Source organism: Nocardioides gansuensis (assembly GCF_003076135.1).
Taxonomy (GTDB): Bacteria; Actinomycetota; Actinomycetes; order Propionibacteriales; family Nocardioidaceae; genus Nocardioides; species Nocardioides gansuensis.
The window spans coordinates 1-55,837 of sequence record NZ_QDGZ01000007.1 but is presented as its reverse complement, the minus strand read 5'-3'; the positions used below and the strand labels follow the sequence as shown (position 1 = coordinate 55,837).

Genomic DNA, 55,837 nt, shown 5'->3' with positions numbered 1-55,837 from the left:
CGCGGGTCACGGAGATGAGGTCGTAGGTCAGGTCCAGAGTGCTGGTCATGGCGCGGTGCTCCCGTAGGGCGAGGGGTCGACGATCTCGGTGGTGCTGACCCGGACGTAGCGGCCAAGACGGGGCAGGCGGTGCATCAGCAGGGTCGGCGCGGTGCGGCTGGCCGTCAGCTGGACGTGGCCGTCCGGGAACACCCGGAAGTCCTCGGTGCTGATGTGCAGCGCATGGTCTTCCGCGACAGCCACAGCGGCGTCGTACGCCACCACGGCTGAGCGCTGGGTCAGGGCCAGTCCCTCGACTGCCTGGGCCGCGGCCCGGCCGGCGTCACGGGCGCGGTCCGGGGTCGACGTGCGGGTCAGGACGAGCGACCCGGCGTCGACGAGGAGGAGCACCGCCAGCGCGGTCGCTCCGAGCCAGGCGACGAGCGTCCGGGAGGGGAGGAAGGCGTGTCGCACGGTGTGCTCCTGGGAGTACGACGGGGTGGCACACCCGCGGTGTGCCACCCCATCAGTGATGGTCGAGCCGATCAGGGAGTCGCCGCAGCGGCACCCGCGACGGTGGTGAAGGTGGGCGTGCCGGAGCAGGCGCCCGTGCTTCCGGCGGTCTTGATCATGCCGCCGGCCAGCGAGTCGTAGAGGTAGGCCTTGGACGCGCTGTCCTTGCTGCCGTTGGGGTTGTAGCCGCGCAGGCAGAACCCGTCGGTGCTCACGGCGACAGCGATCACGTTGCCGGCGGTCGGCTTGAAGCCGGCGGCCGTCAGGTCGGCGGCGACGGTCGAGTAGGCCAGCGTGTCGGTGTAGACGGTCTCCTGCACGGTGGCCAGGCCCTTGAGGTCGGACTGGACGCCGGCGTCGACGCCCTTCTCGCGCTGGCTCAGGAAGAGCGGGATGGCGATGGCGGCGAGGATGCCGATGATCACGATGACGACGAGGAGCTCGATCAGGGTGAAGCCCTGGTCCTTGTTGTCGAGGGACTTCTTCAGTCGGGCAAGCATGGGTGTCTCCGTTGGGGTGGTGGTGGGGTGGTTGCGGTGCGAGGTCGAGTCGCACCGTGTGGCGAGTCCTCGCGTCTTGCACCCAGATGTTCGGCGGGCCGGAACCTCGGCTTGAGGCCTCGTCGAATTTTTTTCGGCACCCACTCGTGCCGGTCCGGGACTCAAGTCGACGGCCCGCCGCGCCGAATCACTACGCGAGGCCGGAGACGGTCGACACCCAGACCGCCTACAGGACAGGCCATCGATGACCCACCACACGCGGACGCGCGCAGACCGCGACGCCGGCTACACGCTGGTCGAGGTCGTCGTGACCCTGGGCCTGATGGCGTTGATGATGACCATCGCGGTGAGCGGCTGGAACAGCTGGGCGGCATCGCGCCAGCACTCCGGGACCGCTCAGGAGATCACCGTCTACCTGCGCCAGGCGCAGCAGCGCGCGGTGACCGAGGGACGTGCCACGTGCGTCCAGTTCGACACCACGCGCAGTGAGTGGTCGATCTTCCGCGGCAGCTGCGACGCCACCGACAAGATCCTCGTGCAGGGGCCGGTCGCCACGCAGTCACCTCGGGTGCGTATCGCCTCGGCCACCTTCACGGGCTCTGCGACGGCGCAGCCCGGTGTCACGTTCGATGCCCGCGGCACAGCGTGGCCCGGTGCGGTGCACATCGTGCGCTCCGGCAGCGACAAGACGTACGTCGTGACCGTGGAAGGACTGACCGGCCGTGTCGCGCTCAGCTGACCCGCGTGCTCCTCGCGACGCCGGCTTCACGCTGCTCGAGGTGATCGTCGCCCTGGGCATCACCACCGTGGTCATGGTCGCCATGCTGCCCCAGCTGGTCGCGGGCATCCGGTCGACCGGGACGGCCAACGCGGTCACCCTCTCCAAGGGCGTCGCCCAGGCGGAGCTGGAGCTGATGCGCAACCTGCCCTTCCACGTCGCCCCGTCGGCCGGCGCGCACGTCGACGTGCTCGACCGCTACTACCCCGACCTCGCCCCGCCGACGTCGGCGCCGGCATGCGCTGCGCCCGCGAGCGCCTCGGCCGCGTCGTGGACCGGCTACGTCGCGGCTGGCTCTTCCGCGAGGTGTTCGTTCGAGCCGGCGAGCGGTGCCTTCTACCGGACCGTGCGTTCCGTGGACTCCGAGCGCGGCTCGCTGGTCGTCGTGATCGCCACTCAGTTCCTCTCCGCCGCGGTCCCGCCTGCCGCCGTCACTCCGCGCGCGGGCTACGACACCGGCACGGACGGCCGGCACCTGCCTGCCTCGTCGCAGATCGGAGTCACCGCCACCGTGGTCCACCGTGACCAGGGCAAGGTGCGGCCCGTGACGACGTACACGCAGATCGCTGACCAGCCGCGTGCGCCGCGTCGGATCCTCGCCGAGGCGACGGCGACGGCGCTGCATGTCGGGTCCGTCACCGCCGACGGCCGGGCGCTCTCGCTTTCCGCCGGCCTGGTCAACGTCGCCGGGACGGTGTCCACCGTGAGCACGGTGACGGGGAACGCCACTGCGGTCACCGGCGGCCTGGGCACCGGCGAGCAGGAGGACGGCGCGTCTCGCACCGTCCAGTCCCCGCCGACGCAGGCCATTGCCCCGACCAGCGCGCCGGCCGGTGGTCTCCCGGGCTTCGGCTGCTCCTACGCCTGCTGGGGCCCGAGCCAGCTGGGCGCGGCCTCCGTCTCCGCCGAGGGCGGGCTGCCCCGGGCCGGCAGCAGCGGCGCGCCGATCCAGGCAGGAGTGACAGACGCGTCGACGAACTCGGGCGTGCAGTTCGGGACGGCCACGACAGCCACGGACTACCGCCCGGGGCTCGGGCTCACCGGCCCACTCGTACGGCTCGACGAGGCGGCGGTCCCGTACCCCTCGCAGCTCGCCGGTTGCGCGGTCACCCCGACCGGCGTGCTGACCGCGAGCGGCTATCTGCAGAGTGCCGATGACGCCACCGCTCGCAACGTGGAGTCCTGCGCCGTCACCCGCAGTGCGCCGATTGTGCTCCTCCCGACCGAGTTCGCCCCGCAGGGCGTGATCCGGGTGCGGCTCGAGCAGGCGAGCGCACGGTGCACCGCGTCAGCGGCCTCGGGCACCGCGACGCACGACTTCCGGGCCGTGGTCGAGGTCTGGAACGGCAGCGAGTACGTCGTAGTCGCGGAGCCTGTCGCCGGGCAGACGACCGACCCGCTCGCTGCCGTGCCGATGACGACGGATGTCGGCGGTGGGCACACGCTCACCGACTACCTGGCCGCCTGGTCGTCGGCGACGTCGGGCACCGTCCGGAGCGAGCAGGCTGCGGGACGCGCGGAGGTGTCCGTGCCGGGCGTGGTGACGATCGCGACCCAGCCTGTGCGGTCCGGCGCCGCGGACGGCCTCGACCCTGCTTCGGCCGTGGCGCTGACCATCGGCGCCGTCAGCTGCTCGACGGAGGACGCGCGATGAGCACGCAGACCCGCCCGCGCGACGCTGGGGTGACGCTCATCGAGGTGCTGGTCGCCATGGCACTGTTCGCCGTCGTCGGCAGTGTCCTGCTGGGCTTCGCCGTGTCCACCAGCCGCGTCACGGACCAGACCCGGTCGATGACCCTCGTGAGCGAGGAGACCCGGCTCGCGATGGAGCGCTTCACCCGTGAGCTGCGGCAGGCCTCCGAAGTGCTCCACGTGGCCCTGCCGCCCGCCACCGGGGGAGGGACCGCACTCACCTTCTGGACCGACTTCAACGGCAACGGCCGACAGGACCTCGGTGCCGCCGACCCGGAGGTGCTCACCTACCGGTGGACGCCGACCAGCCGGCAGCTGACTCTCACCGCCAACGACGCCTCGGGCACTGCCACGACCCTGCCGGTGCTCGCCGCAGCGGTGAGCGACTTCGGCATCGACCTGCGCAGCAGCTCCTGGCAGTACGACGCCGATGGGGACGGCATTACCACGTGGCGCGAGGTCGACGCGTCGGCGGGCAACGACAACGGCGTGCCCGACTCCGCGACGGAGCTGCGCCACCTCGACCTCGTGGTGGTGTGGATCACCGCCACGGACGACATCCACGAGCAGAGCTACCACACCCAGGTGGACCTGCGGAACCGGACGGTGGATTGATGCCGGCCTCCCCGAGGACCATCCGACGGCTGCACCCGACGGCCAGGGTCCGCGACGAGCACGGCTCGGCGATGCTGATCACGCTGATGGTGATGGCGGTCGTGACCGCACTGGCGACGACCATCGCCGTACTCACCGTCAACAACCTGCAGTCCTCCTGGCGAGCCCAGCAGGCCGGCGCGGCGGTCAACGCCGCCGACGCGGGCATCGCCCAGGCGATGTCCTACCTGCGGGGCTCAGGCGTCCGGGGCCTGAAGTGCTCCCCGCACTGCCCCTCCAATCCGTGGGGCAACGAGCAGGCGCCCACCCGGGTCGAGGTGCCGGGCCGGGCGGGCCAGGCATATGCCGTCTGGATCGAGCCCGTGGCGCCGTTCCCGGCCAACGACCCCGGGGTCTACCGGATCCACGCCACCGGCACCGCCGAGGGGGCCGCGAGCCGCAGCGTCGTCGCCGACGTGCAGGTCGCGAGCACCGAGACACCGCAGGGCATCGTGGCCAGGAGCATCAGCGGCGGTGGCGCGGCGTCGGTCTCGCGGGCGAGCATCTTCTCCACGGGGTGCGTCTACAACCGGGCGCAGATCAGCACCCAGGGGATCGACGCGGCCTACGGCATTCCGGCTGCGGTCCACTCCTCGCAGATCATCACCGAGTCCAGCGGCACCGGGCAGTACTGCCCGAGCACCAACAAGCCGGTGCACCGGCAGCCGCCGAAGTACGTCACGGCCCAGCCGTGCAACCCGGCCTACCGCTACGACCAGGACGGGTTCGGCGGCAGCCTCGGAGGCACCGACTGCTGGGACGCCCGGATGGGTGCGGACTGGGCGGAGTACTACGCACCCCGTGACCTGGACGGCGATGGCGCACACGACGTGGACGGCTCGTTCATCCGCGACGACGAGACGCTCTTCGAGCTGTTCGGGATCCGCACGCCCGCGCTGACCCCGGCGCAGCTCGACCAGCTCCGCACGATCGCCCACTCGCAGGGCAACTACTGGACGGAGTCGACGGGCTGGACCAGTCCGGACGAGGGCCAGGCCGTGATGTTCTTCGACCTGGCCGCCTCCGACCCGGGCGGGACCGTCGACCTCAACGACGTGTCGGGGTTCTCCCGGTCGCCCAATCTGGGCGCGGCGGACCCGCAGTGCGCCTCACGGTCACTGGTCATCGTCATCGAGGGCGGCAACGTGAAGCTGAACTCCAACCACCGACTGGCCGCTGCCCTCTTCCTGACCTCCGAGGCGCCGCACGGACAGGTGTTCAAGGCCAACGGCACCTCGGAGTTCGTCGGCACCATCTATGCCGACACCGTCAACCTGGTCGGCACGACCAACGCATCCCTCGATGAGTGCTTCATGGACAACCCGAGCCCGTCCCTCCTCGCCTTCTCCCTCGGGTCCTACCGGGAGCTCGACCGATGACCACACGAGTGGCGACCGCGCGCTGCTGGCCGACTCCAGAACGCCCCAGGGCCTCAAGCCGGGCGTCTCACGTGCCGATGTAGTCCTTGACCGATTCTTTACGGGGAGCTGATGCCTTCCCCTTTCTCGAGGACTGAATCATGAAGCTCCCACGACGTCCCGCCCTTCGCCAGGCATGGGCATCGGTGGCTGCGACCGGCCTCGCGCTGGCGCTGGCTCCCGCAGCGATGTCCACCGGGTCCGCCGTTGTCCTGGCGGATGGCGTCGTGCCGCCCGCAGTCCGGACGGCCGAGTACGCAGACACCGTGCACGGGGGCGACGCGGCAGAGCTCAACCGCGCTGCGCGGATCGCGGCGACGACGCCGAAGAGCGCCGAGACCGGTGCGCGCATCGTCGTCTCCGGGGTGGCCCAGGTCCAGGCGGCCCGCCACGCCCGCCCGCGGCCCGTGGAGCTGCTCGAGTCCACGTCGGCGGGCTGGCGGGTCCTGGCCCGGAAGCAGACGGCCCGCACCGGTGTCTTCCGGTTCGAGGTGGGTGCCGGGTCGCAGGACCGGACGCGCGCGTTCCAGATCAGGAGCCCCCGCTTCGACGGCCTCGCCGCAGCCCACACGGGGCGGCTTCGGGTGGCCGTGGTCCGACCGCCCACCACGCCGGCCCCGACACCGACCCCGGCACCGACGCCTGTCGACGTGCTCACGCCTCTGGGCCTGGCGGGCGACTGGTCCTACCTGTTCGCCGCCGGCGGATCCCGCTGGAACCCGTGCACGCCCATCCGCTGGGCCTACAACCCGCAGGGCGGGTACGCCGGGTCGCTGGCCCACGTCCAGGAGGCCTTCGCGAGGATCGCCAGCCGGACGGGGTTGACCTTCGAGTACGTCGGGGAGACCACCCACGTCCACCGGACCGCGTCGATCTTCCCGGCCCACGCGGACATCGCGGTCGCCTGGTCCGACGAGGCCCAGGTCCCGGACCTGCTGGGCGGCGTCGTCGGCATCGGCGGCGGGTCGGCCCAGGCGGCTGCCGGGACGGACGTGGCCTGGAAGATGGTGCGTGGCTTCGTCCTGCTCGACCGCGGCCACGCGCTCCGTCCGGGCTTCGACAGCTCGGGGTCGACCACGTGGGGCCAGGTGATGATGCACGAGACGCTCCACGCCCTCGGCCTCGGGCACGCGAACGGCGCCGAGCAGGTCATGCACGGCAGCGCCTCCTCCCTCAACCACAACCTGGGCGCCGGCGACCTCACGGGGATGAGCCGCATCGGTGCCGGGCCGGGCTGTCTCTGAGCCCCCACCCCGCGGCGTACCGTGTCCGTCATGGGCAGCGAGTTCTCAACCGACGACGTTGTCTACGAGTCGGCCCTGCAGCTCTGGGCAGCCGCGCAGACGGACTTCGACCCCTACCAGGTGCCGCCGAGCGAGTGGGCTCCTGCCGTGCCGATCTCTGATGCGGACATCGCCACCGACACGCAGCTGGACCTCGACGTCGTGCAGGACTCCCTCCGACGGCTCGACGGCAAGCGCCTGGTGATCGGGGAGGCTGCCGGCACCATGTCGGTCGAGGCGCCGATCAGCGAGGGTGGCCCTCCGTAGGTGATGGCGGTCAGGCCTGAGCGGTGACGAGCAGGTGGGCGCTGGCCGCGAGCATGGCCGGGTCGTTCTCCAGGGCGCGGGCGCAGATCAGGGCGCTCTCGACCAAGGCGTCCTGGTGAGTGGGGTCGGTGCAGGTCTTGACCGCAGTCCACATCGGGCCCTCGATCGCGCGCACGTGAACGTCGTGGAAGCCGGCCACGCGGAACTCGCTGAGCGCCTCGTCGGGGGTGTGGAAGAAGGCTGTGGTGAATCCGAGCTGCGGGTCGTGTTGCCCGTGGCCGAGGGTGGCGAGCGCTAGGTCCCGGCGACCGGGGTCGAGCTCGCCACGGCTCGCGTAGGCGAGGAGCGCGGCATGCCGGCTGATCACCGCGGCGGCGAGGGTGCCGCCGGGACGGAGCACTCGGCGCGCTTCACGCAGTGCCTGGACACGATCATTGCGGTCGAGCAGGTGGTAGAGGGGGCCCAGCATCATCACCGCCTCGGCCGAGTCGTCGGGCTCGTCGAGGTGCCGCGCGTCACCGAGGGCTGCGGTGAACGCAGCACCGTCGTTGAGCGCCGCCGAGACATGCTCCGGGATGACGTCGATCAGGTGCACGTCGTAGCCTGCCTCGGCCAACCAGGCCGCGTACACGCCGGTCCCGCCGCCGACGTCGAGTATCCGCGCGGGTGCCGCGGGTAGCGTCCGGGTGAGCAGCTCCTGGGTGCGTACCCGTTCCAGACGACCGTGGCCGGTGGCGTCGAGACGTTCGCGTTCGACCAGGGTCGCGTAGTAGGTCCGCACGGTGGGTTCGACGGACGGAAGGAGCTGCGGCTGCTCGGGGCTCGGGGTGATCGGACTGGCCCGGGTCTGGCCCTCGGCATCGAGTACGCGCGCTCGCCCTTCTCGCTTGGCGCGATACAGCGCCGAATCGGCAGCGCGGATCAGGGTGCGCAGGTCCTCGCCGTGGAGACCCAGCTCGGCCACCCCGGCGCTGCAACTGATGCTGAGCGATGTGCGAAGCCGTTCGCCGGGCACGAGCGGCGTGTTGCGGATGGATTCGAGGATGCCGGTGAGGCGCCGGTTGGCGTCCGGCCCTGACATCCCGAAGGTGAGGATCGCGATCTCTTCACCACCCCAGCGGGCCACGACGTCCTGGCCCCGGAACTCTGCGGTGAGCCGGTCCGAGAGGTGGCGCAGCACCAGGTCACCGACGTCGTGGCCATGGGCGTCGTTGACGCGCTTGAAGTGGTCGATGTCCAGGAGTGCCAGGGCCAGCGGCTGATGGTGCCGGCGGGCGAGGGCGCACAGCCGGTCGAAGTCGGCCTCGAGCCGGCGACGGTTGACCAGGCCGGTGAGGGAGTCGGTGTCGGCAAGCTTCCGAAACCACGCGATGCGGTCGAGGCGATTGCGGATCCGGGCCCGGACTTCCGAGGCGACCAGGGGTTTGCTGACGTAGTCGTCGGCTCCGGCGGCGAAGACGGAATCGACGGCGGCCGCGTCAGTTCGCACGCTCAGGAACAGGACGGGCAGGGTCGACCAGCGGGGGTCGGTGCGGACCATTCGGCACAGCGCGATCCCATCCAGGTGTGGCATGTCCAGGTCCAGCACGACGAGATCCGGGGCGGTGTGCTCGAGCATCGCCCAGAACTTGCGCGAGTCCTCCAGCGTGATGACCTCGATGTGCTCGGCGGCGAGCACGGCCGGCAGCGCCGCCAGCATCACAGGATCATCGTCCACCGCAAGGATCCGGAACTTGTCATGCCGATGGTGCCTGGCGAGGGACTCCACCGCGGCGACCACGTCCACGGGCGGCGCAGTCCGGGACAGCACCAACGACGCCCCCGCCCTGGAGGCCACGTGACGATCGGTGGGAGACGCTGTGGAAGCGAGGGCGACAATCGGAACAGGTGGCTGCCGTGCGGCGTAGCTGCGAATGAGCCCCTCACCCTCCGGCTCGGCAAGGTCGACGACGGCCGCCGCGATGTCGGCCGCCCACTGGTCATGGGTGACGCCAACGCCCCATGACGTTGCGGCCTCGCGAATCTGCGCGTCGAGACCACCAGCCGCATGCACGGCGAGCATCCAGGTGGTCGGCCGTGGCTCCTGTGCTTCCTGTGCTGCCGGTGTTTCGGTCTCGGGGAGGTCGTTGCCGAACAGGATCCTGCGCAGCGCAGCGGCGTAGGTCTCGAGGAGATCGACCTTGTCCGGAACGACCTCGTCGTCGGCGAACGCATCCTCGAGCCGCCGGGCCGGTGTGGTGGCCTCGGGAAAGCCCACCGTTCCGGCCGCTCCTGCGAGGCGGTGGGCTGCGCGTTCCGCGGCCCTCCGGCTCGATTCGTCCAGTGCACCGGCCTCGAGATCGCTGACGGCCGCTTCGATCGTCGAGAGATTGTCGGCAAAGGAGGCGCGGGCCCGCTCGAAAATGGCCTGCAGCCGTGCCTGTGTCGCCGGGGTGGCGTCGGAACGCGGTGGTGAGGATGTCAACGGTCCCACCCAAGCAGGTCGGCGACCTGCCCGGGCAGCCCGCGTGGGTCGAACGGTGTGGCGACGACTCCCGCGAACGCGGAGAACACCATCGCCGTCACCCGGAACAGTTCCCACTCAGACGCTGCTACCCGAGACATGCAAACCCCTGATCCGTTCAGCCCGGCGTAGCCGCCGCGCCCACAACGTGCCCATAGTCGCACGTCGTCAGCGGGTTTGGTCAGGGCGATTTGTCCGGCTCCTGACGCCCGAGCAGCGTTCTCCGGTCATCGTCCGGCGGGTCCCGGGCAGGTCAGGAACACCTGCCCGCGCTTCAGGCTCGTCTCGGAGCAAGCGACCGTGCGCTCAGGATGTGGCCTGTCTCTTGGCGGCAACGAGCTGGGAGCCGAGACCCAGCTGGTCGAAGAGGAAGGTGTAGATATCGGTGGTCTCCTCGATTGACTGGTCGAGCGATCCGGTCAGGTGGCCGGTGGCCTCCAACCGCACCAGCACGGGTTGACCCGATGACGTGGCCGCCTGGAGTCGAGCCGTCATCTTCTTGGCATGCCAGGCATCGACCCGGGTGTCGTTCTCTCCTGCAGTCATCAGCACTGCTGGGTATCTCGTCCCGTCCACGACGTTGTGGTAGGGCGAGTAGGCCAGAAGCGCAGTGAACGTCTCCGGATCCTCCACTGTGCCGAACTCGGTCGTGTTGAACTTCCCGTTGGTGGTGGTCTCGGATCGCAACGAGTCCATCACCGGCACAGCCGCCACCACCGCGCGGGCGATGTCCGGTCGCTGCGTGAGCACCGCGCCCATCAAGAGGCCTCCGTTGGAGCCGCCGATGATCGCCAGCCGGCCACGACTGGTGATGCCGGTGTCGTTCAGGTGGTCCGCGCACGCGATGAAGTCGTCGAAGCAGTTCTGCTTGGTGGCGAGTCGACCCGCGTGGTGCCACTCCTGGCCGTACTCGCCACCGCCGCGGATGTTGGCGATCGCGAGAACTCCACCCTGCTCGAGCCACAGCAGCCGCTCGGGGTCGAACGTCGGCACGAGCGAGATCCCGTAGCCGCCGTACGCCGTCAGCAGCGCCGGCGCCGTCCCGTCTCGTGGGGAGCCGGGCGCGGCGATGATGTTGAGGGGTACGTGGGTGCCGTCTCGCGACACCGCGAACTCGCGGGTCACCTCGTAGCCGGACAGGTCGACGGGACTGGTCGTCGCCAGTGCTGTGGGTCGAGGCGCCTCTCCATCAGCCGCTACCCACCAGGTCGGCGGCTCGGTGAAGGACTCACACCTCCAGGCAATCCGATCCGGGCCCAGCCGGGAGAGGCGAGCGAAGTACGACGATACCGAGCTCACCGGTGGAATCTCAGGAGTGGACAACAGCCCACCGTCGAGGTCGAACGCCCGCAGCTGTTGTGGGCCGCCGTCCATGTCCGCGACCCAGAGCGTGCCGTGCGTCACCGCGAAGTCCTCGATGACCAGGTGGCTCGGCGGCACGATCTCCCTGGAGTCTGCGACCGTGGCACCCTCGGTCAGCGGAAGTCGCAGCACCTTGCCGTGCGGAGCGTCCCGCCGGGACAGCACGTACACCGCGTCGCTGCCGAGCACGGCGTACGCGCACTTGTCGGGGATGTCCGCCAGCTGCCACCACGCGCCGTCGGGATCTTGGCTGCGGATGAAGACCTGCCAGTCACCCCCGTCACCCTTCTGCACCCGGTCCATCAGCCAACGGCCGTCGAGAGACGCGGACAGGACGTTCTCCGCGATGACCTCGTCAGCGAATCCTTCTGCGACGTCCAGGCGGTGCTGTGCTCCGCCGATCTCGCGCAACCAGACCTGTTGGCGGAATCCAGCGGGGTCTGCGCAGCGGGTGTACCAGAACCCTGACCCGTCGTGGCGCCAGGCCATCGAGCCGCCCAGCAGGTTCACGTGGGGGATCGGCTCGTCGAGGACCTCCCCGGTCTCGACATCGAAGACGTGCAGCGACCCGTCCTCGGTGCCGTGTTCCGACAGGGAGACCGCCACCCGGCCGCCGTCCGGGGACGGGACGAACCAGTCGATCGCGGTCTCGCCCGACGGGTCGATGGCATTCGGATCCACGACGATGCGCTCAGCCGCGGTGTCGCCCAGATCAGTGAGCGCCACCACAAACGGCTGCTGCCGCGGCGTCTGTTCCTTCAGCGCGAAATAGGTGCTTCCGCCCGACATCAGACTTCTGTAGGTCGTCCTCTCGGCCTTCAACAGTTGCTCGACACGAGCCCGCAGCGTGTCCCGCCACGGCACAGCGTCGTAGTAGGTGCGTGTCAGATGGTGCTGCGCCTTAGTCCAGGCGATGGTGTCGTCGGAGGTCCCGTCCTCCAGCCATCGGTACTCCTCGGTGACGTCCACCCCGTGGTAGCTGGTGACGACCGGGATCCGCGGCGTCTCCACAAGGGGCAGCGTGGTCATGGGGTCAGTCAAACAACCGCGGTCCGGGGCGCACAACGAGCACATTGGGTAAAGCCGGGCGACCCTCAGCCGATGAGCTCGAACACCTTGAAGATCGGCATGTAGAGGGCGATGATCATCGATCCCACGATGCCGCCGAGGAAGGCGATCATCAGGGGCTCGATGAGTGCGGTCAGCGCCTCCGTGGTGGCCTCGACCTCGCCGTCGTAGAACTCGGCGATCTTCTGCAGCATCTGGTCGATGGCGCCGGTCTCCTCGCCCGAGGCGACCATCTGCACGACCATGGGCGGGAAGACCTCGTGGCCGGCCAGCGGGCCTGCGATCGACTCGCCGCGGCGTACTGACTCGCGCACGTCCTCGAGCGCACGGGCGATCACGGTTGTGCCGGTGGTTTCCGCGACGATGTCGAGGGACTGCAGGATCGGCACGCCGGAGCTGAGCAGCGTGCCCAGGTTGCGCGCGAAGCGGGCCAGCGCGATCTTGCTGAAGAGCTTGCCGAAGACGGGCATCCGCAGCTTCAGGGGATCGACGACCTTCCGCACGCGTGCCGTCTTGCCGTAGCGCCGCCACGCGACCATGCCGGCCACCGTCAGGACGATCAGGCCGGGCAGTAGAAACCGCATCGCCTGGGACAGCACCACCAGCATCTGGGTGGGGAGCGGCAGCTCGCCACCGAGGTCGGCGAACATGCCCTCGAAGACGGGTACGACGAAGACGAGCATGCCGACGCACATCAGGATCGCCAGCACGAAGACGACGACGGGGTAGGTCATCGCCGCCTTGATCTTGGAGCGCAGCTTGACCTCCGCCTCGAAGTTGTCGGCGATCTGGCGCATCGCGACGTCCAGGAAGCCGCCGGCCTCGCCGGCGCGGGTCATGCTGACCATCAGCTTCGGGAAGGCGTCGGGGTGGCGGGCGAAGGCGGAGGACAGGCTCTGGCCGGCCTCGACGTCCTGTCGGACGAGCTTGAGCACGCGCCCGAGCTCGGGGTTCTCCGCCTGTTCGGAGAGGATCGTCAGGCCGCGGAGCATGGTGAGCCCGGCGTCGATCATCGTCGCGAACTGGCGAGAGAACACGGCGAGGTCCTTGAGCTTCACCCGCTTGCGGAAGCCGATGTTGACCTCGCGCTGCATGCCGGTGTTGGTGGCCTTCACCTCGAGCGGGTGGTAGCCCATCGTCCGGAGCTTGTCGGCGACGGCCGCTTCGGATGCGGCGTCCACCTTCCCCTCGACGAACTTGCCGGTGCTGTCCCGGACCTTGTAGGCGTACGTGGTCGACATGGTGTGTCGCGTTCCTTCCGGGCTCAGGCCAGCGGGCCGGACGTGCCGGCGCCGACCAGGGTGAGGAAGTCCTCGCGGTTGGAGCAGTGCTCCAGCCCGGACTCGTGGGCGATCCGACCGGCCCGCACCAGCTGGGCGAGGTGGGCGTTGAGCGTCTGGTTGCCTTCGCGGGCACCGGCCTGGAGGGCGCCCTGGATCTGCTGCAGCTTGCCGTCGCGGATCAGCGCGCGGATGCCGGAGTTGCACACCATCACCTCGACGGCGGCGACCCGGCCCTTTCCCTCCCGCGTGGGCACCAGCGTCTGGCAGACGACCCCCTGGAGGGTGGCGGCGAGCTGGGTGCGCACCTGCGCCTGCTGGTCGGCCGGGAAGACGTCGACGACACGGGTGATCGTGTCCTGCGCCGACTGGGTGTGCAGGGTGGCGAACACCAGGTGGCCGGTCTCGGCGGCAGTGAGTGCGACCGAGATCGTCTCGAGATCGCGCAGCTCGCCGACCAGGATCACGTCGGGGTCCTGCCGGAGCACGTGCTTGAGTGCGGTCCGGAAGCCGTGCGTGTCCTGGCCGACCTCGCGCTGGTTCACGAGGCAGCCGCGGTGCTCGTGGAGGAACTCGACCGGGTCCTCGATGGTCATGATGTGCCCGCTGCGGGTGCGATTCACCTGGTCGATGACGGCGGCGAGCGTGGTCGACTTGCCCGAGCCGGTGGGGCCGGTGACCAGGACCAGTCCCCGCTTGAGGTCGGCGAAGCTGCCGATGACCGGCGGCATGCCGAGACCGTCCAGCGGCTTGATATCCCATGGGATGACGCGCATGACCGCGCCCATGGCCTCGCGCTGCTGGAAGACGTTCACGCGGAACCGCGCCGCGCCTGGCAGCGCGTAGGCGAAGTCGAGCTCGAGCTCCTCCTCGAACACCTTGCGCTGGCGCCCCGTCATCACGCCGTACAGCATCTGCTGCAGCTGCTCGGCGGTCAGCGGCTGGTAGCCGGGCACCGGGGCCATCCGGCCGCCCTCGCGCACAGTCGGAGGTGCGGCGACCGTCAGGTGGAGGTCGGAGGCGCCCACGTCGAGCACGTGCCGCAGGAGGTCGTCGAGCACGATGCGCTCGTCGGCCGGGTCGACCGCTGCGGCCAGCGGCTGGGCCGCCGGCATTGCTGCGGGTGCCGGGGCCGCCGCAGTCGTCGGCGCCAGGCCGAACGCCGCGAGGGTGAGGCCTTCACCGGGGGAGTCGGTGGTCAGGTGCTGGGTCACGCGTTCCTACTCTCGTCGTACCTCGGGATCACGAGGCGTCTGGTCTGGATATCGGCAGCCGGAGGAGCCTCCTTGAGCGCGGAAGCGAGGGCATCACGCGACGACGCGGAGGATCTCCTCGATCGAGGTCAGTCCGGAGCTCACCTTCGCCCAGCCGTCCAGCCGGAGGGTCTCCATGCCTTGGGCCCTGGCGACGCGGCCGATCTCCTCGGTGGACGCGCGCGCCACGGCCAGCCGCTCGATGTCCTCACTCATGGACATCACCTCGTGCAGCGCCATCCGCCCGCGGTAGCCGGTCTCCGCGCACACGGTGCAGCCGGTCGGCCGGTAGAGGGTGGGCAGCGGGTCGGTCTCCTCCCAGGGAAAGCCAACCATGCGGAGCTCCTCCGCCTCGGGCACGTAGGCCTCCTTGCAGCGCTCGCACAGGGCACGGCACAGGCGCTGGGCCACGACGACGTCCACCGCCGAGGCCACCAGGAACGGCTCGATCCCCATCTCCACCAGCCGGGTGACCGCCGAGGGGGCGTTGTTGGTGTGCAGGGTCGAGAGCACCAGGTGCCCGGTGAGCGCGGCCTCGATCGCGATCTGCGCGGTCTCGTGGTCGCGGATCTCTCCGATCAGCACGATGTCCGGGTCGGCGCGCAGGATCGAGCGCAGTGCCGAGGCGAAGGTCAGTCCGGCCTTGGCGTTGGTCTGCACCTGGTTGATGCCGGGCAGGCGATACTCCACCGGGTCCTCGACGGTGATCACGTTGACGTCGGTCCTGTTGAGCTGGTTGAGCGTGGCGTAGAGCGTGGTCGACTTGCCCGAGCCCGTCGGACCGGTGGCCAGGATCATCCCGTAGGGCTTGGTGTACGACGCCTTGAAGCGCGCCGCGTTCGCCTCGCCGAAGCCGAGGTCGTCGAGACCAAGCTGGGTCGTGCCGTTGTCCAGGATGCGTGCCACCACCTTCTCGCCCCAGACCGTCGGCAGGGTCGCGATGCGCAGGTCGACCTTGCGGCCCTGGTGGCTCACCGACATCCGGCCGTCCTGGGGGACGCGCCGCTCGGCGATGTTCATGTCCGCCATGATCTTGAGCCGGGAGACGACACCGTGCTGGATGTTCTTGGGGGAGCGGTGGGCGTCGTGCAGGACCCCGTCGATCCGGTAGCGCACCCGCAGGTCGTGCTCGGTCGGCTCGATGTGGATGTCCGACGCGCGGTCGGTGATGGCCTGGGTGATGAGCAGGTTGACGAACCGGACGACCGGCGCGTCCTCGGAGACCTCGGTGAAGCCGGAGAGGTCCGCCTCCGCCTGCTCGTCGGTGACGAGGTCGGAGGTGAGGTCGGCGAGCTCGCCCTCGGCCCGGTAGACCTGGTCGATCTTCGCCTCGATCTCGGTGCGGTCCGCAACCACGAAGCGGACCCGCGCCCGCGTCAGGCGCGTGAGGTCGTCCTTGAGCTGGAGGTCGCCGGCCTTGCGGATGCCGACCGCTACCTGCAGTTCGTCGCCCAGCAGCGAGATCGGCAGGATGCAGGAGCGCCGGGCGAAGTCCGCCGGCACCAGCGCGACCGCCGCAGGGCTGATGGACAGCTCGGCGAGCTCCACGAACGCGAGCCCGGCGGCTTGTGCCGCCACCCGGAGAAGGTCACGGCGCGAGATGGTGCCGGACTCCACCAGCGTCTCGAGCAGCCCATGCTCCCGCTCCTCTGAGAGCCGGGTCGCCACGTCCAGCCCGGAGGCGTCGAGAAGTCCCTGGTCGAGCAGGGCGGTGACTGTGGCGCTTCGATCGGCAACGCGCATCGGGGCGGCTCTTTCGGTGGACGACGGGACATCCACGTCATCGGCCGATCGAGGGGCCGACTTGAGCCCGGGGAAGGGTCAGTCCCGCAACAGGTCCAGCGCCAGGGACGGCTGCGCGCGATAGCGGCTGATCAGCTCACCGGTCGCCTCGTCGATGCGCTCGTGCAGGGCGCGGCGATAGTCGGTGAGCTGCTTCTCGGCCTCCCGGATCCGGCGCAGTGCGTCCGCGACCTGCTCCTCGTCGTCCGGGTCGATCTCGGTCACCCACATCTCCTCGAGGACCGGAAGCTCGGGCAGCGGCTCGGCGGCCGAGATGCTCACCAGGGCGGTGCGGGTGTTGCCGGCACCGGTGTCGCCGAGCACGCGGACCAGCTGCTCCATCCTCAGGGTGCCGTGCGTGTCCGCCTCGGCCTCCAGGACATCGATGCGCGCGTGCGCGAGGCGCCGCCAGTAGGAGACCCTGTCCTCCTCCTCGGTGAGGCGTCGGCGGTAGGCGCGCAGCTCGTCGAGCGACAGCTCGGCGAGATGGGGGGAGGGGACGGCGTCCGTGATGGACCGTCGGCGCTCGGCGCTGCCTGCGCCCTTGCGGCTTCTGCTCACGAGAATCACCCTGTCGTCGCACCGTCCACCAGGCTCGGGTCGATCCCGGCCCTCTTCAGCATGACGGAGAAGTCGTGCGGATTCGAGGAGGCGAGCCTGCCGTCCTGGATCGACACAGATCCTTCGAGCACGAGCTGGAGCAGGTGCTGGTCGAAGGTCTGCATTCCCGAGTACCCCCCTGTACCCACGACATCCTGCAGCGTGTCGGTCTTCTCGGGGTCGGCCACCGCCTCGGCCAGGCGCGGGGTGTTGACGGCGATCTCCATGGCGCAGACCCGGCCCTCGCCCGTCGCGCGTGGCACCAGCCGCTGGCAGACGATGCCGCGGAGCGAGGCGGCGAGGCCGAGCCGCACCTGCTTCTGCTCGTGCGGCGGGAAGAAGTCGATGATCCGGTTGACCGTCTCGGTGGCGTCGGTGGTGTGCAGCGTCGACATCACGAAGTGCCCTGTCTCGGCAGCGGCCAGCGCGGCCTTCACCGTCTCCGCGTCCCGCATCTCGCCGATGAGGATGACGTCAGGGTCCTGGCGCATGGCCGCTCGGAGCGCGGTGCTCCACGCCTTCGTGTCCGTGCCGACCTCACGCTGGCTGACGCTCGCCAGCTTGTCGCGGTGCACGACCTCGATCGGGTCCTCGAGCGTCAGCACGTGGACGGCGCGCGACTCGTTGACGGCGTCGACCATGCCGGCGAGGGTGGTGGTCTTCCCAGAGCCGGTCGGCCCGGTCACCAGGACCAGTCCGCGAGGCTCGAGCGCGAGGCGTCGTACGACGTCGGGCACGCCGAGCTGCGCCAGGGGCACGGGCTCGTCGCCCACGAGCCGGAGCACCGAGCTCACGGTGCCGCGCGTGCGGAACGCGTTGACACGGAAGCGGCCGATCTCGGGCACGTGCAGGGCGTAGTCGGCCTCGTTCGTGGCGGTGAACTCCTCCGCCACCTCGGCCGGCATCGTCTCGCGGATGATCTCCCACGACTGGTCGGCCGTCAGGGGGTCGACCTGGAGTGGCACCAGCGAGCCCGAGATCCGGATCCTCGGCGGGCCGCCGGCCTTGATGTGGAGGTCGGAGCCGCGGTTGACGACGACGGCGTTGAGGTAGGGCGCGATCTGCAGTGTCACGGGGGCTCCGGTCGGACGGGGAGGGATACGCCAGAAGCATCGGCACGACGGACCCGGCGCTGAACCCCTCGGGCCGACCTTCGCTGGGCCGTGACATTTCCCGACCCGGGCCTCAAGTCGCTCCGACCCGCCACCGATGACATCAGTGCTGCCGCCGGCAGCGTTCGTCGTCTCCACGTGAGGAAGCACATGCCGCCCACCGTCATCGGCCTGGACATCGGGACATCCGGGATCAGGGCCGCCGAGGTCGCCCACGGGCGCCGTGGCCCGCAGCTCCGCCGCTTCGCCGCGGCCACCCTGCCCGACGGCACCGTCCGTGCCGGCGAGGTCGTGGACCCCGAGGCGCTCGGTGTCGCCCTCAAGCAGCTGTGGTCCCGCGGCAAGTTCTCGAGCAAGCAGGTCGCCCTGGGCCTCGCCGACGACAGCGTCGTGGTCCGGCAGGCCGACCTCGACTGGATGCCCGAGGCAGACTTCCGCAAGGCCTTGCGCTACCAGGTGGCCGACGTGGTGCCGCTGCCCATGGACCAGACCAACCTCGACCACGTCCTCCTCGACGACTTCGAGGCTCCCCGCGAGCAGGGCGAGGGCGTACGCCGAGTCGCGCGCATCCTGCTCGTCGCCGCGCCGCAGCAGCTCGTCGACGGCCTGGTGCGCGCCACGGAGTCGGCCGGTCTGCGCGTGGTCCGGGCGGACCTTGCGCCCCTCGCCCTGGCCCGCGCGACCGGCGCCGGCACCGGCACCGAGGCGGTCGTCGACATCGGCGCCGAGACGGTCACCGTGGCCGTCCACAGCTCGGGTCGGCCGCAGTTCGTCCGGTTCCTCCAGGGCCTTGGCGGCGCCCACCTCACCCGTGCGCTTCAGGAGAAGTTCGGGTGGGAGCGCGCGGATGCCGAGCGCACCAAGGTGGCCGCCGGTCTGCTCTCCTCGGCCCGGCACCCCGACCAGCCCGCTTCCATTGACCACCCGGCGCAGTACCTGCTGACCGACCTCGCCGCCGAGCTCGTCGAGGAGATCCGTGCCACGCTGGCGTTCTCGCTGGACGCTCACGAGGACCCCGCCGGTCAGCTCGACCGCGTCGTGCTGACCGGCGGCGGTGCCCGCCTGGGCGGCCTGCCACACCTGGCCGAGATGGTGCTCAGCGTGCCGGTCGTGCACCTCGAGGAGCCGGGCGACCTGCGTGCCCGCCGCGGCTCCCGCGTCGACGACCTGGCCGAGCTCCGCTCCGTCCTCGCCGTCGGCCTCGCCCTCGGCGGTGCCGCATGAGCCGGGCGAGGGCCCGCCGCCGAGAGGCCCCCACCCCGACCGTCAACCTGCTCTCGCAGTGGAGCTTCGAGGCGCTCGCGACCCGTCGGCTCCGCCTCCGGTTCGTCGTCGGCGCGGTGGTGCTCGCAGCGCTGCTCACAGCAGGCTGGGGGCTGCAGCACCTGCGCGCAGGCCAGGCGGGGCAGCTCCTGTCCATCGCGGAGGCGGAGCGGGCGACGCTGGCGTCGAAGACCGCGCAGCTCGCCCCCGTCCGCACCTTCGTCACGGCCGTCGAGAAGCGCAAGCAGACCGTCACCGAGGCGATGGGGGACGAGGTGCGGTTCTCCCGGGTGCTCTCCGAGCTGTCGATGGCGACGCCTGCCGACGCCGCGCTCACCAACATCGCGGTGACGCTCACGCCACCAACGCCGGCCGCGCCGGCCGGCGAGACAGGCGCAGCGGCCGCCGAGGCGCCCTCCACCGGTGCCGTGGCTTCGGCGTGCCCGGGCCCCGACCCGTTCGGCACCCGCCCTGTGGTCGGCTGCCTGACCCTGTCCGGCACCGCGGCCAGCCGCGACGCCGTCGGCCAGCTCGTGGTCGACCTCGGCCGCAGCGGGATCTTCGTGGAGCCGTTCATCTCGACCACGACCACGGCTGACGGCCCACGTGTCTCCTTCACCGGCACGGTCGGCCTGTCCCCGAGCGCCTTCACCGGCCGCTACCACGACCTGGACACCCTCCTGCACGAGAGGAACGAGCGATGAACCTCAGCTCACCCGCCGGGACCAAGGTGCTCGGCGCACTCGCCCTCCTCGGCATCGTGGTCGCCAGCTGGTTCCTCGTGCTGGGGCCACAGGCAGAGGCGATCTCCGAGACCCGCGCGGCGATCGCCGACATGAGCGACCAGAACGACCTGCTCCGGCTCCAGCTCGCGGCCCTGAAGAAGCAGGAGCAGGAGCTGCCCGCCATCGCCGACCAGGATCGGGCGCTGGAGGAGCTGTTCCCCCGCACGGCGGACCAGCCGGGACTGTTCCGGCAGGTCAGCGGGGCTGCTGCCCGGGCGGGCATCGCCCCCGGGAACGTGACCACCGTTGCGCCGACCGCCCCGATGCTCGGTGCCGCCGAGGCGGAGGGGGTCGGCCTGCCCGCCGCCTCCACCTCCGCGGACCTGGCTCGCCAGACGGTCACCATCACCGTGGAGGCGGGCTACTCCGCCACCCAGCTGCTGCTGGACAACCTGGAGGAGATGCCGCGCGCCTACCTGGTGACCTCGCTGTCGGTCAGCACCGGCAGCGGGCCGGGCCTCTTGCTCACCACCGTCACCGGGGACATGTTCGTCATGCCGCCGGCTCCCCGGCCCTGACCGGCTCTCGAGCAATCGCCGGCCGGGCCTCAAGGCACCGTCCCGGCATGCCGATGAACCAGGTGCCCCCCGAACAACACACCAGGAGCGGAGTGAGATGGCCCAGCTCGTCGTCCCCTACGGCGCCAAGGCACCGTTCGGTGCCCGCCTGCTGTCGCGGCGTCGTACCGCCGACGTCGTATCCCCGGCAGCGCCGGGCACGGACGCGGCCGATCCCCGCACGACCCGCGCTCACATCCGGGTCCTCGAGGCCGCACTCGAGGAGCAGGTACGCCGCGTGGCCGAGCTCACCGACGAGCTCGTGGCCGCCCGCGCCCGGCCGCACGAGGACGTACGCCGCATTGCGGCGACCGTGGAGGGCCTGCGGCTGGCGTTCGGCAAGGACCCGATGGCCCAGCGGCTCCTGGCCCGGGTCGACGCCGCCCTGGACCGGCTCGTCGAGCCGGGCGAGCTGGCGCGTGTCCCCCTGCCCCGGGCACGCGCGGAGCGGCCGCCGGTCGCCTCGCCCCCTGTGACGACCCCCGAACGCGCCGAGCCCGCAGACGACGCGGGCGAGCCGATGGTGCTGCCCGTTCCTGCAGCTCCCGAGCCGACTGTCGAGCCGCGACGCCGCAGGGGACAGCGTCGATGACCGCCACGACCCCCGAGACACCTCCCGCCGCCGCGGCGCCGACGCCTGCCGGCCCGGCGTCCGCGAAGCGCGCCGCGGACGTCTGGCAGGCCCGCTCGCGCGCCTTGGCCGCGGAAGGCGATGTCCGGCTTGCAGTTCAGACCCAGTGGGCGGCCGATCTCGCCACGCTGCACTGCCTCCTCTGGGAGAGCGGACTGGCGAGCGTCCCCGACCCGGGGGCGCAGCTCGACACCGTCGCCCACGTCGTGCGCGACGCCTTCCTGCGGGTCGACCAGCCAGTTGCGGACGGCAGGAGCCTGATCGCCCGGTCCCGGGCCGCGCTCGGCGACGCCTTCGGGCCTTCCGTCGCGGCCCTGCTCGCGGAGCGCTTCAGCGCTCTGGACCACCTTGTTTCCGTCGGCGGACCGGGTGCTGAGGTCTCCGCGCGGGCAGCCCGGGCCGCCCGAGGCGCGGAGGCGCTGCTACGCGAGTTGCGCGACGTCGCCGCGGACTGCGCCGCGGTCGCGCAGGCGATGGCGGCCGCCGACCTCGCGCACGACGCCGCCGACCAGCTGCGCCGTGCCCAGCTCGCCACCTTCGAGGCCTTTCTCGTGTCTCAGGCGGTGTCCGCCGGCGACACCGGCCTCACCGCAGCGGACCTCCGGTGGGAGCTGGCCCGCGGACAGCTAAGCCGCCGCGCCTGGACCGAGCTGGCTCCGGACGCTCTGGCCGACGAGCTGGTGGCGAGCGTCGAGCCGGCCCAGCGGGCGGCGCTCCGCACGCGTCTCGAGGCCCTCCGATGACGGGGCTGCTCGTGGCCGCATGTGGACTGCTCGGCCTGCTGGTGGGCTCGTTCCTCAACGTCGTCGTGCACCGGGTGCCGGCTGGCCTCTCCGTGGTCCGTCCCCGCTCCAGCTGCCCGCCGTGCGGTCGGCCCGTCGCCGCACGCGACAACGTGCCAGTCGTCTCGTGGCTGCTGTTGCGCGGGCGCTGCCGCCACTGCGCGGCGCCGGTGTCCGTGCGCTACCCGCTCGTCGAGCTGGCCACCGGGCTCGCGTTCGCCGCGCTGGCCGCGGTGACCGGCCCGGCGGCGTACCTCCCGGCCCTGCTCCTGCTCGCCGGCGCCGGCGTCGCATTGTTCGTCATCGACCTGGAGCACCAGCGGCTGCCGTTCGCCATCACGGCGACTGCAGGCATGGGCTGCTCGCTGCTGCTCCTGCTGGATGTGTGGGTCAGGGGCCCGCAGCCGCTGCCGGGTGCGCTGCTCGCCGCCGTGCTCTGGCTGGCCGTCTATGGCGGGATCTGGCTCGCCACGGCCGGACGCGGCATGGGGCTCGGTGACGTCGCCCTGGCGCCGGTCCTCGGGCTGGTGCTGGGCTGGCTCGGCTGGGGCTCGACCGTGACCGGGCTGCTCGCCGGCTTCGTCATCGGTGCTGTCGTCGGGCTCGGCCTGGTCGCCTTCGCGGGCGCCGGCCGTCGCGCGAGCGTCCCCCACGGCCCGTTCATGCTCGCCGGCGCAGGGCTGGGCCTGGCCGTCGGAGGCGACCTCTGGAGGGCGTACCTCGGCGTAACCGGCCTCGCCTGACTGGATGAGTGCCTAGACTGGCGGGACAAGGACTCACCACCACTCTCGGCGGACCAGTCGTCATCGGGGCCGCTCTCTCGGGCAGGGGGGCCATGAGGGTCAGAGCGCGTACGACAGGCTGGATGCGGGGATCCCTCCGGCGGCGGATGTTGCTGGCCGTGTCCGTGCCCTTCGTCGCGGTCGTCGTGCTCACGGCCGTGACGTTCCTCGTGCGCCAGTACGCCCTGGACACCCGCGAGATCTCGATCCGGGCGCTGCAGAACGAGCTGGCCCTCGAGCAGCTCGGGTCCGTCTCCCAGGCCGCCCAGCTCGCTGCCCTGTCCTACCGGCAGACCGGCGACCAGCGGTGGCTCGACGAATTCGCCGAGGCCGTCGCGGAGAGGTCCAGCGCCGAGGCCCGCCTCGACAACCGCCTCGCCGACAGACCGATGGCCCAGGTCAGGAAGGCCGTCGACGAGCACGACGCCAGGTTGCGGTCCCTCGTGGATGGAGACCCCGCGGAGGGTGAGGGCGCCCGGCTCGCGGCTGCCGCCAGGACGGAGCAGCAGCAGCTGGCCGTCGTGCTCGACCGGGTCACCCGGGAGGAGGGCAAGCGCTTCAGGTCGGCACGGGAGGCTGCCGACCGTCTCAATGCGGTGATCACCGCCGCAGTCGTGCTCATCGGGGCGGTCGGCCTCGTCGGGGGCCTCGTCGCGGTGTGGTTCCTCTCCCGCGGCGTGGTCGGACGTCTTGCCCGCCTCCAGGCGAACGCGCAGCGGCTGGGTGCCGACCAGGTGCTCCTCCCCGAGCCGGGCGGCGACGACGAGATCGGCGCACTGGCCCGCACCATCGAGACCGCGCATGTCTCCATCCGGGAGAAGGACGACCTGCTCGACCTGGCACTCGAGGCCGGCGGCATGGTGATCTTCCAGGTCCGCCCGGACAACCAGATCACGCTCCGGGGCGAGCCTGCGCTGCTCGGTGCGGTGGGCCTGGAGGGCCCGGCGGTGACGACGTCGCTGGACCTCCTTCGGGAGTACCTCTCGCCCGGCGAGGACAACACCGTGTCCCGGCTCCCGAACGGCGACTTCCGCGTGGTCACACGCGAAGGCGACACGCGCTGGCTCGAGGTGCGGTCGCGACAGGAGCCGGCGGAGGAGGGCCACGAGGCCGGCACGGTCGTGGGTGTCGTCGCCGACGTGACGGCCCGGGTCGAGGCACAGTCAGCCCTCGAGTCGGCGAAGGAGCTGGCCGAGCAGGCCAACCGGTCCAAGGACGACTTCCTCTCCCGGATGAGCCACGAGCTGAGGACCCCGCTCAATGCGGTCCTGGGTTTCGCCCAGCTCCTGGACATGGGCGATCTCGACCACGAGCAGCGCGAGAGCGTCGACCACATCCTCAAGGGCGGGCGCCACCTGCTCGCGCTGGTCAACGACGTGCTCGACCTCGCCCGGATCGAGTCGGGTCGGCTGTCGCTGTCGGTCGAGCCCACCCGCCTCGTCGACGTGGTGGACGAGGCCATCCAGCTGACGCGTCCACTCGCTCGCCAGCACCGGGTCGACCTGATCACGTCGGGCGCGGGCGGCGCCGTGCACGCCATGGTGGATCGCCGCCGGATGAAGCAGGTGCTGATCAACCTGGTGTCCAACGGCATCAAGTACAACCGCCCCGGTGGCCGGGTCGAGGTGGACTGGAAGGTTGCCGACGGCCGGGTCCTCCTGACGGTCCGCGACACCGGGATCGGGATCGCCGCGACGCAGCGTGACGACCTGTTCCTGCCCTTCGCGCGCAGCGACGAGCGCACCGCGGAGATCGAGGGGAGCGGGCTCGGGCTGGCGGTCTCGCGCAGCCTGGTCGAGGCGATGGGCGGTCGGCTGACGCTGGGGGAGACCGGCGAGTCCGGCAGCACGTTCGTGGTGGAGATGCCCGATGCCGGCGATGGCGTCGCGCTGCTCGCCGCCGAGGGCGCGGGAGGCTCAGCGGTTGAGCAGCTGCGGGCGCTGGGCCCCTTGTCGGTGCTCCACGTGGAGGACAACGAGGCGAACCGCCGGTTGGTCGAGGAGCTGCTGCGAGTGGCAGGCACCCCCAGGCCGGTGGTCGCGACCCACGGTCACCAGGCCATGGACCTCGCCCGTCGGCACCGGCCGGACCTGGTCCTGCTCGACCGGCACCTGCCCGACATGCTCGGCGAGGACGTGCTGCGCGAGCTGAGCGCGGACACGCAGACGGCCGGCATCCCGGTCATCGTGGTCTCGGCCGACGCGATGGAGAAGTCGGCCTCGATCTTCCGGAGCATGGGCGCCGACGCCTTCGTGGCCAAGCCCATCGACGCCGAGGAGTTCTGGCGCACCATCAGCACCGTGCTCACCGACCGGGGAGGCATGTCGTGACCGACAACCCACCGATCCTGCTCGCCGAGGACGACCCCTCGCACGTGCTGCTGGTCCGGCGGTTCCTGGCCAAGGGCGGCCTGGTCAACCCGGTGCACGCCGTCAGCGACGGTGCCGAGGCGCTCGCCTACCTCTTCGGGGAGGGAGAGTACGCGGACCGGCGACGCCATCCGCTGCCAGCCGCGGTGATCACCGACCTGCACCTCGCCGGGCTGGGAGGCATGGAGCTGCTCGAGGGGGTGCGAGGCCACGAGGACTTTGCGGACATCCCGATCGTCGTGATGAGCGGCTCTACCGAGGGTCGCGACATCGAGCAGGTGCACGAGCTCGGCGCCGCGGCGTACCTGGTCAAGCCGATCGCATTCGAGGCGCTGCTCGACGTGTTGCACGACCTCGGCCTTCCGTGGGCGCTGCAGCGCCCCGCCCAGAGCACCACGTCGACCCGGGAGAGCCGAACGTGACGACGACGCCGGTGTCGGGCGCTGACTGGGACGGTGCCCCCGCCATCGCAGCCGCGCTGGCGCACGCCGCGGAGCGTCCGCAGCCCACAGCGCTGCTCGTCGTCGGCCTGCTGGGGCTGGATGCGGTCCGGGGCATCGACGGCCGGGCCGCCGCCGCGGCGGCTGTCGCTGAGGTCCGGGCCCGGCTCGCCGGTCTGGACGCGGAGGGCGTGACCGTGGTCCCGCTGGATGCGGACAGCATCGCCCTGGTCTGCCCTGGGCACGACCAGCACGAGGCGATCCGGCTCGCCGAGCGGGTGGTGGAGGTGGTCGGGGCGCCGATCGACGGCACCAGATCCGCGCGGCTGTCGGCCAACGTGGGCGTGGCGATGGCCATCGCCGCGCCGGTCGGGGCCGAGGCACTGGTCCGTGACGCCGACACCGCGCTCGTCGCCGCGGCCTCGCGCGGACCTGGATCTGTCGAGGCGTTCGGGCCGGGACTTCGCGACGGCCTGGCCGCCCGGATGGGCACTGCCGTGGACCTCGCCGAGGCGCTGGCCAAGGAGGGGGAGCTGTTCCTCAGCTACCAGCCGGTCTTCGACCTCGAACACGACACGATCGTGGGGGCGGAGGCCCTCGTGCGTTGGCGGCACCCACAACGAGGGGTGGTGTCGCCGGCCGACTTCATCCCCGTGGCCGAGCAGACCGGCCTCATCGCCGACCTCGGCTGCTGGGTCCTCGATGCGGCCGTTTCGCAGCTCTCCCAGTGGCAGCGGCTGGTGGGCACGGGCTTCCGGCTGCACGTGAACCTATCCCCGCTCGAGATGCGGCAACCACGGCTCGTGGCGCAGGTCGTCGACGCCCTGGACCGGCACGGCGTACCGGCCGAGCAGTTGCTGCTGGAGATCACCGAGACAGGACTGATGACCGCGGACGACGGGTCGGTGCCGCGTCTCGAGGAGCTCCGGGAGATCGGCGTCGCCCTGGGCATCGACGACTTCGGGACCGGCTACTCCTCGATCAGCTACCTCCGGGAGCTCCCCGTCGACATGGTGAAGCTGGACAGGTCGCTGACCTCGCTCGTGGCCGCCTCCCCCGACGAGTACGCCCTGACCCGCGCCATCTTCGGCCTGATGCGGTCCAGCGGACTGGAGATCGTCGCGGAGGGGATCGAGGAGCACGTGCAGGTGGCCCACCTCAGGGCGATCCGCTGCCGCTATGGCCAGGGCTATCTCCTGGCCCGGCCCGCCGGCCCGGAAGTGGTCGCCGCGCTGCTGGCCCGACGCGGTCAGGGAAGCCGGCCGTCCGGGATGTGAGACCTTCCGCGTGGACCCTCAAGGGGAGGGGGCTGGAAGCCGACACCCCTGTTGTAACGACGCGACCTCAGAGATGAGGTGAGTGCGCCGTCCTGTCTTCTCGGGGGTCTGCTCAGCGACCAGGTCGGTCTCGACTCTGGCAACGCGGTCCACAACCGGAAGCTGGACAGCACTCCTATGAACCCATTCCGTCTGCTTGGCGCCCTGGCGCTCAGCGCATCCGCCGTGGCACTCCTTCCTACCGCGGCCATGGCCGCGGACACCGGAACCACCTTCAGCCTCACGGGCGGGAGCCTGACCCTCTCCGTGCCGGCCACCGCCACCCTGACCAACGCCGCCTCCGGCACCACGACGATCACGGGAAACCTGGGCCCGGCCTCGGTCACCGATGCACGTGGCGGCGTCGCAAACTGGACCGCAAGCGGCGCGTCGACCGCCTTCACGGGCGCGGGTGGCTCGTCGTCCACCGCGGTCAGCTACGTCGGGGGCACCGTCACCGAGACCGGGACGATCACCGTCGCCGATGGCACGGCGACCACCCTCACCGGCATCGCGACGTCCGTGGTCGCGCCGACGAGCCTGAGCGGCAACAACACCGCGTCGTGGGCGCCCACGCTGAACGTGACGATGCCTGCCGGGGCTCTCGCCGGCAGCTACTCCGGCACCGTGACGACCTCGGTCGTCTGAGGTCCGAAACCACATGCGACGACTGCTCACCCTGATCGCGCTGGTGGCCGGGACACTCCTCCCGGCCACCGGCGCCTTCGGCACGCCCGATGCTGCCCCCGACGACGAGCACACCGGTGTCGGAATCCGGCTTGTCGACGCACCCGTCGCCGCCCGCGACAACCCCCGCGCACGCGTCTACATCATCGACCACGTCGCACCCGGCACCGTGATCGGACGCCGCATCGAGGTCTCCAATGACACCGGGGGCAACGCTCGGGTGGCGGTCTACGCCGCCGCGGCTGACCTGGTCGACGGCTCGTTCGTGGGCCTCGAAGCCGACACACCCAACGAGCTGTCTACCTGGATGGGCGTGAGTCGCCCCGAGCTCACCCTCGCCGCCGGCGAGAAGGCAAACGTTGCCGTCGAGATCGACGTACCAGCCGATGCCGCGCCCGGTGAGCAGTACGCCGTCATCTGGGCGCAGACGACCTCGGGTGCGGCCGACGGCAACGGCGTCACCCAGGTGAGCCGGGTCGGCATCCGTGTCTACCTCTCCGTGGGCCCTGGCGGCGAACCGGCCTCGAACTTCACGATCGAGTCGTTCGTCGCCGCCCGCAGCGCAGCTGGAGGCCCGATGGTCCAGGCGATCGTCCACAACACCGGCGGCCGAGCCCTCGACCTCAGCGGCACCCTGGACCTCACCGACGGACCCGGCGGACTCTCCGCCGGACCGTTCCCCGTCGACCTGGGCACCACCTTGGGCATCGGCCAGACCGCCCCGGTGAACGTCGAGCTCGACGAGCAGCTGCCCAACGGTCCCTGGCAGGCCGAGATCGAGATCACGAGCGGGCTCCTGACGGAGTCAGCCCACGCGACGATCACCTTCCCCGACGCCGCTCAGACCGGCGAGGCCGTGCGGGCCGACCCCGATGGGCACCAGCTGTGGTACTGGGCCGGAGCTCTCGTCCTCGCGCTCGCCCTGCTGGCTCTGGTCTGGACACGGGTGGCCCGACCTCGCCGCATCAGGCGAGCCCGGATGGCCAACACCGAGCCGGAGCTGCCCGTCACCGGCCCACTCACCCCAGCCGCGAGCGCTGTGCCGCGCAGGCATGCGCGATAACCGCACCATCCACTCTCTGAGAGAAAGACAAACACCATGCGTATTCGTCATCTCCTCGTTCCCCTCGCCGCCGTCGCCCTCGCCCTGGCTGTCACGCACCCTGCCGCGGCGGAGCCGACCACTGCGACGATCACCGTGACCGGAGGCTCACTGTCGATCACCGTGCCCGCCGATGCCGGCAGCCTCGGCACCCGGGCGAACACCGTGGCAGGGGGAGCCATCAGCGGTCCCCTCGGCCAGGTGAACGTCAACGACGCCCGGAGCGCAGCGGCAGGCTCGGGTTGGGTGGCCAGCGTCATCTCGACGGCGTTCACACCTCCCTCTGGCCCCGCCATTGCGGCCAGCGCAGTCGGCTACACCGCGGGAGCGATCACCAAGGTGGGCACCGCCACCTACACGGCCAACAACCCGGCCAACCTCACCGGCGTTTCCCCCGCGGTCACCGCGACCGGGATCACCGGAGACAACTCCGCCACCTGGAACCCGACCATCAACGTGACCGTCCCCGGCGGGATGGCCGCGGGAACCTACTCCGCGACCATCACCCACTCCGTCCTCTGAGAGCAACGAACTGCCCGCGGGGTCTCCGGAGGGAGCGCCCCGTTCTGTCTCCTGGGTGAAGCATCCATGGATCAGCGAGGAAGGGCCGCGAAAAGCTGCCACCTTGGATAGCCTCACAAGGGTCTCCTTCGATCGTGGCGGGGGAGGCGGAGGAGGGGGGTTCGACCTTGTCAGACGAAGTCCCCGGCGACGAGACCCATGCGATCGTGGCCACAGCAGATGCCGCCGCGACGGCCGCGCATGACACGGCGGCGGCGGCGAGGTTGACGGAGGACCTCACGGCCGCGGCAGAAGCCGCCGCGCGTGCCGCCGAGGGGGTCGCGTCGCGAGCCCGTTATGCGACAGCGGCGACGGTGGCTGCTGCAGCGTCGGCTGCCGCCGAAGTAGCCGCTGAGACGGCGGCAGCTCTCCAGACCGAGACCCAGGTCCAGGCATCGAAGGTCGCAGCTGCTGCCGTGGCGGCCCTGGAGAGCATCGTCGCGGAGCTGCCTGAGGCCGTGGACCCGGAGTGGGCACGTCGGGTAGCGGCGGCGGTGGCGTCCACCGTGGCGGCGGAGGTGATGAGGCAGGCGCGGCTTGCCGATGCCGCTGCGACCAAGGTCGCTGACGCCGTGACGCTCGCTGCCGAGGGCGCGGCCCTCGCAGCTTTCGCTGCCGATTCGATCGTGGGCGTGGCCGCGCGGAGTGCAGGGGAAGTCGCGCGCGAGATGGCGAACTCGGGCGTGGGGGCAAAGGCCGCCTCAAACGCGGCCGTGGAGTCGACCGCGCGCGTCGCGGACCTCGCCATGAGGCGGGCCACCCTCCTGCGCCGGGCGCCGCTGGCCATCGAGCTGGGCGAAGCGCTCGAGCATGGGCAGCTGCGGCTGGACTACCAGCCTCTCTACAGCATGGGCAGCGGGGAGGTGGTCGCCGTTGAGGCGCTGCTGCGGTGGCAGCACCCGACACGCGGGACGCTTCCACCGGCAGAGTTCCTCGATGTTGCCGAGGGCCCCCACCTGATCGCCCCCATCGGCGACTGGGTCATGAGGACGGCGGTGGAGCAGGCCGCCCAGTGGCAACGAGTCCTCGGGGAGGGGGCGCCACGGATGTGGGTGAACGTCTCCTGCAACCAGTTCGGTGGACACCGACTGGTTCGCGTCCTCGAGCGCCTGCTCGAGGAGCATCGGCTCCAGCCGGGGAGCCTCGGAGTCGAGGTGACCGAACGCCAGCTGGCGCGCCACATCGACGACGTGGGATCCGACCTGAACGGTCTCCGCGACCTTCACGTTCCGATGGCTGTGGACGACTTCGGCACGGGCTACGCATCCCTGGACTATCTACGCCGCTTCCCCTTCGACGAGATCAAGATCGACCGGTCCTTCGTCGCGGGTCTTCCGGTCCCGATCAACACCGCCATCATCTCCTCGATCATCACCCTGGGCACCTCGCTGGGGATGACTGTCGTGGCAGAAGGCGTGGAGACCGCCGAGCAGCGTGACATCCTCACGGCACTCGGCTGCGGCTTCAGCCAGGGATACCTGTTCCACCGTCCTGCGCCCGCAGAAGCGCTCACCGCACTGCTCGGCGCATAGCTGCTTCCACAGGTCGGGGCCGACCCCTTCCCGACGGCACCCCCCGCGGTCAGAATGAGCCCGAACCACCTTCTCGGGACGGGGGAACGGTCATGACGCTCACGCGTCCGGACACGCACGACGACCTCATCGAGCAGCTCGATGCGCGCGTGCGCGAGCAGGTGCGCACCCAAGGCGTCGACCCCCAGCGCGAGGCCGCCGTCGTACGCCGCATCGCCGAGGACGTCGTACGGATCCACGACGAGCGCAGCCTCACCGGAGCGGTCGTGCCCGTCGCCGACCCGGGCGCAGTGGTCGGCGAGCTGGTGGCCCGGGTCTCCGGCTTCGGCCCCCTGCAGCCCTTCCTCGACGACCCCGAGGTCGAGGAGATCTGGATCAACGATCCCAGCCGGGTCTTCATCGCCCGCCGCGGTCGTCACGAGCTCACCAACCTGATGCTCTCGCCCGCGCTCGTCCACGAGCTCGTCGAGCGGATGCTCAAGTCGAGCGGCCGGCGCATCGACATCAGCCAGCCCTTCGTCGACGCCATGCTCCCCGAGGGCCATCGCCTCCACGTGGTGCTCGAGGGCATCAGCCGCGGCTTCTCGGCCGTCAACATCCGCAAGTTCGTCCTCCGCGCCCACCGGCTCTCCGACCTCGTCGAGCTCGGCAGCCTCACGCCCCAGGCCGCGGCGTTCCTCGAGGCGTCGATCCGCGCGGGGCTCAACGTGCTGGTGGCGGGCGGCACGCAGGCCGGCAAGACGACGTTCCTCAACTGTCTCGCGTCCGCGATCCCCGGCGGCGAAAGGGTGATCTCCGCGGAGGAGGTCTTCGAGCTCCGCTTCGACCACCCCGACTGGGTGCCCATGCAGACCCGCCAGTCGGGTCTCGAGGGCACGGGCGAGATCCGGCTCCGCGACCTGGTCAAGGAGGCGCTGCGCATGCGCCCCTCGCGCGTGATCGTGGGAGAGGTCCGCGCCGAGGAGTGCCTCGACCTGCTCCTCGCGCTCAACGCCGGACTTCCCGGCATGTGCACTCTCCACGCCAACAGCGCGCGCGAGGCGCTGGTCAAGATGTGCACGCTGCCTCTCCTGGCAGGTGAGAACATCTCGGCCCGCTTCGTCGTCCCCACCGTCGCCAGCTCCGTCGACCTGGTCGTGCACCTGGGCATCGACGCAACGGGCGTCCGCCGGGTCAACGAGATCGCCTCCGTGCCCGGCCGGGTGGAGAACGACGTGATCGAGGTCGAGCCGATCTTCGAGCGCTCGGGAGGTGAGCTGCGCAGGGCTGCTGGCACGCCCGCGCGCACCGAGCGTTACGAGCGCGTCGGCATCGACGTGCACCGCATCCTCGCGGGTGAGCGCTGATGGGCGCGCTCATCGGCCTCGGCTTCGGGCTCGGACTGCTGCTCATCTGGTCGGCGTTCTTCCTGCCGCGGCCGGAGCGTCGTACGCCGCGGGGCCAGGGCCGGCTCCAGCAGCTGCTTGCCCGGGCCGGACTCGCCGGGGTGTCACCGACGAGCGTCTTCCTGCTCTGCCTGGCGCTGGGCGTGGTCGCGTTCGTCACCGTGCAGGCGGTGTCGCGGACCGCCCCGATCGCGATCGCCTTCGCCTCCATGGCGGCCTACGCGCCGGTGGTGGCGATCCGCCACCGCGCCGCCCAGCGGCAGCGAGAGTTCGCCGAGGTCTGGCCCGACGCGGTCGACAACCTGGCGAGCGCCGTACGAGCCGGGCTCTCGCTGCCAGACGCCCTCGCCGCCCTGGGCACGTCCGGGCCCGAGGCCCTGCGAGACGCGTTCGACCAGTTCGCCCTCGACTACCAGGTGACCGGCCGCTTCGGCGACTCCCTCGACCGGCTCAAGGCGACGCTCGCCGACCCAGTGGGGGACCGGGTGGTCGAGGGGTTGCGCATCGCCCGTGAGGTCGGCGGCGGCGAGCTGGGCAGGCTGCTGCGCAACCTCTCCGGCTACCTGCGTGACGAGGCACGCACCCGCTCCGAGCTGGAGTCGCACCAGGCGTGGTCGATCAACGGAGCTCGGCTCGCGGTGGCCGCGCCCTGGGTCGTGCTGCTGCTCATGACGTTCCAGTCCGGCTCCGTGCAGGCCTACTCCTCGCCCGCCGGCGTGGTGGTGCTCGCGGTCGGCGGCGGGCTGTGCGTGGTCGCCTACCGGCTGATGATGCGCATCGGCCGCCTGCCCGTGGAGCGGAGGATCCTCTCGTGAGCCCGGCGATGTGGGGTGGTGTCCTGGGTGCGAGTGCGGCGCTCGGTCTTCTCCTCGTCGTCGCCCGCGTGCAGGTCATCCGCCGGCCCCATCTCGCCCTGCGGGTGCTGCCCTACGTCCGCGACCTGCCGCAGGTCGGCCGCACCCCCAGCCTCGAGGTGGCGTCGGCCTCGATGTCACCCGCCTCCGCCGCGGTTCGGATCTTCGGGCCGTTCCTTTGGGCGGCCGCCGACGGCGTCGAGCGCGTCCTCGGCGGTGCCACCTCCGTACGTCGCCGGCTCGAGCGCGCCGGGATCGACAAGTCCGTCCACGACTTCCGGATCGAGCAGGTCACCTGGGGGCTTGCGGGCTTCTCGCTGTGCGCCGCGTGGTCGCTCTTCCGGGCACTCACCGCGTCCATCGGTCCGGTCGTCGCGGTCCTGCTGTGCCTGGCCGGGTTCGCCGTCGGCGTGGTGCTGCGGGAGAACTGGCTGAGCTCCCAGGCCGCCGCGCGCGAGCGGCAGATCGTCGTGGAGTTCCCGACCGTTGCCGAGCTGCTGGCCCTGGCGGTGGCAGCGGGGGAGAGCCCCGTGTCCGCCCTCGACCGCGTCGTGCGCCGCAGCGGCGGCGAGCTGTCCGTCGAGCTGGGCCGGGTGCTCGCCGACATCCGCACCGGTCAGCCGGTCGCGCTGGCCTTCGACGGGATGGCGGCGTCCACCGGGCTGCCCCTCGTCGCTCGCTTCGCCCGCGGCATCAGTGTCGCGATCGAGCGGGGCACCCCGCTGGCTGACGTCCTGCACGCCCAGGCGGCAGACGTGCGCGAGGCCGGCCGGCGTGCCCTGATCGAGTCGGCCGCGAGGCGCGAGGTGCTGATGATGGTGCCCGTCGTCTTCCTGGTCCTGCCGATCACGGTGCTCTTCGCGTTCTTCCCCGGTGTCGTCGGCCTCTCGCTGGTCGTGCCCTGACCTGCCCATCCACCACCAACAACCCTCGGGGGCCCTTGAGATGAACAACCTGATGGAGCGCCTGCTCGTCCTCAACTGCCTGCTCACCGCGCCGCGGCGGCGCGACGAGCGCGGAGATGTCCCCGGCTGGGTGATGATCACCGTGATGACGGTGGCATTGGCCGTCGGCATCTGGACGTTCGCCAAGCAGCCGCTCAACGACCTGCTCAGCGCCGCCTTCGGTCGGGCCGGCCAGGTCCAGTAGTCGCGAGCACCGTGTCCACCCGACGGGCCGAGGCGGGCTCCGCCGTCGTGGACTTCGTGCTGGTCCTCGCCGTGCTGCTCCCGCTCTTCCTCGGCATCCTCCAGCTCGCGCTGGTGCTGCACATCCGCAACACCTTCGCGTCGGCTGCTGCCGAGGGCGCTCGCGCCGCCGCGGTCGCCGGGGCGACGCCGCAGGACGGGATCGACACGGCCGCGAGCCACCTGGGATCGGAGTTCTTCGCCGAGTTCGCCAAGCCGCCCGTGATCCGCCCCACGGACCTCGGCGGCGCCCCGGCGTACGAGGTGACGATCGAGGTCGAGGTGCCTGCCCTGGGTCTCGGAGGTCCGGCTGTCGGCTTCACGGTGTCGGGCAACGCGGTCCGGGAGCTGCCATGACGAGAAGACGTCGCGACGAGCGGGGCACGGCGATCGTGGAGTTCAGCTGGATGGCGATCCTGCTGATGGTGCCGCTCGTCTGGGTCATCCTCAGCGTCTTCGAGGTCCAGCGGGGTGCGTTCGCGGTGCACGCGGCGGCGCGCGCGGCCGGCCGGGCGTTCGTCCTCGCCCCCGACGACGCCGTGGGGATCGCTCGGGCACAGGCCGCCGCAGCGCAGACGCTGGCCTCCCAGGGCAGTCCCGGCATGACGGCCCACGTCGAGCACCACTGCACGACGCGGCCCAACTGCCACCTCGGCACGTCCGTGGTGACCGTGACGGTGACCTCCAGCGTGGAGCTGCCGCTCCTGCCCAGGATCCTCGACCTGAAGCACCGCAGCTTCCAGCTCTCCGCGAGGCACTCGGTCCCGTTCGGTCAGTACGTCGAGGCGGGCGACCCGTCGGAGGACGAGGAGCAGGGTCAGGAGAATGACAAGGAGTCCGGAGGGCCGGAGCGGTGAGCACGTCGTTGCGCAGGGACGAGCGCGGCTCGACCGTGCCGCTCATCGCCGGCATGGTCGGGGTGCTGGTCCTTGCGATCGGCGTGCTCGTCAACGCGTCGTCGGCCTACCTCCAGCGCCAGGCCCTTGACACCCTGGCCGACGGCGCCGCGCTCCGCGGGGCGGACCTCGGGGCCGGGGGCGTCTATGGCGAGGGGCTGCCCGCGGAGCGGCTGCTGCAGACGCCGAGCGAGGTGGCGGCGGCCGTGACCACCTACCTCACCTCGATCGGCGCCTACGACCGCTATCCGGGGCTGCGCCTCGCCGGCGTCCGCGTGGATCAGGAGGCGCGGTCGGTCACCGTCGTCCTGTCCGCGCCGATCGACCTGCCCCTCCAGGTGCCGGGCGCCGCCGTGCGGCCGCTGGCATCGGCCAGCGGCACGGCAGCGGTCGAGCTGGTCCGCTGACGCGTCGCAGCCGCCTCGGGAAGGGACGGTCCTGACGCTGCCGCGTCCGGACACGCACGACGACCTCATCGAGCAGCTAGATGCGCGCGTTTCGCGAGCACGCAATGGGGCGCACCCAGACGCGGCGCTATGACGCGACGCATGCTTGCGAGTGATTGCAACGCCCTCGAAGGTCGGCGTGGCTTCGACGCTCACAGGTGAGCATGCGTCGGCAATGTGAGAATCTCGGCTCCGTCATCGGTGATTGCGATCGTGTGCTCGCTGTGTGCCGTCCGGCAACCCGTTGCGCTCCTGAGCGTCCACCCGTCGGCGTCAGTGACGAGCTCAGGGGTGTCCGCCATAACCCACGGTTCCAGGGCCAGCAACAGGCCAGGGCGAAGCTTGTATCCACGGCCTGGCCGACCGGTGTTCGCGACGTGCGGGTCCTGGTGCATCGTTGATCCGATGCCATGACCTCCGAACTCGGTGTTGATCTGGTATCCCGCCTCGCTGAGAACCGACCCAATGGCATGGGAGATGTCGCCGATACGAGCCCCGGGTCCGGCGGCGGCTATCCCTGCGGCCAGCGCGCGTTCGGTTGCGCTGATCATCGCGACGCTCTCCGGGGGCTTTGAGTCGCCCACGATGAAGCTGATGGCAGAGTCTGCAGCGACTCCGCCTGTGGAGACGGCGAGGTCGAGTGACAGCAGATCCCCGTCGGCAAGCGTGTAGTCGTATGGCAGCCCGTGCAGCACGGCGTCGTTGACGGACGTGCAGATGTAGTGGCCGAATGGGCCGCGTCCGAAGGACGGCTCGTAGTCGACGTAACAGGACTGCGCTCCAGCCCCGACGATCATGGTCTTGGCCCACCGATCGATGTCCAGAAGGCTGGTGCCGACCCCGCTGCGGGTTTTCAGGTTCTGCAGGATGTCTGCTACCAGGGCGCCGGCGTCCCTTGCTCTGGCCAATTTGTCGGGGCCCAGGATCTCGATCATGCGGAGCCTCCTCAATAACTATCCCGGTCATACTATCCCGGTAATACAATCGGCTCATGGTCAGGTTGCCGCTCACTGCCGAGGAGGTCGCGCGCGGACAGCGCCTTGGCGCCTTCCTCCGCCTCGCCAGGGGTGAGCGGTCCATGCTCCAGACCGCGCTCGATGCGGGCGTCTCCCCGGAGACCCTTCGCAAGATCGAGTCAGGCCGCGTAGCGACTCCTGCCTTTCCGACCATTGCGGCGATCGCCGATGTCCTCGGCGTCTCCCTCGATGCGGTGTGGGCCGAGATCAGCCAACCGCAGCGCCGTCGCGGGTCGACCGGTGCTGGACACAGCGCAGCCAAGCGGTCGGCCTAGCAACTTCCATCCCACGGCGGCGTCGGAGCCGTCCGCTAGGTGTGCACGCAGCTTGAACGATGTCCCGGTCGTCAGCACGAGAAACTGCCGGACAGTTCAGTCGCGTCGCCCACCGAAATGTTGCACCCCGCCCCGAGTCAGTGCGCGTGGCGGGCGGTGACGCCCGATCGCGGCGGAATGACCTGGGTGGCGCAGCACAGGCTGATGCCGTAAGCGGGGCGCGCCTCGCGGAAATCCTGAACACGCAACCGATGCCCTATGGTGGATCCCGTTGAAGGGATGGCTCTGCCGGCCGTCCTGGCCGCACACGATGTCGCGGCTTGTATCTCGTACTCCTGGTTTTCGGTTCGCTGGACATCAGTACAGGTGGATGTCTTCAGCGGCTTGAGGGCACATTGCTCTCGGTACCGAACAAAGGAACAGATCATGGCTCAGGGCACCGTCAAGTGGTTCAACGCCGACAAGGGCTTCGGCTTCATCGCGCAGGATGGTGGCGGCGAGGACGTGTTCGTCCACTTCTCCGCCATCCAGTCCGGCGGCTACAAGTCGCTCGACGAGAACCAGAAGGTCGAGTTCGACCTCGCTCAGGGCCCCAAGGGTCCGCAGGCGGAGAACGTCCGCGTCTCCTGATTTCACCGCGAAGAGCCCCGACCGCACCCGCGGTCGGGGCTCTTCGTGCGTTGGGTGGGACCGAGGCGTTTGGCGGCGGAAAGACGCGCATCCCCAACGCGCGATCGCGGCGTTGACGGACGTTTTCGAAGAGCCAGCCACCCTGGCGTGGGTTTCGCTCCCGGCTAGGTTGGGCCGCATGCGCATCGCCATCGTGGGTGGTCACGGACAGGTGGCCCGCCATCTGCATCCCATCCTGGTTCGCGCCGGGCACACGCCAGTTGCGCTGGTCCGGAAGGAAACGTACCGAGCTGAACTGGAGGGCCTGGGCGCAGAGGTCCGGCTCCTCGACATCGAGCGCCAGGACGAGAACGCGTTCGCGGCAGGGTTCGAGCGTTGTGACGCGGTCGTGTTCTCCGCCGGCGGGGGTCCTGACGGCCGCGTGGAGCGCAAGCGCACGGTCGACCTCGAGGGCGCCCTGAAGTCCATTGCCGGAGCCAAGGCAGCCGGCATCCGTCGTTTCGTGCAGGTGTCTGCGATCAACGTGGACAACCCGCTGCCGCCTGGCACCAGCGAGGTGTGGACGGCGTATGTGCACGCCAAGCGCGACGCCGACGCCGCCTTACGCGACAGCGACTTGGACTGGACGATCATCCGTCCGGGCCGCCTCACCGACGACCCGGCTACCGGTGCCGTCTCGCTCGGCCCTGACGTCCCGCGTGGAGACGTTCCCCGCGCCGACGTTGCAGCAGTGCTCGCCGCCGTGCTGGCCGATGACGACACCGTCGGCCACCAGTGGAACCTGGTCGCGGGCGAGACGCCAATTGCCGAGGCAGTCGGGCAAGCCGCACACAGTTCATAACCGCCGCGTACGCATGCCGCGGCGCCGCTGCGACGCAGTCGATGCCAGTGGCTCTGACGCGACGGCGAGCTCTCCTCGCAGGGACGCTTCGGGGGTTGCGATCGCAGCCCTCGACCTGGGCGTGCTCGGACGACGAATCCCGGCCGCACGACGTCTGCCGCTGGCTACAGTTGGCCGACCACATGGTCCATGGGGCGGCGGTGGGCGCGGTCCCCGGCAGGCATCCGGCGCGCGTGCGGGGCAGGCATCTCGGAGCGCAGTGAGTCAGGCGGAATCTGCTTGCCCTTCGGTCACCTCGCGATGGCGTGCAGGGTCACGTCGCGCAGATGTCCCGCGTCAGCGGTGGCTGTCAGGTAGGTTCAGTGCGGCTGACGGCGTCGGTCGGTGGGGGAGCCCGGGTTGAGCAGCTTCAGGCCGGTATGGCTCGTGGTGTCCCACGGGATGTGGCTGTGTCCGAATACGAGAACGTCGACGTCGGGGAACCATGCGCTGCACCGTTCCTCCCGTCCCTTCGCGACACCGGTCTCGTGCACTACAGCAATGCGGAGGCCCTCGATCTCGACGCGAGCCACCTCCGGGAGACGCTCTCTTAGAGCGCCGTGGTCATTGTTGCCCCAGACGCCGACGAGCCGGCGGGCCCTCGCAGCGAGCTCGTCGAGGAGTCGCTCATCGACCCAGTCTCCTGCGTGGATCACGAGATCAGCGCTTTGCACCTCTCGCCACACCTCGGCCGGTAGGTCCCGGGCCCGCTTCGGTACGTGCGTGTCCGCCACCATCAACAACCGCGTCACCATGGGCCTAGTGAACAGACAGGCAGCACCCGGCACAATCGAGTCCCGGCCCCGTCCCCTCCAGCCACCGTCAAGCCTCGAACTCCGACTCTGGGCGTGAGCGGGCGCTCGCAGGGAGCGCACAGGCGGCGGTATGCCGCGGTCTAGGGATGGGCGCATTCGTGCACCCGTCTTGTTCCTGAACGTGCTCGGCGCAGGATGTGACGAGTCCGGGACGCTCTTGCTTCGGAGCGGCGTGGTCGCGGATCTGCAAGCGGTCTGGCCCAGCGCTCGCACCGTGAAGGTCTTGTTACATCTCCTCGTGGCTGTCCGGGTCTCCTCCGAAGAGCCGCCCGTCGGGTCGGCTGAGCCCAGTGATGGCGTCCATGTCTTGCTCGTCCAGCTCGAACCCGAAGACATCGAGGTTCAGCCGCTGCCGTTCCGGCGTGGCGGACTTGGGGAGGGGAAGGGCGCCGAGTTGTACCTGCCAGCGCAGGATCACCTGCGCCGGGACCACGCCGTGGGCCTCCGCCGCCCGGACCACCGGTGGCTGGTCGAAGGGTGCGCTGCGTTTGCTCAGCGGGCTCCACGACTCGGTCAGGATCCCCAGGTCGTGGTGCACAGCGCGCATCTCGTTCTGGACGAAGTAGGGGTGCATCTCGATCTGGTTCACCGCGGGCGTGACGCCGGTGTCGTCGATGATGTCTCGGAGGTGTTTCTCGGTGAAGTTGCTGACGCCGATCGACCTGACCAGGCCGCGCTCCCGCAGATTCACCAGGGCACGCCACGCCTCGCCGTACCTGCCGACACTGGGGTTGGGCCAGTGGATCAAGCACAGGTCCAGGTAGTCCATGCGGAGTCGGCGCAGGGAGTCCTCCACAGATTTGGTGGCCAGGGCCGCGGCATGGTGCCGACCGGGGATCTTCGTGGTGACCTGGACGTCTTCACGGGAGATCCCTGCGCTGCGGATGGCTCTGCCGACCTCTTCCTCGTTGCCGTAGTTCACGGCCGTGTCCAGCAGTCGGTAGCCGACCTCCAGAGCGGAGATCATCGCCGCGACGCCGTCCTTACCCTTGAGTGGATAGGTGCCGAAACCAATCTTGGGCAGCGAGTTCCCGTCGTTGAGTCGGTACCGCGGAACGTCTGGGGTCATGTCGGAAAACTACGGCGAGCCTGGTGATCCCAGCCACGCCGATTCCATTTCGGCCGGATCCGCGTCGAGCGAGGAGCCATCGAGAACACGGCCGCGCCCAGCGGGACCAAGACCCAGGGAACCGACCCGCCAGACCGCGCGCAGCGGCTTCACTGGACCCTCATCAACCGGCTACGTCGGGCAGTGCTGGTCGCGGTGAGCGGGGCGGCGCAGGGTCTGCAGGCGTCCGCCATCCAGGGGTACGCCGCGCCAGGCGGCCTCGGCTGTCCGGGAGGGCAGCGAGCAGGCGATGTCGAGGCGGTGTGGTGACTCGAGGAAGATCAGCTCGATCCGGAGGGTGTGGTCGTCCAGCCATCCGCCCGAGGCAGCCACGGGTACGACGTCCCCGTGCCGATCGCGCGGCTCGGAGACCAGCCAGTCGGTGGCGCCGGCAGCGAACGTGAGCTCGTTGTCCGGCTCGGTGATGGTGACCTCCCACCCGGGCCCCGCTCGGGCCAGCCGCACGGAGGTGAGAGTCGATGCGGGCAGGCCGGCTGCTTCGGCGACTGGGAACGGCTCGTTGGTCCCGGCCGCCCAGCTGGGCGGGGACGGCAGGGCGGCGCAGGGCGGAAGGTGGAGTCTGTGCAGACGCCGGGCGAGCTGATCCTCGGTGGCGTTGTCGGGTGTACCTGTTTCGAGACCGGGAAGCAGGCGCTGCCAGAAGTGGTTCAGCACCGTCTGCATCGCCTCGGTTCCTCCGGTCATCGCCACCACGGTGTCCTGGTCGGGGAGCACCAGGCAGAACTGGCCGAACGCACCGTCGCCGCGGTAGCCGTGGCGGGACATCCAGAATTGGTACCCGTAGCCCTGTTGCCAGTCGATGTTGTCTTGCCCGGGCGAGCTGTCGACGTGCCGCGACGTCGCCATTGCGACGTAATCCTCGGGGAGCAACTGCCGGCCCTGCCAGCGACCGTGCTGGAGGTAGAGCTGGCCGAGCTTCGCGACGTCCTCGGTCCGCGCGAAGAGGCCGCTGAAGCCGAGCTCACGCTCCGGCGGCCAGCTCTGCCAGCTCACCTCCTCGATCCCGAGCGGGTCGAAGAGCCGGGGTCGCAGATACGCCGTGAGCGGCATGCCGGCGACGCGTTGGATGACCGCGGCGATCGTGTACGTGCAGGGCTGGCTGTAGGAGAACAGGGTGCCCGGCTCCGCGTCTGGAGGGATCAGCAGAAAGCCGCGCACCGGGTCCTGAGGGTCGCGGGTGACCGCATCGTGGAGCATGTCGCGGTTGTGCCCGCTGGCCATCGCCGCGAGGTGCCGCAACGTCATCGCCCTGCTCCGGGGATCGGTGATCTCGGCGTCGAGCTCCGGAAAGTACGAGACCACCTCGTCATCGAGCCTGCAGAGCCCTTCCGCCAACGCGAGGCCGAGCGCGGTCGTGGTGAAGCTCTTGCTCAGCGAGTAGAGCAGCCGGGGCCGCTCCGGTGTGTGCGGGGACCACCAGCCCTCGGCCACCACGTGCCCGTGCCGGAGCACCATCACGCTGTGCAGCTCGATGGTCGGGTCGGTGTCGACCGCGTCGATGAAGTCCAGGACGGCGGCAGGGTCGACCTGCTGCTCGACCGGCGTGCTGCGCGGGAGGGCGGCGGCCATGGCGCCAGCCTAGATTCAAAGCAATAGGCGTTCCGGCGCTGCGAACCTCGAGAAGGCCCCTGTCGACCTCGAGGGCGAGGTGCTTCTATGCAGTCAGGATCTCGAGGATCCCGGAGTGCTGCGGCCGGATGCCACCGCATGGATCCGTTCGTCCTGACCTCCTGTCTCGGGCTCCGACCTCGACACTGATCGTCCAGCAGGAGCCTTTCGCGAAAGGAACGCCCACCATGGCAACCGTCAGCAAATCCCCAGAGCAGGCGGACGTTGCGTCCTTGTCGGCGGGGCAGACCCACCTGGCCGATGAGGCACGCACCCGGCTCGGGGTGCTCGAAGGAGAGGCCTTCCTCGCGCGCCTCGCCGGGGTGCAGTCCGACCTCGTCGAGGCGCTCCACGTGCTCTACGGCGATGCAGCCGACGTCGAGGCCCTCGCCGCGACCCTGGTCCGCGCGGCCCTCGAGGCCACCGCGTCGCGCGGCGAGGCGCTCGCCGTACTGGACCGTCGCCGCGAAGTGGACCCGACCTGGTTCCTGGCGGAGGACCGGATCGGCTACGTCTGCTACGTCGACCGGTTCGCCGGCGACCTGCAAGGTCTCCTACGGCATCTCGACCACCTCGAGGCGCTGGGAGTCCGCTACCTGCACCTGATGCCGCTGCTGCGTCCCCGCGAGGGTGAGAACGACGGCGGCTATGCCGTCGCCGACTACGAGCAGGTCGATCCCCGGCTGGGCACGATGACCGACCTTGCAGCGGTGACAGCGGCGGCGCACGAGCGGGACATCGCGATCTGCACCGACCTGGTCCTCAACCACACGGCCCGGGAGCATCGGTGGGCCCAGGCAGCCCTGTCCGGCGACCCGACGTACCGACGCTTCTACCGGTTCTTCCCCGACCGGGGCGGCCCGGAGGGGCCTGACGCCTACGAGCGCACCCTGAGCGAGGTCTTTCCCGACTTCGCCCCCGGCAGCTTCAGCCACCTCCCGGAGACCGACGAGTGGGTCTGGACCACGTTCCACGACTACCAGTGGGACCTCGACTGGTCGAACCCCGAGGTGTTCCAGGCGATGTTCGGTGTGATGTGCCAACTGGCCAACCAAGGCGTGGACGTGCTGCGGCTCGACGCCGTGCCGTTCCTGTGGAAGCGACTGGGCACCGACGGTCAGAACCAGCCAGAGGCGCACCGCATCCTGCAAGCCCTCAAGGCGCTGGTCCGACTCGCACGGCCCGGAGTCGTGCTCAAGGCGGAGGCCATCGTCGGCCCCGACCAGCTCGTGCCCTACCTGGGCGCCCACGACGTCTACCGGCCCGAGTGCGACCTGGCCTACGACAACCAGCTGATGGTGATGCTCTGGTCCTCGCTCGCCACCAGGGACGCCCGGTTGGCGACCCAGGCGCTGCAGCGCCGTACGCCTGCGCCGGATGGCACGGGGTGGGTGACCTACGCGCGGTGCCACGACGACATCGGCTGGGCTGTGGCCGACGAGGACGCCCGAGCGGTCGGCCTGGACCCGCACGCGCACCGCGCGTTCCTCGCCGCGTTCTACGCCGGGCGCCACTCCGGCTCGTTCGCCCGCGGGATCGACTTCCAGGTCAACGAGGTCACGGGTGATGCGCGGACCTCAGGATCATGCGCGTCGCTGGCAGGCCTCGAGACCGCCCTCGACGAAGGCGACGAGCAGCAGATCACCGCTGCCCTGCGGCGGATCGAGACGCTCTACTCCGTCGTCTACTCCTTCGGCGGCCTCCCGCTCGTCTACATGGGTGACGAGCTCGGGCTGCTCAACGACCAAGGCTGGGCCAAGGAGGAGAGCCACGCGGCCGACAACCGCTGGCTGCACCGGCCACGGATGGACTGGGAGGCGGTGGGCCGGCGACACGTGCAGCGGACGGTCGAGCAACGCTGCTTCGACGCATTCCGCGCGCTCGGCGCCGCGCGCCGATCGCTCCCCGCGCTCCGCTCGGACGCCGCGACGACCGTGGTACCGGTCAGCAACCCCCACCTGCTCGTCTACGTGCGGCGACACCGGCGGTCCCTGCCCCTGGTCGCGCTGGTCAACTTCAGCGACCACGCCCAGGTCGTCGACCTGCACGACCTGCCCGTCGACGGGCCGCTGCGGCACGTGCACTCGACCAGCGGTGACCTCGGGCAGGCGCACGGTCAGGTCCACCTGCCGCCGTGGGGCTTCGCTTGGGCGGAGGCACCACTCCGGTGACGTCCCGCTTGCTTCCCGGGTACCTCGCCGGCAACAGCGAAGGGACGCTGAGTGCATGTGGAATGTGTGGCCGGTGGAGCCCTCCGAACTGGCCGAGGTTCCGGGCCTACGACGTCCCATAAGCGGGGCTGGAGGCCCGCTGAGCGCCACCGCGTCACGGCCGCGATCCGGGAGGGCAACCTCATCCGACGCGGTCGCGTAAACCGTTGTGGTGACCAGGCTGGGGTAGCCACAGCAAGTTCTGGAGAAGGTTGCGGCCACCAGGAGAGCGCCGCTCGCGAGGTATCGATGAAGCGAGCCCAGCGAGCAGAGCCCTCCATCGGCAACCACCCGCTACCGCAAAATCTCGCTGAAAGGGTGGCCGAATCGTTCTCGACCCGGCGGCGTGGATTTCGCTCACAGGGTCGGAACGGTTCGCCGTAAACGCAGTGGGGCCCTTGCGGGGTGTCCTACATGGCCGGGGTGTTGGCTTCGCTTCCGCCGCTGGCCGGGCGTCATGGCGGCCCACAGCCAGCAGGATCTCTTCCACAGGAACGTAGGATCCGGTCATGGAGCTGATCCTGCTGGTGCTGGTTCTTGCGGCGCTGGGAGCCGTCGCCCTCGTGGCGGTGCGCCGCAACAAGGAGCGCGAGCTGAGCCGGCGCGAGGACGAGGTCGCTCCGGTGAGGAAACTGGCCTTCGAGGACATCACTGCGTTCGGCGAGGACTTGCAACAACTCGACCTGGAGATGAGCGGTCACGAGCTCGACGCCGGCGCGAACGCCGACTACCAGCGCGCGCTCGACGCCTACGAATCGGCCAAGCTTGCCGGCGACTCCATCACCCAGCCCGAGGACATCCGGCATATCACCGAGATCATCGAGGACGGTCGCTATGCCATCGCGTGCGTGCGTGCGCGAGTCGCGGGCGAGTCGCTGCCTACCAGGCGGCCGCCGTGCTTCTTCGACCCGCGTCACGGGCTCTCGGTCGCCGACGTGCCGTACGTGCCGCCGGACGGGGTCGAGCGGGAGGTGCCGGCCTGCGCTCTGGATGCCGAGCGCGTCGGCGCAGGCGCCGATCCCGATGTCCGCAAGGTGATGGTGGGCGCGCAGCGGGTCCCCTACTGGCAGGGTGGCCGTGCCTACGAGCCGTACGCCATGGGCTACTTCGGTGCCTTCGGCCCGATGACGTGGATGTTCATGGGAGGCATGATGTTCGGCGGCTTCGGAGGCGGCGAAGACGCGGGCGGCGACGACGCGGGCGGTGGCGACTGGGGAGACGACGGGGGCGGTGGCGAGGGTGGCTTCGACGGCGGCGGTTTCGACATGGGGTTCTGACCGTCAACACCATCACAAGCATTTGCGTAGGTTTGCGTTGACCGCTTCGCCCGCACGTCCTCGCGCGCAGTGGGCGCATCGAGTCGATGAGTCCGGAAGCAGGGTCGCTCGCGGCGGTAAGTCGCACTCTGCGGGGATCTCGATTCTGCAGGCACTACTGAAAGTTGGGGATGGTTGGGCGGATGCCCGAGGGCCCATTCGGGACTACGGCACGAAGTCCTCGCCAAGCTCCGCAACACCAACGGCTGTGTCTCCTTCGATGACAGGGAAGGACGGGGCCAAGAACTCGATGGACATGGAGACAGCACCCGTTGATCTGCTGGTTCCGCCGCGGCAGAACCAGCGGCGGACGTCGTCGCCGCTCCTGGCGAGCCAGCACGCACCGGCGACAATCGACACATGATGGTCCGGGTGTGGGAGTACGACGTCCCAGAGGACTCCGTTGCAGACTTCGAGCGGGTCTACGGCGCGGACGGTGCGTGGGCGAAGTTGTTCTCATCCTCGGAAGGGTTCGAGGGCACCGAGCTCTTCGTCTCTCTGAGCAGGCCAGGGCACTATCTGACCGTCGACCGGTTCCAGGACGAGGCCTCCTGGCGCCGGTTCCAGACCGACCACCGCGATGCCTATCTGGAGCTCGACGCCGCGAGCGAGGGATTCACCGTCAGCGAGCGGGAGCTCGCCGGCCCAGATGTCGGTTGACCTCGGCTTCATTTGGTCAGAGCAGGGGGCTGAGCCCTGCGCAGCACCGCGTGGGGAGTATCTCCCGCGGCAGCTGGCCCTGCCGGGTGCGGGCGAGCGCTCGACTCAAGCCTGCGCGCTGATGCGGCGATAAGACGAACCTGGTCACGGCGCGGATCACCGCTTTGAGCGCACAATCGCGGCTGTGACGCACACGGTGGGGCGCCCTGAGGGCCGGCCTCATGATGCGCCGACGCCGCGATCCCGGCTGGTGGCGGCCACGCCTGAGCAGTGAGGGACCTCGCGAGCCTTGCTGGCGGTCAGAAGGCCGGAAGACGTGCGGTGGATGAGGGCTCAGCTACCGAGCCGAAGCTCTATCACCGGCCCGAGGCGGGCTGAGGTCACGGTGCCGGGCAGCTGATCTCACCGGATGCGTCTGACGCCCTCGAGTCGAGCGATCGCTTCTCGCACAGAGTCGATGCACCCAGGGTCGATCTCGACAACGATCCTGTCTGCCGGTCTCACGTGTGCGGCCGGGGGTACAAGGACTGGCGGCGGAGCCACGATGTAGCCGGTCTCCGGGTCCCCATAGACCTGGAGCGACCCGGGGCTCGTCTGCCAGAGCCAAGCGAGATGGGCGCACAGGATCGCGTCGAGCTCATCCTCGACGCGGTTGAGCGCGGCACGAGTCATCGCCCCCTCGACCGCGCGGCGGAGCCCCTCCCATCGGCGATTGCCCGAGAGCGCAAGCACACTGATCCCCTCGAGGGAGTCGAGGAGGTGGGCGAATCCGTCTTGCCGGGTCTCCAGAGTGAAGGCTCTCTTGTCCTTGTACCTCAGTCGCTCCGCCAGGCCGAACAGCGCCACCATCGCTGGATGTGGGTAGACCTCGATACACGCGGGCGACTCAACGGTCCCTTGGCGGGCAACCTTGGTCCAGCCGAATCGCTCGGCGAGCCGCGCCGCCCTCGGCGGGTCCATGCCTGGCTTCGCCAGATTCGTGGGGTGAGTCCCTGCCTTGAAGCGCCCGAACGCCGTAGTGATCTCGCGCTCTGCCACCCGCTGCCCGGTCGGATTAGTGACGATCAGCGGAGCGTCGACCGCCGCCACGACCACTGCTGCCGGCAGCCCTTCTACCCAGGCAGCGATCTCCTCGTCGGTCTTCACCGTCGTCGAATCGACGAACGCCCCGTCGAGATCCACAAGCGCCAGGCCTGTGGAGCCGGTCGTCCAGCCGAGATCGATCCCAAGGAACACGTGCATGACGCTAGTCCCACGGGCGGCGGCCGATGACGACTGGCGCCCTCGTTCGCCACCGGTCGGGTGTCAATGCGCGGCGAAATACCCCACTTCGATTCAGAAGAGCAGTCGGGACGAACCAGTGGGGCCAAGCGGCGACGCACGCGGTTGCCGGACCGTGTTCGGGGTTGCCCGAGTTGGACCCGTGTCAGAGGGTGTCGTCATGGAGAAGCGCAGGCTTGGACGGCTCGAGCACCAGAGTTCAGTGCTCATCTACGGTGCGGCGGCGCTCGGCGGTGTTTCACAGGACGTGGCGGATCGTTCGATACAGCAAGCCCTCGATGGGGGCATCAACCACTTCGACGTGGCAGCCGATTACGGAGACGCTGAGTTGCGGCTGGGTCCATGGATGGCCGAGATCCGTGATCGGATCTTCCTGGCCACCAAGACCGGGCGTAGAGAGCACGAGTCAGCGTGGGGCGAGATCAACCGCTCGCTGGAGCGGTTGCAGGCAGACCGCATCGACCTGCTGCAACTGCACGCCATCGGCGACCCCGATGAGCTGGACCTGGCTACCCGGCCCGGCGGTGCTCTGGAAGCGGCGGTCCGCGCGCAGGAGGCTGGTCTGGTGGGTGCCGTCGGGATTACTGGCCATGGCCATGAGGCGCCGGCGACCCACCTCGAGGCGTTACGTCGGTATCCCTTCGCGACGGTCCTGACTCCGTTGAACCCGGTGCTGTGGCGAGATGAGTCCTATAGAGCCGACTACGAGGCGCTTGTGGCAGAGGTCCGCCGGCAGGACGTAGGCCTGATGACCATCAAGACGGTGTCCCGCCGCAACTGGCCGGACGGTGCGGACCATTCCTATTCGACCTGGTACGAGCCTTACGACGCCCAGGACCGCATCACCGCAGCGGTGTCATGGGTGCTGTCGCATGACGAGGTGACGGGCATCCCCACCGCTGGAGACGTGAGACTGCTAGGCATGCTGCTGAAGGCCGAGCAAGATCGGATCCCACCGGCTGAGGCTGAGCAGCGGCTCAGCAGCGACGATCTGTACGCGTCGCCGTTCCTCGCCATGCCGTTCTGAGTCGAGAGCGCAGAGCGGAGTGGAGCGGCCGGCAGGTGACAGCGTCTTGCTGGACGGTTCGACGCGCCATCCAACCCGTGATCCATAAGGCTGCGTACGCTGCTGGGCAATGCGCGCCAGCGCAGGCAACTAGGGGCCGCATCCGGCAGTACGACTCACTCTCGTCATTGCGGGAGGCTCGCAGCCCCTTCGCCGTCGGACCGCGAACAGATCCTGCCGCCTCCACTGGATCGCCGCGTGTCCGCGCCGCAAGGACCTAGTCAGTCGCGGCGGAGTGACGCACCGTCGGATCGGTGCGGTCGGATCACTACCAGTCGCCTCCAGAAGGTCCCGAAAGAGAATTCGGGAGACGGTGTCGTATAGGGGCAGCGGTGTTCCTAGCAGGGGCGAGAGGTTCGTCTACGAGGAGCGGCCCAACCGCACGCGAGGAGAGCACCATGACCGCTACCTATACCTTCGACGTCTTCTCCACCCTCGACGGCTACGGCGCCCACATCGGCGGCTGGGGCGGCTACTGGGGCAAGCAAGGTCCCGAGGTTTCTCGAGCGCCGCCTCGCGTTATACAGCGAGACGCAGCGGATGGTGTTCGGGGCCAACACGTATCGAGCGCACGCGCAGATGCTGGCGTCGGGTATCGAGGAGTCTGAGCTGAGTGATCCATGGGTCACCCGGATGAGAAGCATGCCGACAACGGTGGTGTCGACCACGCTGCAAGGACCGCTCGACTGGTGATGTGCCAGGTCATGCCGCGCCGCCGATCAGCTGGACGAGGCGCCCTGTCATCACCTTGCCGCGAAGCGGGTGGTCGCCGCGGCTGCGGGCGACGGTGAACCATCCGTCCCAGTACGCCGAGTCCGGTCCGCGGCGGGTGCCGTACTCGAGGCGGACGTAGCCGACCTCGCGGTCGGCGTCGAGGACGCAGGCGCCGTCGCGGAGGGCGGAGCCGAAGGCGTCGCGCAGGTACTTCTCGTTCTGGGGGAGCACGATGGACATGGCAGGTCTCCTCAGCTGGTGGCGAGGAACTGGTCGGCTGCGTTCCGCAGGAGCGCGGCAGCGGTGCGGTGGCCGAGGACGGTGGGCGGAGCGGGAGACCAGTACGGAGTGGCCGCGGCCTCGTTGGCAGCGCTGTCGTCCTCGCGGCGGGCCAGCTCGAGCAGGATCGCGCGCAGCCTACGGGCCGTCTTGGTGTCGGACGCATCGATGTTCATGACGGCCTCGCTTCCTGGGTCTGGGGTCTTTCGGACTACTCCCAGTGAACGTCCGATGGACTCCGGTCACGACCGGGGGATTACGCATCTAGGTACGTAGCCGCGCACGCCTCGGTAGGCGTGCGTAGCGCGGGTCCTCGCCGTGTCCCTGTCCGACCGACGATCCGCCGCCGGCAGGGACCCCCGGGGAGTCAACACGCCAGATCTTGCGGCCCGTCACTTCCCGCCAGAGGAGGCAGACACGGTCTTGTCACGTCTTGAGGTGAATAGGTAGTGGTCTTCAGCGCGCCCCTGCAATCCGCCCAAGGCGCCGTGAGCCGCCGGAGACAGTCGACGATGCGACTGTCGACGCCTCCGCCTGACGACGGAGCATCGCGAACAGGGGCCGAGCGAAGCAGGCACTGCGTCAGAGATGGCCGGCGAACATGGACCCGCGGGGTGATCTCCTGACTGGCGTTGTCCCGCACCGCATGGGAACGAGTTCCCGGCCTGGCGGCGAACAGGCCTGCTGCGCCGTTGCTTCTATGATCCGTGAGTGTCGACTCCGGTCCTCGCGACCAAGCTGTTCGCGCCCACCCGGCGCCAGCAACCGGTGGCGCGCCCGAGACTGATCGGGCAGCTGGACACCACCCTTGATGTCGGCCACCGACTCACTCTCGTGTCTGCCCCGGCCGGGTTCGGGAAGACCACGGCGGTCAGCGACTGGCTCGCACACCTCGCTCAACGCCAGCCACACCCTGGACTAGACCACCGAGTGCTCGGTCGGTTGGATCGTTCTGGCGTCGGGTCGCCAGAACGTGGGCGTCAGCGGGTGGCAGTCACGGACAGGCCGGGCGGCATGATCGGCTGCCAGGACGACGCCACGTTCAACTGACATCGCCCTCGACGTGAGCGGGTGAGGGGTCGGCGGTGACCTGGACGGTGATTAGCGTGGCCAGCAGCGCGACCGACACAGGCAGCCAGATCGCGCGTTCGATCGCGCTGGGGGTCAGGGCGTTGACCACGCACGCGACGACCATGAGGCCGACCAGCACCCACGTCACCACCGGCAGCCACGCCACGGGCAACGGTGTCCAGACCTGGTAGCCCCCGCGGCGCAGGACGATGAGAATGACCAGGCTCCAGAAGACGACCGCGCCGAGGCTGGTGGCGCGCAAGTGTGTAGGCAGAGTGGCCTCAGCTCCGCCGTACGACGCATCGCCCCAGGGGACCCCGATCGCGAGGGCGAGCTGGAACAGGACGAGCCCGCCCAGCACGACGGCCGCGACAAGGGCGGCAGTGGAGGCGAGGGACCTGGTTTGCATCATGACTTTCCCGTCTTGGTGGCAGCGATGCGAGCCCGGTAGTCCCTGAACCAGCTCTGGGCGAACTCGTGTGAGGCGATTCCGTAGTCGAGAGTGGCGAGCTGGTGGTCGAAGACGTCCTGGAACTGCGCCGGGACGGCCGCGGAATCGAGACTGGCGGCCAGGCGCCGGAGGCCGCCGAGTCCGTCCTCGATCCCGGCGAGGATCTGGTCGACCACCTCCAGCCGCGCCGAGGGTTCCAGCAGCCCGAGCAGGTAGGTGCGCGGGAGCGCGCCGGTCTCCAGGTCGCTGCCGGCGACGGGGCTCCGCATCCACTGCTGGAACTCCGCGCGCCCGGAGGCCGTGATCCGATAGGTCTTCCGGCCTCGCGGACCCTCCTCCTGGTGAGCCACCTCGATGTGCCCGAGGGCGAGCAGCTGGTCCAGCGCGCGCTTCAGGCTCCCCACACTGGAGCTGTAGAACAAGGCGATGCCGGATTCGAACTGCTTCTTGAAGCCGTAGAGCGTCTGGTCCCCCAGGAGGAGCAGGCCGAGGATGACGTGCGCCATGACATCAGGATAGCAGCATCCTATCTCAGAGATATACCTACTAGGCATGCGATCCCTCGTGCACGGTCTCCGGCGCCGCCTGAGCCCCATTCCGAACCCACGGACGTGAATTCGCGGGACTCACCAGGAGTTGCGCAGGTCCTCGGTCGATCCGGGCGCCACGACGTCCTTTCCTCGAGCGGCCGCCGCACCTCGCTGCGGACGTCCGTGCATGCCGGCATCTTCAGATGTCATCCGGCGTCCGCGTCGCCGGTGCGGAGTCGCAGCGTGATGCCGGCCCTAGCCAGTGCCAGGTCCGCGGTATCGAAGTACGTTGCGTCGAGACCGATCTCCTCCGGTGTGCGATCCGGCCCACGCCAGGTAGGCAGGTCAGCTCGGGACCCTGGTCTCGGGCCCCACATCGTCCTTGCGCTCGATCTCGGTGTGCTGGTCAGAGACCACGAGGAGACGGTCCTCCTCGCCTTCGAGGGGTCGCAAACCTCCCGCCCGGGCGACTCTTTCGTGGCGGAAGCGTGCCCGGATTGCCAAATTGTGCTATTGCCGGGCATGCCGGGTCGCTCCATCCTTTGTGGATGCACACAGCGGACCAGGTTCCTGTCGTCCCCGCGCAGCGTCCGGCCGAGCGCACGGTTCTGCACGGCGAGACCCGGGCGCTCTCGCACATGATCGACCGGCTCTCGCGCCGCTTCCCTCGGCACTCGAGAGCCACCGTCGCCGAGGTCGTCAGTCAGGCACACCAACGGTACGACGACAGTCACCTGCGCGACTACGTTCCGGTGCTCGTCGAACGCGAGGCCCGCCTGAAGCTGGAACACACGACGACGCAGGCCGCGCCGACCCAGGAAGCGCCCTGGGGGCCGCCACGGGCCGGCGTACGGGTGGCCGGTGGTCCACGGGCGTGAAGTTGACGCTCACCGAATCCCTCGGGTCCGGTTCGGGTCAAGCTTAAGCAACCCGTGAGACAGGCGAGCCCCCTCGAGCTGCCTGCGCACGTCCTCGAGTTCCGGCTGCGCGTTCGACACCGGTCCCCAGGCCGGGTGGCAACGGGGATGTCCTCGCGGTGCACCCGGGGACGCCGCGTGCCGTCCGCCTGATGTCGACGGCCGTCAGAGTCGGTTCTCGCGATGCTGGGCGTCTTGTCCGTCATCGGTCACGCGGTGTTTCAGGTGCCTTCAGGTCGGCGTGAGGGGTTGGAGTCACTCAACCCTTCAGGTCTGTTCTCGGAGGTCCTCATGGCTGTGCAGCCGTCCCCGCCCCCGTCGCTCTCCCGGCCCCTTTCTCGTCGCGGTTTCCTCGCCTTCGCCGGCGCCGGGGGCGCCGCCGCGGCCGCTGCCCTCTACGGCTACTCGGCCGCGCCGGCCTGGGCCAGCCCGCGCTTCCCGAGCGACCCGTTCACCCTCGGGGTCGCCTCGGGTGACCCCACCCCGGACGGCTTCGTGCTCTGGACCCGGCTGGCTCCCGAGCCGCTGGCGCGGGACGGCCTGGGCGGCATGCCCGGCGTCCAGGTCCCTGTCACCTGGCAGGTCGCCACCGACCCCGAGATCCGCACCGTGGTGAAGGCTGGCACCGCGAAGGCGACGCCCGAGTTGGGGCACTCGGTGCACCCGGAGGTGTCCGGGCTGCAGCCGAGCCGGGACTACTGGTACCGGTTCCGGGTGGGCGACGTCCTCAGCCCCATCGGGCACACCCGCACGGCGCCGGCGACAGGCAGCACGCCGGCCCATCTGGCGTTCGCGCTGGCCTCATGCCAGTCCCTGCCGGCAAGCCGGCGGTACGCCGCCTACCGGGCGATGCTGTCCGACGACCTTGACCTGGTCGTGCACGTCGGCGACTACACCTACGAACGGCGGACGGACGAGACCCTGGCCGACTTCCGCACCAACCACGCGCGGCACAAGCTCTCCCCAGACCTCCAAGCCGCGCACGCCGCCTTCCCGTTCGTGGTCACCTTCGACGACCACGAGATCGAGAACAACTGGGCAGACGACATCTCACAGCCCGACAACGAGCCGTCGAACGAACCCAGCCGGTTCCTCCAGCTCCGGGCGAACGCCTTCCAGGCCTACTACGAGCACCTTCCCCTCCGCCTGGCACAGCGGCCCCAAGGCCCAGACATGCTGCTCCACCGCCGGCTCGACTACGGCACGCTCGCGAGCTTCCACGTGCTCGACACAAGGCAGTACCGCTCCGACCAGCTCACCGAGGCCTTTCCCGGCGGCCCGCAGCATCCAGGCGTGAACGACCCCACCCGGAGCCTGATGGGGGATGAGCAGGAGCGCTGGCTCTTCGGGAACCTGGAGCGGTCCACAGCGCGCTGGAACCTGATCGCCCAGCAGACCATCATGGCGCAGATCGACTACGACGGCGGCCCGGGCGTCAGCGTCAACCACGACCAGTGGGACGGGTACGCCGTCTCGCGCAACCGGTTCCTGTCCTTTATCGACCAGGCCCGGCCCGCCAACCCCGTAGTGCTGACGGGAGATTGGCACTCTGCGTGGGTCAACGACCTGCGCCTGGACTTCAGCCGCCCGGAGACCCCGGTGCTCGCCACCGAGTTCGTCGGCACCTCGATCAGCTCCGGGTGTGGCTGGGCGGCGGCGGTCAAGGCGGCGCAGCCGAACAACGCCCACGTGAAGTACCTCAACCCCGACCTGCGCGGCTACACCCGGATCACCGCGACCCCCGACACGCTGCGGGCCGACTACCGCGTGGTCCCCTCCGCAGCCGACTTGTCCGGAACCGCCACTATCGACAGCAGCTGGGCCGTGGAGGCCGGCCGCCCCGGCGCCGTACCCGTGTAGCCGCCTGGGAAACCCGCTGCGCTGGTCGTGCTGGTTCCATTCATCGAGCTGCTCCGGCTGGGGCTATGGCGCTCTCGAGCAACCCTGCAGCGAGCGGCGTCGTTGGTCGCGTCACTGCTGTGTGCTGTCCGGGCGGCATCGCAATCGTCAATGCGCTCAGCGTCCCGACGTTTGGGTCGGACAATGGGCGATAGGAGCGGGCAGGCCGCGAGGAACGGCCAGCAGTGCGGCTGCCGGACCAGGATCATCCATTCGGTGGCATCGGAGAAGTAGGCCTGGCAGGAGTAGTCGCGCGGGTTGTCGAGGGCGGCTGGCCACCTCGACGCCTCCTCCCTCGACCTGTCGCCATGATGGTCGCCGGCAAGTCGACGAAGCGGAGCGCATGCTCAGCGATGAAGTCCGCACCGATGTGAGGGTCCCGGTCGGGCGACCTCCTGCACTGCCGCAGGACTCATCGGCGCCGTCCCGGTCACGACCACGTCGGCGAGGTGAGCGCTGGATCTCGTCGGAGCGCGCCGTGCCTGGGCCGTGTCGTCTGGAGGACGGTGCGGAACATCACCAGCCGCTTGACGATGACGCCACTGGCTCAACTGGGTACGCCTCATCCGGGCACTGAAGCGCCAGAAGTGAGCCAGCGGCCGTGAGCCCGGCCGTTCCTGCCTCTCCTGCGATTTCGCGCGTGCGCGCCGATGTGCACGCCAATGGGCACGGCCGCGGCGCAGCCGACACCTTGGGGTCTACTCGGTCTGACCCTGGGTCACCGGAGTGCGGGCGGCAGCAGCCTGCTGTTGGTGCAAAGGAAGTCGTGGTCGGTGTACATCGCCGGCACACCTCGGCCCGCGCTCGAGGAGCTCCGCCGGCCCTGCCCTTCGGTCGACGGGTGCGCTCGGCTGTGGCGCAATCGCTGGCCGGGGTTTGTTGGCGGCCAGGGCTTGCCGGCGGTGATTAGAATCCCTTCGTGAACGAGGTTTCCGTGATCGCCTACTTCGCGGGCGACCCCAGCAGGACCTACCAACTGGTCCAGTGGCTCGACGTCTTCGAGATTCTGAACGACGTGCATCCGGTTTGCGTCGTCCTGCGCGACCCCGAGTCCGCTGCGGTGATCGAGTCACGAACGGACCTGCCCCTGTTCACCGCCGCGACACTCAACGAGCTGACCGACCTCTACGCCGGCCTGGACGCGAAGCTTGTGCTGTATTGCAACAACTCGGTGCTCAACTTCGAGTCCCTCCTCGACAGCCGCCGGCTGCACGTCCACATCAACCACGGTGAGAGCGACAAGCACTCGATGGCGAGCAACAACGCCAAGGCCTACGACCGGGTCTTTGTGGCCGGCGAGGCCGCCGTCCAGCGGTACCTCGCCGGGCTGCTGGAGTTCGACGGCGGCCGACTGGTACGCATCGGTCGGCCACAGCTAGACCTGCGCCGGACACCGCTCCTGGCACCGAGCTCGCGGCGTACGGTCCTGTACGCCCCTACCTGGGAGGGTGACGCGGAGTACAACGACTAC

Annotated in this window: 56 protein-coding genes (1 of these 56 cut by a window edge); 36 read left to right on the top strand and 20 right to left on the bottom strand. The window is 69.9% G+C overall.

Going from position 1 to position 55,837, the window contains the following annotated elements; genetic code table 11:
• The 3 genes from DDE18_RS16145 to DDE18_RS16135 form a co-directional block, all read right to left on the bottom strand.
• Positions 1 to 49, bottom strand: partial view of a hypothetical protein gene (locus DDE18_RS16145; protein WP_116573311.1) — the start only. The gene continues 293 nt to the left of window position 1, outside the view; the window shows 49 of its 342 coding nt (coding positions 1-49); its start codon is at positions 47 to 49; its stop codon lies off the left edge, out of view.
• Positions 46 to 453: a hypothetical protein gene (locus DDE18_RS16140; RefSeq protein ID WP_116573310.1), complete on the bottom strand. Its 408-nt coding sequence runs from the start codon at positions 451 to 453 to the stop codon at positions 46 to 48. Before DDE18_RS16140 ends, DDE18_RS16145 begins: the two co-directional genes overlap by 4 nt.
• Before the next feature lie 71 nt (positions 454 to 524).
• Entirely contained in the window at positions 525 to 992 is a 468-nt protein-coding gene (locus DDE18_RS16135) for a type IV pilin protein (RefSeq protein ID WP_116573309.1), read from the bottom strand.
• Between the two features lie 244 nt (positions 993 to 1,236).
• Between DDE18_RS16135 and DDE18_RS16130 the strand changes: the two genes are divergently transcribed.
• The 6 genes from DDE18_RS16130 (at position 1,237) to DDE18_RS16105 (ending at position 7,084) form a co-directional block, all read left to right on the top strand.
• Entirely contained in the window at positions 1,237 to 1,731 is a 495-nt protein-coding gene (locus DDE18_RS16130) for a GspH/FimT family pseudopilin (RefSeq protein WP_116573308.1), read from the top strand.
• Entirely contained in the window at positions 1,715 to 3,424 is a 1,710-nt protein-coding gene (locus tag DDE18_RS16125) for a type IV pilus modification PilV family protein (protein WP_116573307.1), read from the top strand. Before DDE18_RS16130 ends, DDE18_RS16125 begins: the two co-directional genes overlap by 17 nt.
• A complete protein-coding gene (locus tag DDE18_RS16120; protein WP_116573306.1) occupies positions 3,421 to 4,077 on the top strand; it encodes a PulJ/GspJ family protein in 657 nt (218 codons plus the stop codon). The genes DDE18_RS16125 and DDE18_RS16120 overlap by 4 nt, the downstream gene beginning before the upstream one ends.
• Positions 4,077 to 5,495, top strand: coding sequence for a hypothetical protein (locus DDE18_RS16115; RefSeq protein WP_116573305.1), 1,419 nt, complete (start codon positions 4,077 to 4,079; stop codon positions 5,493 to 5,495). The genes DDE18_RS16120 and DDE18_RS16115 overlap by 1 nt, the downstream gene beginning before the upstream one ends.
• Positions 5,496 to 5,635: 140 nt before the next feature.
• A complete protein-coding gene (locus DDE18_RS16110; RefSeq protein ID WP_133241247.1) occupies positions 5,636 to 6,778 on the top strand; it encodes a zinc metalloprotease in 1,143 nt (380 codons plus the stop codon).
• 30 nt (positions 6,779 to 6,808) lie between these two features.
• A complete protein-coding gene (locus DDE18_RS16105) occupies positions 6,809 to 7,084 on the top strand; it encodes a hypothetical protein (RefSeq protein ID WP_116573303.1) in 276 nt (91 codons plus the stop codon).
• 10 nt (positions 7,085 to 7,094) lie between these two features.
• Here the strand turns inward: DDE18_RS16105 and DDE18_RS16100 are convergent, their stop codons facing one another.
• From DDE18_RS16100 to DDE18_RS16070, 8 genes are all read right to left on the bottom strand, one after another.
• Complete coding sequence (locus tag DDE18_RS16100; RefSeq protein ID WP_245916767.1) at positions 7,095 to 9,557, bottom strand: diguanylate cyclase; 2,463 nt, start codon at positions 9,555 to 9,557, stop codon at positions 7,095 to 7,097.
• Positions 9,545 to 9,688 carry a hypothetical protein gene (locus DDE18_RS23035; protein WP_165821198.1) on the bottom strand — a complete coding sequence of 48 codons (144 nt, stop codon included), beginning with the start codon at positions 9,686 to 9,688 and terminating at the stop codon, positions 9,545 to 9,547. Before DDE18_RS23035 ends, DDE18_RS16100 begins: the two co-directional genes overlap by 13 nt.
• Before the next feature lie 205 nt (positions 9,689 to 9,893).
• Positions 9,894 to 11,978, bottom strand: a complete 2,085-nt coding sequence (locus DDE18_RS16095) for a prolyl oligopeptidase family serine peptidase (protein WP_165821197.1) — start codon at positions 11,976 to 11,978, stop codon at positions 9,894 to 9,896.
• Positions 11,979 to 12,043: 65 nt separating this feature from the next.
• A complete protein-coding gene (locus tag DDE18_RS16090; protein ID WP_116573300.1) occupies positions 12,044 to 13,258 on the bottom strand; it encodes a type II secretion system F family protein in 1,215 nt (404 codons plus the stop codon).
• 23 nt (positions 13,259 to 13,281) lie between these two features.
• Positions 13,282 to 14,511, bottom strand: a complete 1,230-nt coding sequence (locus DDE18_RS16085; protein WP_245916765.1) for a type IV pilus twitching motility protein PilT — start codon at positions 14,509 to 14,511, stop codon at positions 13,282 to 13,284.
• Positions 14,512 to 14,604: 93 nt separating this feature from the next.
• Positions 14,605 to 16,293, bottom strand: a complete 1,689-nt coding sequence (locus DDE18_RS16080; RefSeq protein ID WP_116573299.1) for a GspE/PulE family protein — start codon at positions 16,291 to 16,293, stop codon at positions 14,605 to 14,607.
• 78 nt (positions 16,294 to 16,371) lie between these two features.
• Positions 16,372 to 16,893, bottom strand: coding sequence for an RsiG family protein (locus tag DDE18_RS16075; protein WP_116573555.1), 522 nt, complete (start codon positions 16,891 to 16,893; stop codon positions 16,372 to 16,374).
• 5 nt (positions 16,894 to 16,898) lie between these two features.
• On the bottom strand, positions 16,899 to 18,005 hold the full coding sequence (locus DDE18_RS16070; RefSeq protein ID WP_245916764.1) for a type IV pilus twitching motility protein PilT: 1,107 nt from the start codon (positions 18,003 to 18,005) through the stop codon (positions 16,899 to 16,901).
• A 189-nt stretch (positions 18,006 to 18,194) separates the two neighbouring features.
• Between DDE18_RS16070 and pilM the strand changes: the two genes are divergently transcribed.
• The 20 genes from pilM (at position 18,195) to DDE18_RS15970 (ending at position 35,580) form a co-directional block, all read left to right on the top strand.
• Positions 18,195 to 19,268: a type IV pilus assembly protein PilM gene (gene pilM, locus DDE18_RS16065; RefSeq protein WP_116573298.1), complete on the top strand. Its 1,074-nt coding sequence runs from the start codon at positions 18,195 to 18,197 to the stop codon at positions 19,266 to 19,268.
• A complete protein-coding gene (locus tag DDE18_RS16060; RefSeq protein WP_116573297.1) occupies positions 19,265 to 20,011 on the top strand; it encodes a PilN domain-containing protein in 747 nt (248 codons plus the stop codon). Before pilM ends, DDE18_RS16060 begins: the two co-directional genes overlap by 4 nt.
• Positions 20,008 to 20,610, top strand: a complete 603-nt coding sequence (locus DDE18_RS16055; RefSeq protein ID WP_116573296.1) for a hypothetical protein — start codon at positions 20,008 to 20,010, stop codon at positions 20,608 to 20,610. The genes DDE18_RS16060 and DDE18_RS16055 overlap by 4 nt, the downstream gene beginning before the upstream one ends.
• Before the next feature lie 97 nt (positions 20,611 to 20,707).
• Positions 20,708 to 21,241, top strand: a complete 534-nt coding sequence (locus tag DDE18_RS16050; RefSeq protein ID WP_116573295.1) for a hypothetical protein — start codon at positions 20,708 to 20,710, stop codon at positions 21,239 to 21,241.
• On the top strand, positions 21,238 to 22,023 hold the full coding sequence (locus DDE18_RS16045) for a hypothetical protein (protein ID WP_116573294.1): 786 nt from the start codon (positions 21,238 to 21,240) through the stop codon (positions 22,021 to 22,023). Before DDE18_RS16050 ends, DDE18_RS16045 begins: the two co-directional genes overlap by 4 nt.
• The gene (locus DDE18_RS16040; RefSeq protein WP_116573293.1) at positions 22,020 to 22,805 is read left to right on the top strand and encodes a prepilin peptidase; all 786 of its coding nucleotides are present in this window, start codon (positions 22,020 to 22,022) and stop codon (positions 22,803 to 22,805) included. The genes DDE18_RS16045 and DDE18_RS16040 overlap by 4 nt, the downstream gene beginning before the upstream one ends.
• A gap of 122 nt (positions 22,806 to 22,927) precedes the next feature.
• A complete protein-coding gene (locus DDE18_RS16035; RefSeq protein WP_165821196.1) occupies positions 22,928 to 25,174 on the top strand; it encodes an ATP-binding protein in 2,247 nt (748 codons plus the stop codon).
• The gene (locus DDE18_RS16030) at positions 25,171 to 25,635 is read left to right on the top strand and encodes a response regulator (RefSeq protein WP_165821195.1); all 465 of its coding nucleotides are present in this window, start codon (positions 25,171 to 25,173) and stop codon (positions 25,633 to 25,635) included. Before DDE18_RS16035 ends, DDE18_RS16030 begins: the two co-directional genes overlap by 4 nt.
• Positions 25,632 to 26,930, top strand: a complete 1,299-nt coding sequence (locus DDE18_RS16025; RefSeq protein ID WP_133241246.1) for a putative bifunctional diguanylate cyclase/phosphodiesterase — start codon at positions 25,632 to 25,634, stop codon at positions 26,928 to 26,930. The genes DDE18_RS16030 and DDE18_RS16025 overlap by 4 nt, the downstream gene beginning before the upstream one ends.
• A gap of 225 nt (positions 26,931 to 27,155) precedes the next feature.
• On the top strand, positions 27,156 to 27,617 hold the full coding sequence (locus tag DDE18_RS16020) for a hypothetical protein (RefSeq protein WP_133241245.1): 462 nt from the start codon (positions 27,156 to 27,158) through the stop codon (positions 27,615 to 27,617).
• A 13-nt stretch (positions 27,618 to 27,630) separates the two neighbouring features.
• Positions 27,631 to 28,719: a COG1361 family protein gene (locus DDE18_RS16015; protein WP_211754584.1), complete on the top strand. Its 1,089-nt coding sequence runs from the start codon at positions 27,631 to 27,633 to the stop codon at positions 28,717 to 28,719.
• Positions 28,720 to 28,755: 36 nt separating this feature from the next.
• A complete protein-coding gene (locus DDE18_RS16010; protein ID WP_116573288.1) occupies positions 28,756 to 29,280 on the top strand; it encodes a hypothetical protein in 525 nt (174 codons plus the stop codon).
• A 167-nt stretch (positions 29,281 to 29,447) separates the two neighbouring features.
• Entirely contained in the window at positions 29,448 to 30,851 is a 1,404-nt protein-coding gene (locus DDE18_RS16005) for a putative bifunctional diguanylate cyclase/phosphodiesterase (protein WP_133241244.1), read from the top strand.
• Positions 30,852 to 30,943: 92 nt separating this feature from the next.
• On the top strand, positions 30,944 to 32,197 hold the full coding sequence (locus tag DDE18_RS16000) for a TadA family conjugal transfer-associated ATPase (RefSeq protein ID WP_116573286.1): 1,254 nt from the start codon (positions 30,944 to 30,946) through the stop codon (positions 32,195 to 32,197).
• Entirely contained in the window at positions 32,197 to 33,051 is an 855-nt protein-coding gene (locus DDE18_RS15995; RefSeq protein WP_116573285.1) for a type II secretion system F family protein, read from the top strand. The genes DDE18_RS16000 and DDE18_RS15995 overlap by 1 nt, the downstream gene beginning before the upstream one ends.
• Positions 33,048 to 33,995, top strand: coding sequence for a type II secretion system F family protein (locus tag DDE18_RS15990; RefSeq protein ID WP_116573284.1), 948 nt, complete (start codon positions 33,048 to 33,050; stop codon positions 33,993 to 33,995). The genes DDE18_RS15995 and DDE18_RS15990 overlap by 4 nt, the downstream gene beginning before the upstream one ends.
• 52 nt (positions 33,996 to 34,047) lie before the next feature.
• Complete coding sequence (locus tag DDE18_RS15985) at positions 34,048 to 34,239, top strand: hypothetical protein (protein ID WP_211754583.1); 192 nt, start codon at positions 34,048 to 34,050, stop codon at positions 34,237 to 34,239.
• A gap of 11 nt (positions 34,240 to 34,250) precedes the next feature.
• Positions 34,251 to 34,634 (top strand): TadE/TadG family type IV pilus assembly protein, encoded by a 384-nt coding sequence (locus tag DDE18_RS15980; RefSeq protein ID WP_165821194.1) that lies wholly within the window; start codon positions 34,251 to 34,253, stop codon positions 34,632 to 34,634.
• Positions 34,631 to 35,134 (top strand): TadE/TadG family type IV pilus assembly protein, encoded by a 504-nt coding sequence (locus tag DDE18_RS15975; protein ID WP_211754582.1) that lies wholly within the window; start codon positions 34,631 to 34,633, stop codon positions 35,132 to 35,134. Before DDE18_RS15980 ends, DDE18_RS15975 begins: the two co-directional genes overlap by 4 nt.
• Entirely contained in the window at positions 35,131 to 35,580 is a 450-nt protein-coding gene (locus DDE18_RS15970) for a pilus assembly protein TadG-related protein (protein ID WP_116573281.1), read from the top strand. Before DDE18_RS15975 ends, DDE18_RS15970 begins: the two co-directional genes overlap by 4 nt.
• Positions 35,581 to 35,771: 191 nt before the next feature.
• On the opposite strand, the gene map is transcribed toward DDE18_RS15970, so the two are convergent.
• The gene (gene map, locus DDE18_RS15965) at positions 35,772 to 36,554 is read right to left on the bottom strand and encodes a type I methionyl aminopeptidase (RefSeq protein WP_116573280.1); all 783 of its coding nucleotides are present in this window, start codon (positions 36,552 to 36,554) and stop codon (positions 35,772 to 35,774) included.
• 56 nt (positions 36,555 to 36,610) lie between these two features.
• On the opposite strand from map, the gene DDE18_RS15960 reads away from it, so the two are divergent.
• The 3 genes from DDE18_RS15960 to DDE18_RS15950 all read left to right on the top strand — a co-directional run bounded on the left by DDE18_RS15960 (position 36,611) and on the right by DDE18_RS15950 (position 38,381).
• Positions 36,611 to 36,910, top strand: a complete 300-nt coding sequence (locus DDE18_RS15960) for a helix-turn-helix transcriptional regulator (protein WP_116573279.1) — start codon at positions 36,611 to 36,613, stop codon at positions 36,908 to 36,910.
• A gap of 426 nt (positions 36,911 to 37,336) precedes the next feature.
• Positions 37,337 to 37,540, top strand: coding sequence for a cold-shock protein (locus tag DDE18_RS15955; protein ID WP_101523180.1), 204 nt, complete (start codon positions 37,337 to 37,339; stop codon positions 37,538 to 37,540).
• A 178-nt stretch (positions 37,541 to 37,718) separates the two neighbouring features.
• Positions 37,719 to 38,381, top strand: a complete 663-nt coding sequence (locus tag DDE18_RS15950) for an SDR family oxidoreductase (protein ID WP_116573278.1) — start codon at positions 37,719 to 37,721, stop codon at positions 38,379 to 38,381.
• Between the two features lie 359 nt (positions 38,382 to 38,740).
• Here DDE18_RS15950 and DDE18_RS15945 read toward each other — a convergent pair whose 3' ends face one another.
• The 3 genes from DDE18_RS15945 to DDE18_RS15935 all read right to left on the bottom strand — a co-directional run bounded on the left by DDE18_RS15945 (position 38,741) and on the right by DDE18_RS15935 (position 41,933).
• The gene (locus DDE18_RS15945; protein ID WP_245916825.1) at positions 38,741 to 39,157 is read right to left on the bottom strand and encodes a metallophosphoesterase family protein; all 417 of its coding nucleotides are present in this window, start codon (positions 39,155 to 39,157) and stop codon (positions 38,741 to 38,743) included.
• Positions 39,158 to 39,461: 304 nt separating this feature from the next.
• Positions 39,462 to 40,304 carry an aldo/keto reductase gene (locus tag DDE18_RS15940; RefSeq protein WP_116573276.1) on the bottom strand — a complete coding sequence of 281 codons (843 nt, stop codon included), beginning with the start codon at positions 40,302 to 40,304 and terminating at the stop codon, positions 39,462 to 39,464.
• Positions 40,305 to 40,475: 171 nt separating this feature from the next.
• A complete protein-coding gene (locus DDE18_RS15935) occupies positions 40,476 to 41,933 on the bottom strand; it encodes a serine hydrolase domain-containing protein (protein WP_116573275.1) in 1,458 nt (485 codons plus the stop codon).
• 227 nt (positions 41,934 to 42,160) lie between these two features.
• On the opposite strand from DDE18_RS15935, the gene DDE18_RS15930 reads away from it, so the two are divergent.
• The 3 genes from DDE18_RS15930 to DDE18_RS15915 all read left to right on the top strand — a co-directional run bounded on the left by DDE18_RS15930 (position 42,161) and on the right by DDE18_RS15915 (position 46,158).
• Positions 42,161 to 44,143, top strand: coding sequence for an amylosucrase (locus tag DDE18_RS15930; RefSeq protein WP_116573274.1), 1,983 nt, complete (start codon positions 42,161 to 42,163; stop codon positions 44,141 to 44,143).
• A gap of 548 nt (positions 44,144 to 44,691) precedes the next feature.
• A complete protein-coding gene (locus DDE18_RS15925) occupies positions 44,692 to 45,459 on the top strand; it encodes a hypothetical protein (RefSeq protein WP_116573273.1) in 768 nt (255 codons plus the stop codon).
• A gap of 411 nt (positions 45,460 to 45,870) precedes the next feature.
• Positions 45,871 to 46,158, top strand: coding sequence for an antibiotic biosynthesis monooxygenase family protein (locus tag DDE18_RS15915; RefSeq protein ID WP_133241243.1), 288 nt, complete (start codon positions 45,871 to 45,873; stop codon positions 46,156 to 46,158).
• 402 nt (positions 46,159 to 46,560) lie between these two features.
• On the opposite strand, the gene DDE18_RS15910 is transcribed toward DDE18_RS15915, so the two are convergent.
• A complete protein-coding gene (locus DDE18_RS15910) occupies positions 46,561 to 47,394 on the bottom strand; it encodes a DUF429 domain-containing protein (protein ID WP_165821193.1) in 834 nt (277 codons plus the stop codon).
• 205 nt (positions 47,395 to 47,599) lie between these two features.
• On the opposite strand from DDE18_RS15910, the gene DDE18_RS15905 reads away from it, so the two are divergent.
• Positions 47,600 to 48,466 carry an aldo/keto reductase gene (locus DDE18_RS15905; protein WP_116573269.1) on the top strand — a complete coding sequence of 289 codons (867 nt, stop codon included), beginning with the start codon at positions 47,600 to 47,602 and terminating at the stop codon, positions 48,464 to 48,466.
• Between the two features lie 741 nt (positions 48,467 to 49,207).
• Here the strand turns inward: DDE18_RS15905 and DDE18_RS15895 are convergent.
• The 4 genes from DDE18_RS15895 to DDE18_RS15880 all read right to left on the bottom strand — a co-directional run bounded on the left by DDE18_RS15895 (position 49,208) and on the right by DDE18_RS15880 (position 51,526).
• Positions 49,208 to 49,459 (bottom strand): hypothetical protein, encoded by a 252-nt coding sequence (locus DDE18_RS15895; protein WP_116573268.1) that lies wholly within the window; start codon positions 49,457 to 49,459, stop codon positions 49,208 to 49,210.
• Between the two features lie 11 nt (positions 49,460 to 49,470).
• A complete protein-coding gene (locus DDE18_RS15890) occupies positions 49,471 to 49,674 on the bottom strand; it encodes a hypothetical protein (protein ID WP_116573267.1) in 204 nt (67 codons plus the stop codon).
• Between the two features lie 866 nt (positions 49,675 to 50,540).
• Complete coding sequence (locus DDE18_RS15885; protein ID WP_116573266.1) at positions 50,541 to 50,981, bottom strand: hypothetical protein; 441 nt, start codon at positions 50,979 to 50,981, stop codon at positions 50,541 to 50,543.
• Entirely contained in the window at positions 50,978 to 51,526 is a 549-nt protein-coding gene (locus DDE18_RS15880; RefSeq protein ID WP_116573265.1) for a PadR family transcriptional regulator, read from the bottom strand. Before DDE18_RS15880 ends, DDE18_RS15885 begins: the two co-directional genes overlap by 4 nt.
• Positions 51,527 to 52,098: 572 nt before the next feature.
• Here DDE18_RS15880 and DDE18_RS15875 point away from each other — a divergent pair.
• The 3 genes from DDE18_RS15875 to DDE18_RS15860 all read left to right on the top strand — a co-directional run.
• Positions 52,099 to 52,428, top strand: a complete 330-nt coding sequence (locus tag DDE18_RS15875; RefSeq protein WP_116573264.1) for a three-helix bundle dimerization domain-containing protein — start codon at positions 52,099 to 52,101, stop codon at positions 52,426 to 52,428.
• A 330-nt stretch (positions 52,429 to 52,758) separates the two neighbouring features.
• On the top strand, positions 52,759 to 54,327 hold the full coding sequence (locus tag DDE18_RS15870) for an alkaline phosphatase D family protein (protein ID WP_116573263.1): 1,569 nt from the start codon (positions 52,759 to 52,761) through the stop codon (positions 54,325 to 54,327).
• Between the two features lie 958 nt (positions 54,328 to 55,285).
• A partial coding sequence (locus DDE18_RS15860) for a hypothetical protein (RefSeq protein ID WP_211754581.1) occupies positions 55,286 to 55,837 on the top strand: 552 nt, incomplete at its 3' end.

Excerpts from the sequence above, each read along its gene's own strand:
- DDE18_RS16120 (WP_116573306.1), top strand. The coding sequence starts at position 3,421 with ATGAGCACGCAGACCCGCCCGCGCGACGCTGGGGTGACGCTCATCGAG.
- DDE18_RS16130 (WP_116573308.1), top strand. The coding sequence starts at position 1,237 with ATGACCCACCACACGCGGACGCGCGCAGACCGCGACGCCGGCTACACG.
- DDE18_RS15895 (WP_116573268.1), bottom strand. The coding sequence starts at position 49,459 with ATGTCCATCGTGCTCCCCCAGAACGAGAAGTACCTGCGCGACGCCTTC.
- DDE18_RS15935 (WP_116573275.1), bottom strand. The coding sequence starts at position 41,933 with ATGGCCGCCGCCCTCCCGCGCAGCACGCCGGTCGAGCAGCAGGTCGAC.
- DDE18_RS15995 (WP_116573285.1), top strand. The coding sequence starts at position 32,197 with ATGGGCGCGCTCATCGGCCTCGGCTTCGGGCTCGGACTGCTGCTCATC.
- DDE18_RS16090 (WP_116573300.1), bottom strand. The coding sequence starts at position 13,258 with ATGTCGACCACGTACGCCTACAAGGTCCGGGACAGCACCGGCAAGTTC.
- DDE18_RS16055 (WP_116573296.1), top strand. The coding sequence starts at position 20,008 with ATGAACCTCAGCTCACCCGCCGGGACCAAGGTGCTCGGCGCACTCGCC.
- DDE18_RS15880 (WP_116573265.1), bottom strand. The coding sequence starts at position 51,526 with ATGGCGCACGTCATCCTCGGCCTGCTCCTCCTGGGGGACCAGACGCTC.
- DDE18_RS15930 (WP_116573274.1), top strand. The coding sequence starts at position 42,161 with ATGGCAACCGTCAGCAAATCCCCAGAGCAGGCGGACGTTGCGTCCTTG.
- DDE18_RS16015 (WP_211754584.1), top strand. The coding sequence starts at position 27,631 with ATGCGACGACTGCTCACCCTGATCGCGCTGGTGGCCGGGACACTCCTC.
- DDE18_RS15950 (WP_116573278.1), top strand. The coding sequence starts at position 37,719 with ATGCGCATCGCCATCGTGGGTGGTCACGGACAGGTGGCCCGCCATCTG.
- DDE18_RS23035 (WP_165821198.1), bottom strand. The coding sequence starts at position 9,688 with ATGTCTCGGGTAGCAGCGTCTGAGTGGGAACTGTTCCGGGTGACGGCG.
- DDE18_RS16040 (WP_116573293.1), top strand. The coding sequence starts at position 22,020 with ATGACGGGGCTGCTCGTGGCCGCATGTGGACTGCTCGGCCTGCTGGTG.
- DDE18_RS15890 (WP_116573267.1), bottom strand. The coding sequence starts at position 49,674 with ATGAACATCGATGCGTCCGACACCAAGACGGCCCGTAGGCTGCGCGCG.
- DDE18_RS15885 (WP_116573266.1), bottom strand. The coding sequence starts at position 50,981 with ATGATGCAAACCAGGTCCCTCGCCTCCACTGCCGCCCTTGTCGCGGCC.
- pilM (WP_116573298.1), top strand. The coding sequence starts at position 18,195 with ATGCCGCCCACCGTCATCGGCCTGGACATCGGGACATCCGGGATCAGG.
- DDE18_RS16095 (WP_165821197.1), bottom strand. The coding sequence starts at position 11,978 with ATGACCACGCTGCCCCTTGTGGAGACGCCGCGGATCCCGGTCGTCACC.
- DDE18_RS16000 (WP_116573286.1), top strand. The coding sequence starts at position 30,944 with ATGACGCTCACGCGTCCGGACACGCACGACGACCTCATCGAGCAGCTC.
- DDE18_RS16050 (WP_116573295.1), top strand. The coding sequence starts at position 20,708 with ATGGCCCAGCTCGTCGTCCCCTACGGCGCCAAGGCACCGTTCGGTGCC.
- DDE18_RS16110 (WP_133241247.1), top strand. The coding sequence starts at position 5,636 with ATGAAGCTCCCACGACGTCCCGCCCTTCGCCAGGCATGGGCATCGGTG.
- DDE18_RS15870 (WP_116573263.1), top strand. The coding sequence starts at position 52,759 with ATGGCTGTGCAGCCGTCCCCGCCCCCGTCGCTCTCCCGGCCCCTTTCT.
- DDE18_RS15945 (WP_245916825.1), bottom strand. The coding sequence starts at position 39,157 with ATGGTGGCGGACACGCACGTACCGAAGCGGGCCCGGGACCTACCGGCC.
- DDE18_RS15905 (WP_116573269.1), top strand. The coding sequence starts at position 47,600 with ATGGAGAAGCGCAGGCTTGGACGGCTCGAGCACCAGAGTTCAGTGCTC.
- DDE18_RS15875 (WP_116573264.1), top strand. The coding sequence starts at position 52,099 with ATGCACACAGCGGACCAGGTTCCTGTCGTCCCCGCGCAGCGTCCGGCC.
- DDE18_RS16135 (WP_116573309.1), bottom strand. The coding sequence starts at position 992 with ATGCTTGCCCGACTGAAGAAGTCCCTCGACAACAAGGACCAGGGCTTC.
- DDE18_RS15975 (WP_211754582.1), top strand. The coding sequence starts at position 34,631 with ATGACGAGAAGACGTCGCGACGAGCGGGGCACGGCGATCGTGGAGTTC.
- DDE18_RS15955 (WP_101523180.1), top strand. The coding sequence starts at position 37,337 with ATGGCTCAGGGCACCGTCAAGTGGTTCAACGCCGACAAGGGCTTCGGC.
- DDE18_RS15985 (WP_211754583.1), top strand. The coding sequence starts at position 34,048 with ATGGAGCGCCTGCTCGTCCTCAACTGCCTGCTCACCGCGCCGCGGCGG.
- DDE18_RS15960 (WP_116573279.1), top strand. The coding sequence starts at position 36,611 with ATGGTCAGGTTGCCGCTCACTGCCGAGGAGGTCGCGCGCGGACAGCGC.
- map (WP_116573280.1), bottom strand. The coding sequence starts at position 36,554 with ATGATCGAGATCCTGGGCCCCGACAAATTGGCCAGAGCAAGGGACGCC.
- DDE18_RS16115 (WP_116573305.1), top strand. The coding sequence starts at position 4,077 with ATGCCGGCCTCCCCGAGGACCATCCGACGGCTGCACCCGACGGCCAGG.
- DDE18_RS16105 (WP_116573303.1), top strand. The coding sequence starts at position 6,809 with ATGGGCAGCGAGTTCTCAACCGACGACGTTGTCTACGAGTCGGCCCTG.
- DDE18_RS16060 (WP_116573297.1), top strand. The coding sequence starts at position 19,265 with ATGAGCCGGGCGAGGGCCCGCCGCCGAGAGGCCCCCACCCCGACCGTC.
- DDE18_RS15940 (WP_116573276.1), bottom strand. The coding sequence starts at position 40,304 with ATGACCCCAGACGTTCCGCGGTACCGACTCAACGACGGGAACTCGCTG.
- DDE18_RS16080 (WP_116573299.1), bottom strand. The coding sequence starts at position 16,293 with ATGCGCGTTGCCGATCGAAGCGCCACAGTCACCGCCCTGCTCGACCAG.
- DDE18_RS16010 (WP_116573288.1), top strand. The coding sequence starts at position 28,756 with ATGCGTATTCGTCATCTCCTCGTTCCCCTCGCCGCCGTCGCCCTCGCC.
- DDE18_RS16035 (WP_165821196.1), top strand. The coding sequence starts at position 22,928 with ATGCGGGGATCCCTCCGGCGGCGGATGTTGCTGGCCGTGTCCGTGCCC.
- DDE18_RS16045 (WP_116573294.1), top strand. The coding sequence starts at position 21,238 with ATGACCGCCACGACCCCCGAGACACCTCCCGCCGCCGCGGCGCCGACG.
- DDE18_RS15925 (WP_116573273.1), top strand. The coding sequence starts at position 44,692 with ATGGAGCTGATCCTGCTGGTGCTGGTTCTTGCGGCGCTGGGAGCCGTC.